We start from the raw sequence: 55,816 nt of genomic DNA on the forward strand, positions 1-55,816 counted from the left end.
TGATGCGGGTCGTCGGGGGGCTGCTTCCACCTGACGCGGGGCGGGTCGTGGTGAACGGAAAAGACGTAACGGCTATTTCCGTGCGTAAACGCTCGGTCGCCTTCGTCTATCAGCAATTCATCAATTATCCCTCGCTCTCGGTCTATGAGAACATCGCCTCACCGCTGCGTATGGCGCGTTCCTTTCCCAAGAAAGACATGGATCGGCGGGTGCGCGAGGTCGCCGAAATCATGGGCATCGGCGACCTGCTCGACCGTCGGCCCGCCGAGCTGTCCGGCGGCCAGCAGCAGCGCACCGCGATCGCCCGCGCGCTGGCCCGGCCGGTCGACGTGCTGCTGCTCGACGAGCCGCTGGCCAACCTCGACTTCAAGCTCCGCGAGCAGTTGCGGGGCGATCTGAAGAACATGTTCCTCGACGCGCCGAGCGTGGTCCTCTATTCGACGGCCGACCCGGCCGAGGCCCTGACCTTCGCCTCGCCGACGGTGGTCCTGGGCGAGGGCCGGGTGCTGGACGTGGGCGACGTCGCGGACATGTACGCCCAGCCGCCGACGCTGTCCGTCGCCGCGACGCTCAGCGATCCACCGCTCAACCTGCTGCCCGGCGTCGTGCGCGAGGGCCGGATCGAGTGCCTGGGCAGCTCGTTCCCCTCCCCCGGCGCGCACGCCTCGGGACGGAACGTCGTGCTCGCGGTACGCCCCCACCAGGTGACGATCCAACGAAGTGGAGCCGGCGTGCTGGAGTTCCCGGCGGAGATCAGGCTCGCGGAGGTGACGGGCAGCTCGACCTTCCTGCACCTGCGGCTGATCGACGGGCGGCACCTGGTCGCCCAGCTGCCGGGCCCCCAGCTCTTCACCCCCGGCGAGCGGGCCATGGCCTACGTGGACCCGGCGCACATCTTCGTCTACGACGAGGCCGGCGGGCGCCTGCTCGCCACCTCCGCCGCGGAGGTCGACCTGCATGGCTGACATCCGGCTCGAAGGCGTGGGACACAGCTACGACGGCGGCCGGACCTGGGCGCTGAAGCCGATGACGTGGACCTGGCGGAGCTCACGGGCGTACGCGCTGCTCGGCCCGAGCGGGTGCGGCAAGACGACGCTGCTGAACATCATCTCGGGGCTGCTCTCCCCCACCGTGGGACGGATCTTCTTCGACGACCGCGAGGTGACCGCCGTGCCGACGGCGGGCCGCAACATCGCGCAGGTCTTTCAGTTCCCGGTGCTGTACGAGGAGATGTCGGTCTACGACAACCTGGCCTTCCCGCTGCGTAACCGCAAGTATCCCAAGGCGGAGATCGACCAGCGGGTACGCCGGGTCTCCCAGCTCCTCGGCCTGGACGACCACCTCAAGCGCCGGTCGCGACGGCTGGATCCGGGCCGGCAGCAGATCGTCAGCCTGGGGCGCGGGCTGGTCCGCTCCGAGGTGGCCGCCGTACTCCTCGACGAGCCACTCACCGTCGTGGACCCCGCGCTCAAGTGGACGCTGCGCAGCAAGCTCAAGGAGATCCACCGCGACACCGGCCACACGCTCATCTACGTCACCCACGACCAGACCGAGGCGCTGACCTTCGCCGACGAGGTGGTCGTGCTCAACGAGGGCGCGATCGTGCAGGCGGGCGAGCCGACGGAGCTGTTCCTGTCGCCCGCGCACGAGTTCGTCGGCCACTTCATCGGCTCGCCCGGCATGAACGTCGTGCCCGCCGAGATCGCCGGCGGGGTGGTCAGGGTGGCGGAGACGGACGTCGGGCAGGCGGTCGGCGACCAGGAGGGCGAGCTGGAGCCGGGGCCGGTGCACATCGGGGTGCGGCCGGAGTTCGCCCGGCTCGGCGGTAAAGGAGCCTCACCCGGGCTGCCCGTACGGGTGACGGGGGTGGACCGGATGGGCGCCTACAACCTCGTGCATGTCGAGGCCGGTGGCCACCCGGTGATCGCCAAGACGGAGGCGGACGCCCGGTTCGCGCCGGACACCGTGGAGTTCCTGCACTTCGCACCGGACCGCGCGTTCCTGTTCAGGGACTCGGTCAGGTGCGGGTCCATCGCACCACTCAACGGGCGTGACCGAGAGGGCGCATCGTGACCGAGCAGAGCGTCACCGTCGCGGGCGGCCAGGTGGGCGGCGAGATCGTCACCGGCGCCGCCCCACAAGACGGCACGCCCGACACCCGGGTGAGCCTCAAGCCGAAGAACAACCGCGCCTGGCTGCTCGTGCTGCCGGTCGTCGTGTCGGTGGCCTTCACCGCCGTGATCCCGCTGATGACGGTCGTCAACTTCTCCGTCCAGGACATCTTCAGCCCCGACGACCGGATCTTCGTGGGGCTGGAGTGGTTCAGGTCCGTCGCCCGCGACCCCGAGATCCGCGCCGCGTTCGTCCGGACCCTGCTGTTCTCCGCCCAGGTGCTGCTGCTGGAGATCCCGCTCGGGGTGGCGCTCGCGGTGGCGATGCCGCGCCGCGGGGTCTGGGTGTCGGTGGCCCTGGTCATCGTCGCGCTGCCGCTGCTCATCCCGTGGAACGTGGTGGGCACCATCTGGCAGATCTTCGCCCGCGCCGACATCGGGCTGGGCGGCTGGACGATCAACAACGTTCTGGGCATCGACTTCAACTACACGCTGGACTCCACCGACGCCTGGATCACGGTGCTGATCATGGACGTCTGGCACTGGACCCCGCTGGTGGCGCTGCTGGCCTACGCGGGCCTGAGGTCGATCCCCGACCCCTACTTCCAGGCCGCGCAGATCGACGGCGCCTCGGCCTGGGCGACCTTCCGCCACATCCAGCTGCCGCGCCTGCGCGGGGTGCTGACGATCGCGATCCTGCTCCGGTTCATGGACAGCTTCATGATCTACACCGAGCCGTTCGTGGTCACGGGAGGCGGGCCGGGCAACGCCACCTCGTTCCTGAGCATCCTGCTGTCGAAGGTCGCCGTCGGGCAGTTCGACCTCGGGCCGGCGGGCGCCTTCTCGCTGCTGTACTTCCTCGTCGTACAGATCGTCTCGTACGTCTTCTTCACCGTGCTGACCAGGTCAGGGAGGTGACCGCGATGGCCGAGGAGCAGGTCGCCGTGGCGCGGCGGGCCAGACGGCAGCTGCCATGGGCGCGGGCGGTGTTCTGGTTGTACGCCGCCACCCTGATGCTGCCGCTGCTGTGGATGTTCGGCATGTCCATCCGCCCGAACGAGGACATTCTCGGCAGTTTCTCGCTCATTCCGCAGCGGACCACGCTCGACAACTACCGGACCTTCTTCACCGACCCGGTCTGGTATTCGAGCTATCTGAACTCCATCATCTACACGTCGCTGAACGCGGTGATGTCGCTCATCGTGGCGCTGCCGGCCGCCTATGCCTTCTCCCGGTTCAGGTTCGCCGGGGACAAGCATCTGTTCTTCTGGTTGCTGACGAATCGCATGGCGCCGCCGGCCGTGTTCCTGCTGCCCTTTTTCCAGATTTATCAGAGCGTGGGGTTGTTCGATACGCACCTGGGCGTGGCCATCGCGCACATGCTGTTCAACGTCCCGCTCGCCGTCTGGATCCTCGAAGGATTCATGTCCGGGATACCGCGCGAGATAGACGAGACGGCGGCGATCGACGGCTATTCCCTGCCGCGCTTCTTCCTGCGTATCTTCCTGCCGATGATCCGCTCTGCGGTGGGCGTCACCGCCTTCTTCTGCTTCATGTTCAGCTGGGTCGAACTGCTCATCGCCAGGACCATCACCTCGGTCAACGCCAAGCCGATCGCCGCCACGATGACGCGGACGGTGAGCGCGGCCGGAGTGGACTGGGGCCTCCTGGCCACGGCGGGCGTGCTGACCATCATCCCCGGAGCCATCGTCATCTGGTTCGTGCGCAACTACGTGGCTAAGGGCTTCGCTCTTGGAAGGGTCTGACGATGCAGTGGATGGTGTGGACCCTCCCCACGGCCCTGGTCTTCATCGGCCTGGCGCTGCTGCTGTGCGGCATGGCGATCTGGGGCCACTTCTCGCCTCCGGTGGCCCGGCGCGGCTTCCTGCGCATCGAGACCGACCGTGGCGACCGCTTGTACATCGGCCTGATCAGCGCGGCCGTCGTACTCGCCGGCTGGATCGCCGTCACCGACCTGTCCATGTGGCTGGCTCTGGCGTGCGCGCTCCTGGTGACCATCGTGATCGGGATTTGGGGCTGACCGAAGGAGGCATGAGGCGATGAGACGTCCAAGAGGCAGAACCACGGCCGCCGGCCTGGTTGTGCTCGTCCTACTGGGGGCCGGGTGCTCGGCGGGCGAGCAGAAACCCAAGAGCGACTTCACCGAGGCCCAGGGGAAGGCGGCGGCGCAGAAGTGGGTGTCGAGCGAGTTCACGCCGAGCACCCTGTCCAAGGATCAGCAGCTCGCGGAGATGGACTGGTTCACCAAGGCCGCCGCGCCGTACCGCGGCATGGAGATCAACGTCGTCTCCGAGACGATCACCACCCACGAGTACGAGTCGCAGAAGCTCGCCAAGGCGTTCACCGAGATCACCGGGATCAAGATCAAGCATGACCTGATCCAGGAAGGTGACGTGATCGAGAAGCTGCAGACGCAGATCCAGGGCAACCAGAACATCTACGACGCCTACGTCAACGACTCCGACCTCATCGGCACCCACTCCCGCGGCAACTACGTCTTCCCGCTGTCCGACTACATGGCGGGTGAGGGCAAGGCGGTCACCTCGCCCACGCTCGACCTGAACGACTTCATCGGCACCAGCTTCACCACCGGACCGGACAAGAAGCTGTACCAGCTCCCCGACCAGCAGTTCGCCAACCTCTACTGGTTCCGCTACGACTGGTTCACCAACCCGGCGATCAAGAAGCAGTTCAAGGAAGCCTACGGCTACGACCTGGGCGTGCCCGTCAACTGGGCGGCCTACGAGGACATCGCCGACTTCTTCACCAACAAGGTCAACGGCAACGGGACCATCGACGGCAAGAAGGTCTACGGCCACATGGACTACGGCCGCAAGGACCCCTCGCTCGGCTGGCGCTTCACCGACGCGTGGCTGTCCATGGCCGGCAACGGCGACCCGGGCATCCCGAACGGCCTGCCGGTGGACGAGTGGGGCATCAGGGTGGAGAACTGCCGCCCGGTCGGCTCCTCGATGACCCGTGGCGGCGACACCAACGGGCCCGCCTCGGTGTACGCGCTGACCAAGTACGTCGACTGGCTGAAGAAGTACGCGCCGAAGGAAGCGGCCGGTATGAACTTCAGCGAGGCCGGACCGGTCCCGGCGCAGGGCAACATCGCCCAGCAGGTCTTCTGGTACACCACGTTCACCGCCGACATGACCAAGCCGGGCCTCCCGGTCGTCAACGCCGACGGGACGCCGAAGTGGCGCATCGCGCCCAGCCCGCACGGCGTCTACTGGAAGGAAGGCAACAAGCTGGGCTACCAGGACGCCGGCTCCTGGACCCTGCTCAAGAACACGCCCAAGGAGCGCAGGGCGGCGGCCTGGCTGTACGCCCAGTTCGTCACCTCGAAGACGGTCTCGCTGAAGAAGTCGATCACCGGCCTGACCTTCATCCGCGACTCCGACATCAAGAGCGACTACTTCAAGGACAACTCCGCGAAGTACGGCGGCCTGATCGAGTTCTACAACTCCCCCGCCCGCAAGCAGTGGACGCCGACCGGGACCAACGTCCCCGACTACCCGAAGCTCGCCCAGCTCTGGTGGCAGAACGTCGCCACCGCCGTCACCGGTGAGACCACCGCCCAGCAGTCGATGGACAACCTGGCCAAGCAGCAGGACGACATCATGTCGCGGCTGGAGCGGCGCGGCGGCAACTGCGCGCCCAAGCTGAACCCGGAGCGCGACGCCCAGTACTGGCTGGACCAGCCCGGCGCCCCCGTGCCGAAGCTGGCCGACGAGCGCGGCAAGCCGGCGACGCTGGACTACGACAAGCTCATCGCCACGTGGAAGTCCGGAGGCTGATCAGTCGCGACGGGACCGGCGGGTAATCTGTCGGTCCCCTCACTTAGTGTGCCTACGCGGCCAGTAAGCGCGAATGATTGGATCAGAGCCGTGGAGGCCTCCGTCGAGCAGCTCGTGTACGTCCGTGAGGACGAATACACCGTTGCCCGCATGACAGATGCCCGCATGACAGATGCCCGAACGACAGATGCCAGACCGGACGATGCGCGTACGAGCGCCGACAGCGGGCTCAGCTTCGTCGCGGCGGGGCGCGCGCTGGCCGGCGTCCAGCCGGGCGAGACGCTCGCGCTCACCGGCGAATGGGGCGAGCACCCCCGCCACGGCAGGCGCTTCACGGTCACGGCGTGCGAGCGGATCGTGCCGTCCACCACCCGGGCCATCCAGCTCTACCTGGGCTCCGGCCTGATCCGCGGCATCGGCCCGCGGCTCGCCCAGGCCATCGTCGGCCACTTCGGCGAGGCGACGCTGACCGTCATCGACACCGAGCCCGAGCGGCTCACGGAGGTCGTCAACATCGGCCCGGCGCGGCAGGGCCAGATCCTGGAGGCGTGGCGGGAACAGAAGGAGATCGCCGCGCTGATGGTGGTCCTCCAGGGCTTCGGGGTCAGCCCGCTGCTCGCGGCCAAGATCTTCCAGGTCTTCGGCCGCGACTCGGCCGAGCTCGTCACCTCCGACCCCTACCAGCTCATCGGCCGGGTGCGGGGCATCGCGTTCGGCACGGCCGACAAGATCGCCCTCCAGTCGGGGGTGCCCGAGCACAGCCCGCAGCGGATCAAGGCGGCGCTGCTCGACCGGCTGGAGACGGCCGCTGCCAGGGGCGGCCACTGCTACCTGTCGCTCACCGCCCTGCTCACCCAGACCGCCGAGCTCGTCGAGCAGGATCAGGACGTGGTACGGCCGATGATCGACGCCCTCACCGCCGAGCGGCGGGTGGTCGTCGAGACGGGGGTCGGTGTCGGGCCTGCCGGTGCCTCGGACCAGATCGTGGTCTACGGCAAGGAGCTGCACAGCCGCGAGCTCAAGCTGGCCGAGCACCTGGGCAGGCTCTGGCAGGCCCGCTCGACGCTGCCCCTGCGCTCCTTCCAGGAGGACCCCTCGCTGCACGATGACCAGCGGGCGGCCGTCAACATGGCGCTGACCAGCACCGTCTCGATCCTCACCGGCGGTCCGGGCTGCGGCAAGAGCCACACGGTGCGGGTCATCGCGGCCACCGCGCGGGCGATGGGCGGCCGGGTGACACTCGCCGCGCCCACCGGGAAGGCGGCCAAGCGCCTGTCGGAGCTCACCGGGCTGCCGGCCATGACCATCCACCGGATGCTGGCCCACGAGCCCGACCCCGACGCGCTGTTCGACCAGACGCCCGCGCAGGCCGACCTGATCGTGGTCGACGAGGCGTCCATGCTGGACCTGCACCTGGCCACCCGGCTCACCTCGGCCATCCCGTCGGGCAGCCACCTGCTGCTCGTCGGCGACAGCGACCAGCTGCCCAGCATCGGGCCCGGCAGCGTGCTGGCCGACCTGCTGCGGGTCGAGGAGATCCCGCGCGTACGACTCACGCATGTCTTCCGCCAGGCCGACGGCAGCGGCATCATCCACAACGCCCACCGCATCCGGGCCGGGCAGCTGCCCGGGATCCCGGGCGGTGGCGGCTTCTGGTTCGAGGAGCTCGACGACCCCGAGGCCGTCGCCGAGCGGGTCGTCCACCTGGCGACGGTGGCGATCCCCCGCAAGCAGGGCGTCGAGCCGGGCCAGGTGCAGGTGCTGTGCCCGATGCGCAAGGGCGCGGCGGGCACAGCCGAGCTCGGCCGCCGGCTCCAGGAGCGGCTCAACCCGGCCGTCGAAGGACGGGCCGAGCACTGGTCGGGCGCCTCGGCCTTCCGGGTCGGCGACCGGGTCATGCCGATCCGCAACAACTACGACAAGGGCGTCTTCAACGGCGAGACGGGCACGATCACCGGCATCGTCCAGGAGCAGCGGCTCGTGGAGATCGCCATCGACGACGGCGAGACGGTGACCTACGGCTTCGACGAGCTCGACGACCTGACCCACGCCTACGCGATCAGCGTGCACCGCTCGCAGGGCAGCGAATACCCGTTCGTGGTCGCGCCGCTCGTCGCCGAGTCCGGCGGCATCATGCTGCGCCGCCGGCTCCTCTACACCCTGGTCACGCGGGCCCGGTCGTGGGTGGTGCTGGTCGGCGAGCGCAAGGCCCTGGAGCTGGCGGTCGCCCGGCTCGGCGACCGCCGCAACACCGGCCTCACCCGCCGTCTGACCCACCTGCTGGCCTGACACCACCCGGCGTCCGGCCCATCCGCTGACCGGACACCACCCGGCGTCCGGCCCCTCTAGTGGCCGGACATCCCCCGAAGGAGCACCATGGCCATCGACTTCACCCTCGCTCCCGAGCACGAGAAGATCCGCGACCGGGTCAGGGCCTTCATCCAGGGCACGGTCATCCCGGCCGTCGAGGAGGTGCCGGAGAGCGACCGCGACGCCTATCTCCGGACGATCTTCCGGCTGCGCGAGAAGGCCAAGGCCGAAGGGCTGTGGCTGCCGCACATGCCGAAGGAGTGGGGCGGCATGGGGCTGGGCCACGTCGAGCTGGCCATGGTGCAGTCGGAGGCGGCCAAGACCCGGCTCGGGCCGTGGGTGCTCAACTGCATGGCGCCCGACGAGGGCAACATGCACACGCTGCTGCACTGGGCGAGTGACGCGCAGAAGGAGAAATACCTGCGCCCCCTGCTTGAGGGGAGCAAGATGTCGTGCTTCGCGATGACCGAGCCGGAGGTCGCCGGCTCCGACCCCACGCTCATCCGCACGAGCGCGGTCAAGGACGGCGACGAGTGGGTGATCAACGGCCACAAGTGGTTCATCTCCAATGCCCGCCGGGCGGGCTTCGCCATCCTCATCGCCAGGACCGAACTCGACCTGCCCGAAGGGGCGCGCGGCGCCAACACGGCCTTCCTCGTCGACCTGCCCTCGCCGGGCTGGAACGACATCCGCGAGGTCGAGACCATGCACGGCTCGACGGGCCACAGCGAGATCGTCATCACCGACCTGCGGGTGCCCGACGACCAGGTGCTCGGCGGGCGGGGCAACGGCCACCGGCTCGGCCAATACCGCCTGGGCCCGGCGCGGCTGGCCCACTGCATGCGCTGGATCTCGCAGGCGGAGACGGCGCTCGACATGATGGTCGACCGCGCGCTCAGCAGATACAGCCACGGCTCGGTGCTCGCCGACAAGCAGGGGGTGCAGTGGCTCATCGCCGACTCGGCCATGGAGCTCTATCAGTGCAAGCTGATGGTGCTGCACGCCGCCTACAAAATCGACAAGGGCGAGGACTTCCGTACAGAGGTGTCGATGACCAAGCACTTCGTGGCCAACAGCCTCAACCGCATCATCGACCGGGCGATCCAGGTACACGGCGCGCTCGGCTACTCCACTGACACCCCGCTGGCCAGCATGTTCCAGCACGCCCGCTGGGCCCGGTTCGCCGACGGGGCCGACGAGATCCACCAGATGCGCATCGCCGAACGGACCATCGCCGCCTACCGCGACTCAGGCTCCACCGCCGCGGCCACCGGCGGCCTCCCCCTGTGACGCGCTGTCAGGGGTTGAGGGCTCTTGGGGCTCTTGGCGAGATGAGAGTCGCCCGCCTTTCGCCAGGCGACACGGTGGGCGGCAACCAGATTGCCAGAAGAAGATCGCCGAGCGGTATGGACCACTCAACGCGGGCGTGTACGCAAATACCTATAACCTGTGCACAGTCTTTTGGATAGATGGCCCCATCTATCAGGACAGGGCGCACACGAAATGGCTGGGACAGTGGAAAGCACGTTTAACGATGGTCGCCCACAGCTACGTAGGGTCGACCAGGTACAATATGGCTGCTCGAGGGATGCCGGGTCTCACTAGCAGGCAGTTTAGGGTCTGGGCGCGTGTTGACACCGTTACCTGTTCGGCCTCGCCCGACTACTGTAATCCAAGGCTTAAAATCGGGTTGCAGAACAACACCGGACGTCTTAGCACCTGTACGGTGACCAACCCGAATGGCATCGAAAAGACCCTGTACCAGTGGCGAGATGGCGGCGACACCGGATTCCAACTCACTAGCCAAGAACCGAGTGGTGTGGGTGGACCTTCGAAGAAGGCATGGTGTGGTGTAGGGCCGTGGGTCCAGTCGCCCGACGTCGACGAGAAGGACCAATTCCACTATCCGCTCGAAGTGCCGTATCGAGTGCGGTGCGGCAGTTCGACCTACTATAAGTACTACACTGGCGGATGCGTCATGTGGGACCCTATAGCGGTGTTCGTGCTCGACGGCGCGAAAGACAAGAAGGTGGTCGAGACGGCGCGGCACGTCCGCAAGGCCCTGGATACCCCACAGGCAACAGACCCGGCCGCACCAGCCGGCGAGACAAAGTCCATCCCTGGGCGCTACAACCGGAACGATCCCACGTGCGACCGAGGCGCGTACGCATCGGGGTGCCTGTGGCGTACCACAGACAATTCCTTAAATGAAACGAACCGCGCCGAGGCTCAAAAGGCATGCCGTAAGGTGAATGGCGGCGACTGGCGTAAGCCGACCAGTTGTGACGAGTATCCGATGGCCAGTACCTACCAGGGCGTCAGCAGGGCTGGCATCAATTACTCCGTCAGTCTGCACGACTACGATGACAACTGCAGGGCAGGCAGGCGCCTGAAGAACTTCTACGTATACAACCGGCTCCTCGACATGGACCCGTACTGGGTATGGGCCACGCTTCCCGGCGAGACCTTCGCTGGTCTAGAGGATATTCCTCCGCCAACCGAGGAGGGACCGGCCTCGTGCGCAGTGGATGAGATAAACCCAACGTTGTAGCTAGGGCAATGGGAGGCCCGCGAGGCTGATCACGTTCCGGGCATGGCCGGGTCACTGAGCCTCGCGGGCCTTCTCAGACATATGCGGGAGATGATGAAGTGGTCAACGATTCGGTCATGGCTGCGGATGACGTATGGGAATTGCTGGACGAGGCCATCTGCGTTACGTGGGTTCGCGGCGCCGAACTCGAGGACGTCGTTCGGGCCTTCAACGGCGAGCCCACCGACGCAGCCCAAGGCCAGGTCACCAGTGTCGCTAGCCAACTGGCGCTCCAATTGGCCGGGGAGCCTGAACCGGTGGTCCTGCTGCGCAGGCAAGGAGAATGGATCATCGTGCTGGAACCGGACAGTGCCATCGGCGCGCGCGATGACGTCCTGCTCGACGCCTGCGGCTCCGGTGAGGGGCTCAACCTGACCTGGTGCGCCGGCACGGACGCGAGCCTCTCCTACGCCACCGGTGCGGCGATCACCGTGACCTTCGACCCCGCCGACATGCGTGACGACCAGGAGGACCTCGACGACGCCCGGCAATGGAGCAGGTCTCTGGGGATCGATGACGGGGACTGGCGCGCTTCGTGGAAGGCCGCGGCCTTCACCCTCGCCCAGGCGGTCACCGGCATCGAGACCGACGACACCTGGACAGACTCGGTGTGGACGCCCATCCAGATACGCCCGTCCCGTCCTGCGCGTCAAGGCGCCGTCGGACTGCCGTACGCGGACATGCGGGAACTCCTCAGCCGGGCACCGCAGATCCGCGACATCGTCGACCACCCCGGACCAGAGCAGATGCCCAGGATGCTGCGGATGTTCATCACCATCGGCCTGTCCACCGCCGACGTGCGGACTCCTCTCACTGAGGCGGCCTTGGCCGCCATCGACGCCCGGCCACCAGAAGCAGAGGTCGAGCTCCTTGTGCACGGGCTGCGGGCCCTGTCCGAGGAGTACGGCCGCCAGATTGGCATAGCTGGTACGCAGACACAGGTAGATGACCTGCACCGCAAGCGCAACGCGCTGTCGGCAGCCACTGTTGCGCTGGGCCCCGACCCCCTGGATGTCTTCCCCCAAGTGGCCAGTCTCACCTGGAGCCTCGGGCTACGCCGGGACAACGACGATTATCTGAGTCTTGAGGTATTGAACATCTGCTACAGGCACATCGTCTCTACCTGAACCTGCGCCTGGGCATGCTCCGGCGGACGGCTGAGCGGACCTCCTCGCCGGCCGAGTTGCCACCCGATCTCGGGAATGCGTTGAGTGTGATCGCGTAATCGTTCAGCGTTTGCCCGAGAAGCCATCGGCGCCGTCGCTCACATGAATCCGACCCATCAGGCGGTTACCGTGCTGACAGGCTCTGTGGATCGGCACGGTCTGGGCCCGGCGCGGCTGGCCCACTGCATGCGCTGGATCTCGCAGGCGGAGACGGCGCTCGACATGATGGTCGACCGCGCGCTCAACAGATACAGCCACGGCTCGGTGCTCGCCGACAAGCAGGGCGTGCAGTGGCTCATCGCCGACTCGGCCATGGAGCTCTATCAGTGCAAGCTGATGGTGCTGCACGCCGCCTACAAAATCGACAAGGGCGAGGACTTCCGTACAGAGGTGTCGATGACCAAGCACTTCGTGGCCAACAGCCTCAACCGCATCATCGACCGGGCGATCCAGGTACACGGCGCGCTCGGCTACTCCACCGACACCCCGCTGGCCAGCATGTTCCAGCACGCCCGCTGGGCCCGGTTCGCCGACGGGGCCGACGAGATCCACCAGATGCGCATCGCCGAACGGACCATCGCCGCCTACCGCGACTCAGGCTCCACCGCCGCGGCCACCGGCGGCCTCCCCCTGTAGCCCGCCATCAGGGGCAGCCGGCGCGAAACCGCCACATCGCCTCGGGCGATGGGGAGAGGGCAGCTGCCCGGCGCCCGTGCGGGCGGCAGCCCTCGTACCCCCGGTTCGGGCGGCGGCTCGCGGGCCTACGAGGTCGGGCAGTTCTCGCCCCGGCGGCCTCCTGGCTCCTGCGGCTCGGACCCCTCATACACGTTCAGGGTCGCCTTGCCCGGCTCTGTCATGGAGCCGTTCTCCACCAGCCACGAGTCCGGCACCGACTGCTTCGTTCCGCCGGTTATGGGGTCCATGTCGTCGAAGCTCTGGATGGTCACGCCGCGCTCCTGCAGCATGCCGCGCACCTCGGCCACGGTCCGTCCGATGTAGGGCAGGCAGTGCAGCGGCTCGCCCAGGCCGTCGATCGTGGTGCCGTTCTCGAACGGCTCGCCGGGCCGTGCCTCGCGCCCGAGCGTGATTTCGGCGGGTCCCTGGAAGTTCTCCGGGATCTTCACCCCGATGGGGCAGCCGCCCATCTTGTCGCAGGTCCCCGGCTGATCGATGGTCTTGATCTCGTCGAGGTACCGGTGATCGGTGGGCGAGGTGGGGAAGATGGAGCCCACCCACGACGGCGTCGAGGGGATGACCCTGAGGGTCACGTTCAGCCCGGCGTCACGGAGCTGCGCCTCGTACGTGCCGGCGTCGGCGTACAGGTCCTTGATCTCGATGACGTAGTAGCCGTCCTCCTTCTTGATGTCCAGCGCCGCGGCCGTCCCGGGTCCGAGGCCGAGCCCGGTAGGCAAGAGCCAGCTCAGAGCAAGGAACGCGGCGGCCAGCAGGGCCACGCCCGGCACCGCGGCGCGCAGGACCAGCGGCCGGCGCGCGCGCCGCCCTGCCGGTGCGACGGCCCTGGCTGTGGCGGGCTCGGCGGCCATGATGTCGCGCATGAGCTCGTGGGCCGCCTCGGTCATGCCGGGCCCGGCGCCAGGAGATAGGTGGGCGACCACGCGGTCCACGCCGTTCTTCATGATTTTCCCTCCGCGAGTGCGACGGCGCGCAGGCCGTAGGTGGTCAGATCGAGGTCGGCGGCCGCCAGTTCCTTGGCCAGCCGCTGGCGGGCGCGGTGCAGGCGCAGCCGCGCCGCTCCGCGCGAGCAGCCGAGCACCCTGGCGATCTCGGCGCTGCTCAGCCCTTCCCAGCCGACCAGGGCGAGCAGTTCCCGGTCGTCGGGCGACAGGCGCATGAACACCTGGCGGGTGGCCCCGCCGTACCGCTCGGCCACCGGCCTGGACCAGGTGGACAGCTCCTCGCGCAACCGTGCGGCCAGCGCCGATCGGCGCTCCTCGGCGCGGAAGTGATTGGCGAGGACCCGCCGGGCGACGGCGTACAGCCACAGCCGGGCCTCGCCACCCGCGGGAATGTCGTCCAGCCGGCGCCAGGCGGTCGTGAACGTCTCGGCGATCACGTCGGCGATGTCGTCCGTGGACTCGGTACGTCGCGCCACATAGGCGGCGATGGCGGGATAGTGCGCCAGGTAGAGCTGCTCGAAGCGTTGCTCCGGCGCCGGGGGCCCGCTGTCGCCTTCTCTCCGTTGTTTGGACACACCTCAACAGATGTCCGGCTCAACGGCTCTGTTTCACAACAAAGCCTATTTTCCCGAAAAGCCCACCTTTCACCGGAGACTCGGTAACACCCTGCCGTATCCGGACATTTGCCCATGCGTTGCCGCTGAACGCACCCGAGCGTCGTCGGCGGCGATCGGTCATGCAGCCGATGGAGAGGAAACGCATGAGGTTAGGCAAGGGCCTGCTGGCCGCCATCCTGGCAGTAACGGCCGGCGTCACGACCGCCCCGGCACCCGCCGCCGCGACGCCGGCCCCGACCCCGGGAGTCGCGAGGCAAGAAGGCTCGACGAACCGGCCGACCGGCACGGTGACGCTGATCACCGGCGACCGCGTCGTCGTCACCGCCGCCGGGCATCGGGTGGAGCCCGGAGCGGGCAGGCAGGTGCACTACAGCAGCCAGTACCGCGACGGCCATCTGTACGTCTACCCGTCCGACGCACAGCCGCTGGTGGCCAAGGGCGTTCTGGACGAGCGGCTGTTCGACGTCACGCAGCTCCTGGCCTGGGGGTACGGTGACGCGAAGCGGAGCGACATCCCGCTGATCACGCAGTCGGCCAAGGGAGATGCGCCCGCGCTCCGGAACGCCCGCCAGGACCGGCGGCTGTCCTCCCTCGGCATGTCCCCCGTGGAGGTGCCCAAGAAGAGCGCCGCCGAGACATGGAAGGGCATAACGGACGGCGTCCAGACCCTGACCGCCGACCGGACGAAGATCTGGCTGGACGGCCACCGCTCCTTCACCCTCGACCGGAGCGTCAAGCAGATCGGCGCCACCGAGGCGTGGAAGCAGGGCTTCACCGGCGAGGGCGTCACGGTCGCCGTGCTCGACAGCGGCTACGACCCCACACATCCCGACCTGAAGAACGTCGTCACGCAGGCACGCGACTTCACCGGTCACGACGACATCCGCGACAGGAACGGACACGGCACGCACGTCGCGTCGATCGTCGCGGGAGCGGGAGAGAAACAGCGCGGCGTGGCGCCCGGCGCGAAACTCGCCATCGGCAAGATCGGCGACCTGGTGATGCAGGAGTCCGACATCGTCGCCGGCATGGAGTGGGCCGCGGCCGAGGTCAAGGCCAAGGTCATCAACATGAGCATCGGCGGCCCGGACACGATCGACGTGGACCCGGTCGAGCAGGCGGTCAACACCCTGTCGGAGCGTACCGGCGCGCTCTTTGTCGTGGCTGCGGGCAACGACGCCAAGCCCGGCACGGTCTTGAGCCCGGGCAGCGCCGACGCGGCCCTCACGGTCGGCGCCGTCGGCCGGGACGACAAGGTGGCCGACTTCTCCAGCAAGGGCCCCCGGCTCAACGACCACGCCATCAAGCCGGACCTCACCGCCCCCGGCGTCGCCATCAAGGCCGCCAACGCCAACGGCGGTGCCGACGCCCCGTACGTCGCCAAGAGCGGCACCTCGATGGCCTCGCCCCACGTGGCGGGAGCCGCCGCGATCCTCGCCCAGCGCCATCCCGACTGGAGCGGACAGCGTCTCAAGGCGGCCCTCATCGGCAGCGCCGCCCCCAACGGGAACGCCAAAATCTATGAGGAAGGCGCCGGACGCGTGGACGTGGCCCGCGCGGTCTCCCAGCAGGTGGCCGCGACGACCGGCAACGTCTGGGCCGCCTTTCCCTGGGACGGCACCGGCGAGCGCGTGGCGACCAAGACGCTCACGTACGCCAACTCCGGCGACACCCCGCTCACCCTGGACCTCGCCGCGGACGGCGAGGCGCTGGAGCTGGGGTCCAAGCGGCTGGAGGTGCCCGCCAAGGGCGAGGCGTCGGTCGAGCTGACGATCCGCGCGGAGGGCAAGGCGCCCGGGGATTATCCCGGCGTCGTCACCGCCAGGTCGGGCGACACCGTCGTACGCACGCTCGCGGGCGCGTTCGTGGAGCCCGAGAGCTACACCCTGACCGTCAAGACCATTGAGAGGGACGGCCAGACACCCCGCGCCGCCATGGGTTATCTCTACCAGCTCGAGACCGATACCCAGAAGACGCTCTCGTTCGACGACCAAGGCGTCGCAAGAGTACGGGTGCCCAAGGGCGAGTGGAACCTCTACGTCAACGTCTACAACTCCGACCAATCCACGACCGCGCATCGGCCCGTGACCATCGACGGCGCGGACCAGGAAGTGACGGTGGACGCGCGCCAGGGGAAGGAGATCACGTTCACGGTGGACGAGCCGACCGCCGTCCAGGACGGCAGTGAGGAGATCACCCTGGCCAACGGCTGGTTCAGCCAAGGCTGGGCCAGCTTCGGTGACGACGTCTATGCTCTGCCGGTGCGCCAGCCCGGCCTGAAGTACCTGGCCGGGAGCACCTGGCACAAGAAGGACGCCGCGCCGAGCCCGTACCGCTACGACCTGGTCGACTACCGCACCGGCGGAATCCCGGACGACCTGTCGTACACGGCGCGCACGCGTGACCTGGTAAAGGTGAGCGCGACGTACCGGGCGCCCGGCGTGCCCGGCACGGCCGAGGTGATAGTGGGGCCGCTACTCCCCGGCGGGTCCTGGGCAGGGGGCGCCTGGCTGTCCGCGAGTCCGGAGGTGAATCTGCCGGCCACCATGACGCACTACCGCACCCCCGGCTTCGCCTGGGAAACCGGCATCACGACGGGCACCCACTGGGTGTCGGGCGTGAGCCAGGTGCTTGGCCGGCGGCCCGTCACCGAGCTGTGGAACGCCGCCGTGACCGGTCCCGCTTTCGGCACGTCCGCGGGCAGCCGCGACGGCGACTGGCTGAGCTTCAACGTCGACGGCGTCCTCGCCGACGGGCGGGCCGGGCTGATGGGCGGCGACTACGACATCACCGGCACCATCGCCCTGGCCCGCGGCGAGGAGAAACTGGCCGAGACCGACCTGGCGACCTGCGAACCCGGATACACGGAAAGCTGCCAACTGGACGTCCGCCTGCCCGCCGAGCCGGCCACCTACACTCTGACCGCGTCGGCGCGGCGGCCGTCGGCGCTGTCCACGAAGGTCGAGTCGGCCTGGACGTTCCGGTCGCAGCGGACTGCCGAGCCCCGGCCGCTGCCCCTGACCGCCGTCCGCTACGCCCCCGGGGGCCTGGACGACCACAACCGCGCCAAGCCCGGGTCCACGACCGTCGTCCCGGTGAGCCTCCACCGCAACCCCGGCGCCTCCGCGCCGCGCGCGACGTCGATCACGCTTGAGGCGTCCTTCGACGACGGGGCGAACTGGCGGCCGGTCCGGCTGGCCCACGCCGGCTCAGGATGGACGGCCCGGATCGCGAACCCGGCCGCCCCCGGGTTCGTCTCACTGCGTGCCAAGGTCACGGACGCGGCGGGTGACCGCGTGACGCAGACCATCACCCGGGCGTACGCCATCGGGTGACGGATCCACACTCCGGCCGCGCGGGCGCAAGCCTCCCGCGCGGTCGGCCACGGCTCGGCGGTGAATGACCGGGGCCTGCCCGAGGCCGGCGGCGGACGGGCGGCCGGCGGCAGTCCGGCGCGAGCGGTCTGGGCGTGGAGAAGGTCACCTTCTCCTACACCGACCTCGGCTTCGTCTTAGTTCGTCTTAGAAGGTGCGGGTGGTGACCCAGTTTGCCTGATGCGACGGATTATTCAGGTCGAACGTGGTCCCGGACAGGCGCCTGTCCGGGCCCAGCGAGCCGGTGTATCGGCCTCTGGCTCCGTCCGACCACCCAACGGTGAAGAAGATATTCCGGCCTTCCACCGCGCCTTCTTCGATCGTCCCCACGGCGCCGGACCAGGAGGCGGTCCCGAAGAGCCGCCCGCTGCTGTCCTGTGTCACGTTCATCGTCACGGTGATCCCGCCGCTCTGAGCGAACTGCCACCTGCCATTGACGGAGAACTCGGGCGCCGCGACGGCCGCCGTCCGCGAAGCGGAGGACACGCCGGCGGCGCTGGCGGCAGGGGCCAGAGCGAGACCAACGCCACCCAGAACAAGAGCGAGGCCGGCCGTGGCAAGCTTGGTGCGCATGGGAGATCCCTTCGTTGATGTTCGATCGATCCGCTGAGCGGACCTGAGCGCTCCTCGGCGTCTTTTCTCGGTCGGGTGGCCTGACGCCTCGCGAGGGCACATCCTGATGGTGCGCTGATGGCCGGCACACCCGACATCCCAAGCTTTCGGTGGTTGACCTGCGTTATCGTCGCCGACTGCACTGGTATGGGCTGGTTGAGGTGCCCCGAACCTTCTGGACATTGGACCAACCAACCTGGCACCTCTGCATGATGTGCCGCTTCTTGACCTCCTCCCCGGCCTGAGGGCCGGGGGTTCTCCCGTCGCGTCGCGGTAAAGCGGCGCGCGGGGGTTGACGCTTCGCAGACCAAGTGAGCCTGAGGTCTCCACGTCCTGACACCGCAAGCCCTGCGGCGTTGTTGATGTTGATCGCGGCGTTGGTGTCGGCATGGCCGACCCACCCGCACACGGGATTAACGCAGGCCAACACGGTGCCGTTGCGGCTGGCCGGGTCGCGGTGCCCGCACCGGTGGCAGGTCTGTGAGGTACCCGGCGCGAAAACCTTCACGACCTGCCCGCCCCGGTCAGCGGTCTTGTATGCGAGCAGGGTGACGGTCCGGCCCCACGCCTGGCCGCTGATCGACCGGTTGCGGCCCGCTTTTTGGGCGACGTTCTTGCCAGGGGCCTCGACCGTGCCCTTGGCGGATTTGACCATGTTGAGGATGGCGAGTTTCTCCACCTTGATCACAGCGAACGTGCCGGCGAGTTCGGTGGTGGTCTGGTGCTGCCAGTCGACGGCTCCGCGCTTGGCTTTCGCGCGGAGCCGGGCGATCTGGTCGTAGGTGCGCTGTTCGCGTCCCGAGGGGCGGGTCTTCTTGGGCCGGGCCGCGCGTTGACGGGCCGACTTTTCTCCAGGCGGCGTAGGTGTCCGGCCTCGCGGTCGGCGAGCCAGGGGCCGTGCTCGCGCATGGTCCCATCAGACAGGGCCAACGCGACCGTGATGCTGCGGTCGATCCCGACCTGCTCGCCCTGGTGCGGGGCAGCGGGTTGGACCAGAGTTTCGGTGCGGAACACGATGCTCCACCCGAACGCGTCCTTGACCAGGCGGGCTCCGGTCACCTTCCCTGCGGGGGAGGTCTTTCCGACGCCGGGTAGGTCTTTGGTCCACTGGAACCGGACCCGGCCCACCATCGGGAGGGTGAGCTGTCCCCACGTGGCCGACAGGTGGACGATCCGCATGTTGCGGACCTGCGGCACGTCGACCGCCAACCGAGGCCGGTTCTTCTTGGACTTGAAGGTGGGCCGCTCGGCAGGGTGGCCGGGGTTGAAGAAGTTCTCCCACGCCTGCCGATACGTTATTCCGGCACCGGGTGTTCACCGACACCCACCTGACCCGCATGGAAGAAATCATGCGGGACGTGTCCGCGGACTTCGAAACCGGGCTGACCGAGTTCAACGGCGAAGACAACCACGTCCACCTGCTGGTCACCTTCCCGCCCAAGGTCGCCCTGTCCAAGCTGGTCAACTCACTGAAGGGGGTGGCGTCCCGGCGGATGCGCCAAGAGTTCCCCGACCTGGCCGCCCACTACTACCGAGCCAACAAGCTGTGGTCCGGCTCGTACTTCGAGGGCAGCGCGGGGGGCGCTCCGCTGTCGAACGTGCACCAGTACATCGAACAGCAAAACCGCCCATCCTGACCACGACGACACCGGTCCGCCTGGCGGCGAAACGGCTGCCCCGCGTGCTGGAAGTCGCTGTGGCCCACCTCGCCCAGGAGGTGGAACGGCTCATAGCGAATACGACAGCGCGCCGTCCGCCTCGCTGCTCGCTGGCGCTGCTCAGGCCCACGGTCAGGTGATACCGCTGCTCTCACATGCGCCGAACGGTCACGTCCACGGACGTGGTGTATGAGTGGATCTTCGCGTGATCCTGTTTCTGCAGATTAAGCGGTAAGTACCTGTGGCAGCGGGTTCTGGGCTGGTGTGTCGCCTGCGATCACGCGCAGACGGGCCTTGGCCAGGGCGTCCAGGCCCATGTAGCGGCGGGCTTCGACCCATTCGTCGGTCTGTTCGGCCAGCACGGCGCCGATCAGGCGGATGATCGCTCCTCGGTCGGGGAAGATGCCGACCACGTCGGTGCGGCGGCGGATCTCCTTGTTCAGTCGCTCTTTTAACCGGCCCTGGCCCTCAGAGCAAGGCAGTTGCGGAAGTTGCAGTTCAGCCCTCGAGGCGGGAAATGTGGTCGGTGAGTGCGTCGGCGACGCGGGCGTGGCGGGCCGTCTCGCTGTCCCAACCGCGATTGTCGGCGTCGGCCTGGAGTGTTTGAACATCGGTGAGTTGGCTGCGCAGGGCGTCAGTGAACTCGGGGCCGGTCACGAAGTTGTCGCAGGTTTCGCAGATGTTGGCGTAGGGGCAGGCGCCTGCGGCTTCGTGTCGGGAGCAGTAGCCGTGAGCGACGCGGGTCTTGAGCATTTCGCTGTTCAGCCAGGTCACCTTGTCCGGAACGATCGGCTTGCCGGCCGGGGTCAGGGTGAACTGGCGGCGCATCTTGCCCATCGCCTCGTCGTAGGCGGTGCGCAGTGTCGGGGAGGCCAAGGTCACGTAGCGGATGGTCATCTGCGGGGTGACATGCCCGAGCAGAGCCATCAGTGCCTGCAGGCTCATCCCGGCGTTGGCGAGGCCGGTGGCCCAGGTGTGGCGGAGCTGATGTGGGGTGACGACGAGCACTCCGCCGTCGGGCGCGCGGAGTCCGGCCAGTTCGGCGGCGGCGAGCAGGCCATTGCGCAGCCGGGTCGCGCCGAGCCTGCGGCCGTGCTGGGTGAACAGGAAGTCGGTCGGTGTTCCGGTGCGTGGATGCGGCAGCGGTCGGTGAACGCCGCGCAGCGTGGCCCATTCATCCAGCGCGGCGAGGGTGTCGGCGTCCAGGGGGACCATGCGTTCGGTGGCGAGTTTGCCGAGCGGGACTTTCAGCCACGTTCCAGTGGGGCCGTAGTCGATGATGCTGCCGATCTCCAGGTCGAGTAGCTCGCCGACGCGCAGCCCAGCACCGCGAAGGACGGGCAGGGTCAGGCGGGCGAAATCGTCGCTCAGGCGGGCGACGGCATTCATCAGGGCGGCATCGATGTCGGGCAGCAGCGCCCGGGGCAGCGGCTGGTCGAGTTTGGGGATGTCGGCGGCGAAGACCAGGCGGCGCGTGGGTGCTTCGGCCCAGCCCCAGGCGGCGATGTCGTCGAGCATGTTGCGCAGGCTGAGTGCCGCTGCCTGAGCGACTGCTGCCGAGATGCTTCGGCCTGCCCCGGCCGCGGCGCGCCGGCCGCGCCATGACCGGGTGCGGTTGAAGATGAGGTAGCCCTCGATGTGGGGCCGCTCCAGCTGGTGCAGCGAGGTCACGTCGGGATGATGGTCGGTGAGGTATTCGGCGAACGGCAGCAGGTCGTTGACCAGGCTCTCCACCGATCGGGGTCGCAGGACCGCGGCGCGGGTGTCGACATAGCGCAGCAGCACCTGGCGGACCTGGTCGGCCATCGGCACCTGGGCGAAACGCTGCTCCAGGGTGCGCGCCCAGGGCCGTCGTCGGGGCGGTGTGTCGATCATGCGGGACTCGAACAAGATCTGGCGGACGCCGGCGATCCGGTTGCGGTAAGCGCGGCGTGAGCTTGCTGGGATGGTCATGGCCGAGGCGATCGCGGCGTCGAAGGCGTCCACCAACTCGCTGGTCACGTCGGCGACCGTCCCGCCGTGCCAGGCCAGCAGCACGGCCAGGCACTCGCCGAGCACCGTCTCCACCCAATCAGCCGTCCAACCGAGCCGCAGCCCGGCCTGCCTGACTGTGGCGAACCCGTCGGGATCGCGAGCCTGGATGGCATCGGCCAACCCTGTCACTTGCTTGATCCCGGCCAGATCCAGGTCCAGCCGCAGGCAGCCGGTCCCGATCGCGTAGCAGATCAGCGGCCAGGCACCGGTTCGTTTGAGCTCGAGGTGGCGCTCTGCGGCTGGACCGGCCATCCAGATATCCAGATCAGGGTGACGTGCCAGGAACGCGCGGGCGATTCGGATGCGATCGCGCACCGCCCGTTGACCCAGGCCGAGGACGGCGACGTGGGCCAGGTAGTCCTTCAGCAGACTGTGCTCGGCTGAGGCTTGGCGAGCGAGGGCGGTCATCGCGAACCACCTGTGATCTGGCGGAAGCGGGCGGCGGCGTACTCGGCTGCCAACTGCTCGACCGACAGGTGGACGTAAACGGCGGTGGTCTCCGGATTGGCGTGGCCCATCAGCTCGCGCAACGCCAGCAGGTCGATGCCGGCCGCGGCCAACTCGGTGCCGTAAGTGTGCCGCAGCCGATGCGGGCGCACCCGCAGCGCGCCCGAGAGTTGCCGATGACGGCGAAACAGGCTGCGCAGCCCGGCCTCACTCACCGGTGCGCCCGCTGTCGGGCCCCGCAGCACCACGAAACACTCGGCCGTCCCCAACCGCGGCGGGCGTTCCAGGCGCAGATAGGCAGCCAGTTCGGCGAAGAACGCCGCGTCGACCGGGACCACGCGTTCCTTGTTCCCCTTCCCGAACACACGCAGCCGCCGTGCGCCCATGTCGACATCGGCCAGCCTCAGCCCGCGGACCTCGGCCGAGCGCAGCCCGCCCAGCAGCATCGCCAACGCCATCGCCCGATCGCGGTGAGTGCCCAAGCTCGACAAGAACGCCTCAACGTCGCCGCTCGGCAGCGACTCCGGCAGGCGGCGGGGCTGCCGCACCAGACGGCCACCCCCGCGAACTCGCCCCGGCCCCAGATGTCCCAGCAGCCCGCGGGCCTGCGGCCGCAGCCCCTGCCCCCGCCGGGGCGCGGGAACCGGGTTTCCTGCCCGGACTCCGGTCATGACCTGATACTCGAAGAACGCCCGGACCGCCGCGACGCGACGGTTGATCGTGGACGGGGCCGCGCTGCGTCGCGCCAACCGCACCACCCTGCCGCCACTGTCACGACGGACGCCCTGCCAATCCACCCAGGCGAAGACGTCCGTCGCGGTCACCGCGTCAACGGCAAGCGTCTGCTCGATGAGGAAACGGGCGAAGTTCACCAGGTCGTAGGTATAGGCCCGGATCGTGGCCGGACTGAACGCCCGCGCGGCCAGGTGCGCCAAGAAGGCGTTCGCTGCCTCGATACCGTCCCAAGCGCCGGTCAGCCGGTGCCCTCCGTCGAGTAGTCGCGCATGAACCGTCATCACCTGGCCCCATCTGTCGGTCCTCACCCGGCAGGATCCACCCCCAGCGAGATCGCCGGGGCCGAATTCCAGTAACAGCCCAGATCAGGCCGCTGGAAGGCCGGTTAACAGATAGCGGGTTGTTGGACCAGATCTGCGTCCAGATCTCGCGCGGGAAGGCGGCGAAGGCGATCAGGTCCTCGCGGGCGGCGTCCAGGTGCTCGGCCGCGGCCGGATGCTTGGCCTCCAAGGTCTGCACCACCCAGGCGTGCTGGCTGCGCACCAAGGCGGCGTCGGGCTGGTCGAAGATGGTGCGCACCAGCGTGGCCACGAACGGCTGCGCGGACTTGACCACAACGGTGAGCAAGTTGCGCAGGTAGTGCGTGCGACACCGCTGCCAGGACGCGCCGGCCAAGGTGGCACCGATCGCGGCGACGAGACCGCGGTGGCAGTCGGAGACGACCAGCTGAACCCCCGACAGGCCACGAGCGACCAGGCTGCGCAGGAACGCCAGCCAGCCCGCGCCGTCCTCGGCGCTGGTGACCTCCAGGCCGAGGACCTCGCGCCTGCCGTCGGCGTTCACGCCGGTGGCCACCAAGCAGTGCACGTTGACGATGCGGCCGCCCTCACGCACCTTCTGCGTCAACGCGTCCAGCCAGATGAAGGTGTACGGGCCGGCGTCCAGCGCCCGGGTCCGGAACGCCTCGACCTGCTCATCCAGCACCTTGGCCATCTGCGAGACCTGGCTCTTGGAGATGTTCTTGATGCCCAGCTGCTCGACCAGCTTGTCGACGCGCCGGGTCGAGACCCCCAGCAGGTAGCTGGTCGCCACCACGCTGATGAGCGCCTGCTCGGCCCGGCGGCGGCGCTCCAGCAGCCAGTCGGGGAAGTACGAGCCGGACCTGAGCTTCGGAATCGCCAGCTCCACGGTGCCTGCGCGGGTGTCCCACTCGCGCGCCCGGTAACCGTTACGCGAGTTGCTCCGCTCGCTGCTGCGCTGCCCGTAGCCGGCCCCGCACAGGGTGTCGGCCTCGGCCGACATCAACGCTTCGGCCATGGTCTTGACCATGGATCGCAACATGTCCGGGTCATCGGTCTCGATCTGCCTCGCCAGCCACTCACCGGGCGTCACACTGTTGTCTGCGGCCATCGCCTTGTTCTCCTTCGATCTTGAACTGCGCACTCGAAGGATCACGCGATGGCCGTCTCCATTTCACGACGCCACGCCTGTCACCAGGCCAAACTCATACACCACTCCCGTGGACGCAACCGCGCCGAACGCGCGGATACGCCGAGAGTGTCCGGTCGCAGCGTAGGTTGAGTATTCTCACTGAAGGTTGAGTGACTGACGGGCAGCGGGGCCGAAATGCCGGCGCCCCAGGCTGGGGCACGCTGGCAGGATCTCAGCATGTCTACCGACGTCAGCGGGATGATCGAGTGCCGACCGGGTGCCCGCCTTTGGGGCCCCGACGATGAGGACTCCGTATGGCAAGCCGCCATCGACCTCTTCCTGCTCAACCGCGGCAACGCTTACGACGGACTCGCCTGCCTCTTCGGGATCCGCAACACTTTCGGCTTCCGCCCTGTGGCCGAAGGCCGTGGCTTTCCCTGCGACGCCTCGGAGGGGCTGACCAGTGAGTTCGCCGCCTATGCTGCCGACGCATTCGGGGCTACGTGGCTCACTTGGGCTGAGGTCGCCTCTGTCGACTGGGCGGAGACGGACAGCTCTGGCACGCGAAGCCGCGGCATGGTCGCAGGCGACGAGAGCGACTGGGGCCGGGTGTGGAGCGTGATGCGCACGCTCAGCGAAGTGCACGGCGCGCAGAATGTACGGCTCGTCGTCTGGTTCTACTGATCACACGGGCTGGTTAGCCACGGCGCCGAGTCACAACTGGGCCTTGCGGGGGCGGTAGAGCCTCTATCCCGGCGTAGACGAACGTCGCCGGGATGAGCTCGGAGAAGTAATTCAATGTGTCGGCGACCTCTGCTCCCGACCTGGTCATCAGCGCGTGGCGTCACGAACCCTGGGTTCACGAGATCAGCAATCGCCTGTTCGGGCTGATGACGACGTGATGCACCTGGGGCATGCGATGCCGGCACCCCAGCGGATGACCCTGATCGTCTCGGGCTCGCTCCGGTTATAGGCGCAGCCCGAAGCCCATTGCGCGACAGCGCCCCCAAAAGCGAAGGCCCATGCTTGTTCAGCCGGTCAGTGGTCCGGGTTCCTTGTGTCAGCCGGCCTTGGGCGGGTCCTGTGACTGCGCGTGCTGCAGTTGGACGCAGCATTCACCGGGGCGTGGGGCCAGGACCGCCTGAACGGCCGTGGCTTGCAGTCCTTGCAGGTACCCGTCGAGGAAGGCGTGGTTCATGCCGCAGACGAGGTCGGGGGCCTGGGCGGAGAGAGGGTGAAAGGGGCAGTTGCGCAGCCGTAGCCGGTCGGGGGCTTGCCGGGTGGGTTCGAAACCGTGCTGGTCGAGCATGTGCTCGCACAGGGTCAAGCCACGTTCGGCGCCGAGCCGGCCGGGGCGCAGGCGTGCGCGGTCCTGCCCGCCGAGTTCGTGGCCGTGCTGCCTGGCGGTGCGTACGGCGGCGGTCGCGGCGTTCTCGTTGTCGCCTTCGGTCAGGACGGCTTGGAGGAGGAGGCCGGCCAGCAGTTCGTGGCGGCGTTCGGGGATGCTGACCTGGATGGGGCTGTCGGTCGGCTCGTAGACCTTGGGCTGCCGGCCGACTTTGCGCCCTCCGGCGGGGGACACGTACCGAGTGCGGAGCAAGCCGACGTCGACCAGCTTGTCCAGGTGGAACGCGGCGAGTTTGCGGGAGATGCCGACGCCGGCGGCTGCCTCCTCGCGGGTGACGGGCTGGCCGGCCCGGCGGATGAAGGCGAAGATCTGCCGCCGGGTGCCCTCGCCGAGCACGCTGAGGGAATCGAGCGCGGCGTCCGCCGGAGAGGCCGGCTGGCTCGTGTCGGAGGTCACGTCCTCATGATAACGCCAGCATGCATTACCAGACGATGGGTAGCAGCCTATTGATCGGCCCTACTTGACCGCCATCCCTAATAAGACCAAAATTCATTGGTGAAAAGGAGGTGGCCGTGATGACCCAGCCGCATCAGGCGAAGCAGCCGGTCAGCGCCGCGCTCGCCGGCCCGTACGGGCACCCGTTCCATCCCATGCTGGTCACGATCCCGATCGGCGCCTGGGCGGCCGGCCTGGTCTTCGACCTCGCCTCACAGTTCGTGGCAGATCCACGCTTCCTGTCCCAGGGGGCGATGTGGCTGATCGCGGTCGGCGTGATCGGCGCTCTGGGCGCGGCCATGGCCGGATTCCTGGACCTGTTCGCCATCCCCGCGCGCACCCGGGCGTTCCGGCTGGCGCTGATCCACATGACGCTGAACCTGGTGGTGACCGCCGCCTACCTCGGCAATTTCCTGTGGCGCCACTCCGAGACCGTCACCGGCGGCGTCCCCGCCGGGCCGCTCACGCTCAACGCCGCCGCCTTCCTGACCTTGGCCGTGTCGGGATGGCTGGGCGGCAAGCTCTCCTACCGCTACGGCGTCCGCGTGGCCGACGAGACGACGCAGGCCGAAGGGTTCGTATCCGCCGGCCGCACCCACTGACGCCCCGTACCCACTGACGCCCCGCACCGTCCGGGTGCGGTCATGATCAATCTGGAGTTCCCATGAACATCGCCGCACTGATCACCTGGGTGATCACCGCTCTTGGCGGTTTCTACATGCTCGGCACCTGGCTCTCGCGCGGCGGCGCCCGCGGCGGCAGCCACCTCCCGGTCCCGGTGATCTTCGGCCATTTCGCGCTGGCCGCCGTCGGCCTCATCGTCTGGATCGTCTACCTCATCGCCGACCTGGATGTGCTGGCCTGGGTCGCCTTCGTCCTACTGGTGCCCGTCGCCCTGCTCGGGTTCGTCATGCTGAGCCGGTGGATCCCGGTATACCGCGCCCGCGCCACCACCGCCCCGGCGGCAGGCGAGCAGACCGCCCCCGCCGAGCGGCACTTCCCGGTCGCCGTGGTCGGCGCACACGGGCTGTTCGCCGTCGTGACCGTACTCCTGGTCCTGCTCTCCGCCCTGGGCGTCGGCGGCAGCTGACATTCCCCAGCGTTCCACGCCCTTCCCCAGTCGACGCCATCGGCCTCGCGGGTGGCCTCCCCGTCGTCATGCGGATGCGTCACACCCGCACGCCTCCGGCGCGCACCGCGCACGCCGGAGGCCGGGGCCGTGCCGCCGGTCAGCTCGGGTTGAGATCGTTCTTCCAGATTTCCCGCTCGTCGCGGCGCGGGTCGTGGACGATGACGTTGTCCGGCTGGTTGTCGCGATAGAAGGTCATCACCGGGCGTTCGGTGGTGTTGTAGGGGGTCCACCGGACGAGGTCGCCGGTCTTGACGAACTCGACCCAGCGTCCGTGCAGGGCGTCCGCCAGCCCCTGGGGCGGATTCGGACCGGTGAACTCCGCGCTGTCGGGATTGTCGAGCGTGTCCCACACGAAGGGGAGCGGAAGGCTGTGGCAGGCGCCGAGCTTGACGCGGAGGGTGTTGGGCGTGGCAGGTGACCGCCAGCCGAACTCGAAGACGTGGGTGGTGGCAGGCGCGTCGCCGCGAGCCTCGGCGACGCGGTAGGTGGGGATGCGGAACATGCGGTCGGTCAGCGTCGCGCAGGCGATGCCGGAGGGGGCGTTGCGCACGTACGGCTCCACGCTGGTGTCGGCGTAGCGGTCGTAGAAGCCGGCCGGGGCACCGTAGACCTCGGTCCTGGTCCTGAACGGCGCCGCTCCGGGCCAGCCCACCATGGCGGTGGGAACGACGAAGGTCCTGAACTCCTCGACCGTGGTGCCGATCAGCAGCGGCACGTCAGCGCCACGACCGTCGGCGATGGCCTCGATCGGCAGTCGCGGAACCACCTCGCCGTCGATCACCGGCATGAACGACATGCCGCATGAGGCGATGGTGCTCGCCCCGTACCGCGCGGGGTCGGCGCCGGAAGTGACATCATCGCTCACCTCGCCCTGTGCTGTTATCAGGGCGGCGGTGTCCACCGCGGCGAGCGCCTGGGCGGTCGGCTCCACACCCAGCCGGGCGGCGACGGCGGCGGTGACAAGGGCGGCGTCCTGGAGGGTCTGGCCGATGTGCGCGGTGCCGCTTTCGACGATGGCCTGGTGGAACAGCTCCCGGTCGAGGGAGAGCAGGGTCAGCACGCTCATCGCGCCGGCGGACTCGCCTGCCACGGTGACGTTGCCGGGGTCGCCGCCGAAGCCGGCGATGTTGTCCCGCACCCACTCCAACGCGAAGATCTGGTCGAGCAGGCCGCGGTTGGCCGGTATGGCGGCGTCTTCGATGTAGGCGAAGCCGTCCACCCCGAGGCGATAGTTGATGGTGACGCAGACGACGCCGTCGCGGGCGAAGGTGGCGCCGTCGTAGGTCGTCACCGCGGAGGAGCCGGTGGTGAACGCGCCGCCGTGGATCCACACCAGCACCGGCATCGCGGCGTCGGAGCCGGCGGCGCTGGTCCACACGTTCAGGTTGAGGTAACCGTCCCCGGGGACGACCGGGTTGTGGAACAGCTCGCCGAGCTTGCCCTTGAGCGGCGGCTGCGGCGGGGTCGGTCCGAACTCGTGAGCGGGCAACGGCGCACTCCACGGAACGGGCGGCACGGGCGCGCCGAACCTGTTCGGCCCGACGGGAGCGGCGGCATAGGGGATCCCGCGGAAGGACGCGATCCCGTTTTCGATCAGCCCCGATACCGGGCCATAGGCGGTCGGGACCTCAACAGTGGTGGGTGACATGACGCTCCTCGGCCGAGACAAGGCGATGCACACTCGCACAGGGCCGGCCGTCCCCCGGAGCACCGTCCAGGCCGCCAGCTGCAGCCCGTCACCATATCGTTACCCAAAGTGATGCCTCTTCATCTCATTGCCGGGTGACGGAGACCTCGTCGCTGCGGGCGGCGCCCTGTGGCCACCCCCCATCGGCCTGGGCTATTTGTCCAAACCGGACGTTTGGACAATGTTTGGACGGCTATCCGGCGGATGTCCGTTGCCGCCGTTCGAGGCGCCCGGCATAGTCGGAGCTGCTCTCGCCTCCCCCGCCTATCGGGAAGCCTCCCTCCTTCCAGAGATCATTTCTCGCGGAGAGATAAGGGCGAGAAATTGAGTTCATACCCCGGGCCTCTCACAAAGGAGTCGACCGACATGAAGATCCACGTAGCAGCGGCTGCGGTGTCCGTAGCGACGATTGGCACGCTCTTGCTGACCACGGGCCCAGCGAGTGCCCACACGTACGACGGAAAGGACCCCTACAGAAGCGGATGCGCCAACAGCAAGGTCTACACCGGGAAGAAGGCCTCGCTGAGCAACGAGATCGATGACAGCCTGGGCACGATCCGGCTGTATTACTCCCGTCGTTGCGGCACCAACTGGGGCGAGGTGACGGTACCCAAGAACGCGACCGGCCATATCACCGTCTTCACCAGCCGCAAGAACATCTCCTTCACCTACCGCGCCGGGAACGGCGGGCACCACTGGGGCGACATGGTCTACGCGCCAAGCGGCGTCTGCGCCCAGGCCACGGGCAGCGTGACGGCCGGGATCGGCCGCGTCAACAAGGGCAGCGGCACCACTGCGAAGGCCTGCGGCTGATTTGTGATCGCCCCATCAGCCGCGTGAATCGCGGGGTGCCGGCGAAGCTGGTGCAACATCCACCCCTGACGGTGCGGATCCAGCTGGCTACTCTGGTGCTTGGCAAACTTTCTTGTTCGCGGTGCGGGTCACCTAGGTGTACGGGGTCAAGCCGTGCTCGCGCAACGCGTCGGCCACCCGTGGACCTGGTAGCGAGCGGCGCGGCGTAGGGCACCATGGTCCAGTGACGAACGAGACGACAATGTTGTCTGACGACGACGTGGCGGAGTTCGCTTTGCGGCTTCGAACGGAACCACCCGGGAACTGGTCTAGCGAGCTGGTCCGTTCGTGGGGTTTGCGACCGGCCGGTGACCATCAGTATCTGGCCGTACCGGTGGGGCTGGCCGATGCGTCGGTGGGCGGGCAGATCGACCGCTTCCGGCAGGTGGCGGGTGAGGTGTGCGCGGTGCTCGGTCCGGCGACGATCCGGGGCGCCGGCAGCGACCACCATGCGTTCGGCCCCGCCGCCCCGGCGTGGGGTGGCCCGTATCTGCGGTGGCGGCGCCCGTACCCGGGCGATACGGTCGAGCTTCGGGCCGGCGTTCATGGTCCGGTGTTGATGTTGCAACCTACCGGTCACGCCGAGCGCCACCTCATCAGCCTGTCCTGGGAAGAGGCCCCGATCGGCGGTTCCCTGTGCGAGCTGAGTGACGACGTGAGGGCGGCACACGGTCACTCCCTCGCCGGCTATGAGGTCCCGGATGAGACGCTCGTCGACGACTGGCTGTCGTTCGAACGTGCGCTTGGCCGCTGGCTCACCACCATGTCGGCCGAGGGGGCGGCACTGGAGTTATCCTTCGGCCCGGTTGTCGCGGATACCGCTGGGTTAGGATTCCATTTCGACGTGCTTCCCGGCCGCAACCGACTGGTCATCGGCGCGTTTGTCCCCGGTGCGGTCGACGCGCCGGCGCTGGGCTGGTTGTCACCTGACGCCGTGGCTGACGATCCCTACGGCCTTGGTGGGCCTGAGTGGCGGTTGTTGGGCGGTCCGGCGGGTGCGGTCGACGGCGACCATCTGGCGCGGGTGGTGGTGGCCACGGCGCGCGCATGTGGGTTGACCGGACCCTGGCTGCTGAAGATCATCGATGGGATGAGTGGCCGGCTTCGCGACGGAACCAACTACCGACACACCTACTTCGGGCTGGGTCTGGATCACGACCGCTGAACCGCGGCCGGCAGCGACTTGGCCGCGACCTGGCCCGGCGTGGCGGACCAGGACGGCGATCCCGCCGACTTCGAGAAGCTGCGCGTTCACAAACGTGGCTGCGAATTGGCGGTGGAGCAGACCCACGGGCGCGACGCCTCCCTGGTCGCGTGCGCCGGTGCGGATCATGTCCACCTGCACGTGCTGACGGCGACACCAGATGAGCCGCCATTGTGTCAATGGCAGGAGCTTGCCACGCGGTTGCTGTGAGGGCCCTGTTCAGGCCATCCAGGCGCGGGCTGGGACGTCGGGGTCGGTCATCATGTCGGCTCCGTACCAGGATCATGCCAGGGCTGCGGCGAACAGCACTCGTGGTTCCAGGTCCAGCCGGGTGTTGGGGGTGTCGTCGGGTGGGTGAGGTTGAGGGTCCAGTTGCCGAACCAGAGGACGGTGTGGGTGATGTAGGGGGAAACGGTTACTAGGTCGACAGGTTGTACCTCGGCGGCGATGTCGTTGGCGGCGTCGGTGATGTCCAGGGCTGTTGAGTACATGACGCAGTTGGCGAGCAGCTCGTTGAACTTGATGACCTTCTCCTGATACGGGTCCCCGTAGCAAACAGCGGAAATCCACCGGTTTCAAGCCTGACCTGCAGGTTCTCACGTTCCGCCGTGCTTATTGATCATCTTCTTTATGGTGTCGGTATGGCTACACATTTTTGTTCGAGAGGTTGATGGCGTGGTCGAGCGCTTCGCGAAGAACTTCAGCCAGTTTCCGTAGCCATTGGGCCGCCACAGCGTTGGAGGTGTCGTCGTCCATGATCACGTTGGCGTCCCAGGCGACCAGCCAGGCGAGGGTCTTCATTTGATGCTGAGCGATTACCTGTTGGAGCTGGGTGGTCTCGCTCCGGTTAAGGGACCGCTTGCGTTTGGAAGGCGCCCGAGCGATTAGCGAGGACCATGCTTTTGTGGGGGTGTGGGGGGCGCTGAGCCCCCCACCAGGCGCAGCCCGAAGCCCAGTGCGCGACAGCGCCCCCGAAAGCGAAGGCCCATGCTTGTCAGCCCGTCAACGGCCCGAACTCCTTGCGGGTGTCGATCACGTTCCCGAACAGCTCCCACCTCTCGCCCTTGAACTTCATGAGCTGCATCGACTCGATCGGGAAGCCGTCATCGGCGGCGGTGTTCATTGTCACCCCGGGGAGCAGCATGTTGATCTGCACGTTGTTCAGGCTGCGCATCGCGTCGCGCAGTCCCTCGCGGGTCGGGCACTTCGCGGCCGACATCGTCTTGTTGAAGGAGTCGGCCACGGCCCAGCCGAAGGTGAAGAACGGTACGTTCGGGTCGGTGCCCGGGGCGTACTGCGCCATCTTCGCCTTGTAGAGCTTCATCTCCGCGTCGTCGTTCCACGTCGCGTCCCTGGGGTCCTTGTAGTAGGTGGAGGACACGACGCCCTGGACGTTCTCGAAGCCGACGGGCTTGAGCACGGTGATCGAGGCGGAGACGTTGTTGAGGATGTGCAGCGGGTTCCAGGTGGTGTTCTTGGCGTCGGCGGCCAGCGCCTGCGAGCCGAACTTGGGCGTGGTGATGTTAAGAAAAACATCCGCCTTGGACCCGGCGAGGTTGCGCATCTGCGGGTCGACGCTCGGGTCGGTCACCTCGTAGCTCTGCTCCCCGACGACCGTGATCCCGCTGCCCTCGATGGCCTTTTTGAAGCCGCCGAACAGGTCCTTGCCGAAGTCGTCGTTCTGGTAGAGCACCGCGACCTTGGCGGCCGGTTTCTCCTTCTTGAGGTATTGGGCGTAGACGCGCGCCTCGGAGATGTAGTTGGGCTGCCAGCCGATGGTCCACGGGTGCTTGGTGTCGGTGCCCCACTTCGAGGCGCCGGTCGCGACGAAGATCTGCGGCACCTTCTGCTGGTTGGTGTAGTCCCAGGTCGCCGTCGTCGAGGGGGTGCCCAGTGTCTGGAACAGCGCGAACACCTGCTCCTGCTCGACGAGCCGGCGGGCCTCCTCGACCGCCTTGGGCGGCTGGTAGCCGTCGTCGCGGACCACGAACTCGACCTTGCGCCCACCGATGCCGTTCTTCTCGGCGTTGATGTAGTCGAAGTACGCCTTGATGCCCTTGGGGATGTCACCGTAGGCCGAGGCGGGTCCCGACAGCGGGTAGATGCCGCCCAGCTTGATGCTCTTGTCGGTGATGCCGGTCGTCTGCTGGCCCTGGCACGGCCCCGACGCCGTGGTGCCCGGCTCGGTCCCGCCCCGCCCCCCGCAGGCCGCCACCGCGGCCAGGAGCATCGCCGTACAGCCGATAACGGATACGCGCATGCCTGTTACTCCTTCCGGAGGGTCTTCTTGATCGAGTACGCCGCGCGGCCCGCCAGCCCGGCCAGGCCGGTCGGGGCGACGTACATCACCGCGATGATCAGCAGGCCGAAGACGACGCCGGGCGCGGCGTCGTTCACGCTCTGGGCGATGCTCGGCACGAACATGACGAACAGCCCGCCCAGCAGCGGCCCCCAGTACGAGCCGAGGCCGCCCACGACGAGGCCCGCCAGCAGCGTGATCGAGAGCGTGACGACGAACGAGTCCGGCGAGACGAACCCGATCACCCACGTGTAGAGGCAGCCCGCGATCCCGGCGAGCATCGCGCTCCAGGCGAAGGAGAGCGTCTTGTAGAACGACAGCCGCACGCCCATGACCTCGGCCGCCGCCTCGTTGTCCCGGATGGCGTGCAGCGCCCGGCCGACCCGCGAGCGCAGCACGCTGCGGGTCACCAGGAACGCCACGACGGCCACCGCCAGCGTGAGGAAGTACAGCCACTGGTCCTCGGCCAGTCCCGTCCACGCGGGGGGCGCCGGCTTGGCCAGTGTCAATCCCATGGAGCCGCCGGTGACCGACTCGAACCGTTTGAGGAGCGGTACCAGGAAGATCGCGATGGCCAGGGTCACCAGGGCCAGGTAGAGGCCGCGCAACCGGACGGCGGGCACGCCGAACGCCAGTCCCAGGGCGAACGCCACCACGGCGGCGGCCGGCAGCGTGGCCGGGTACGGCACGTCCCAGCTGTGCAGCAGGATCGCCGTGGTGTAGGCGCCGACGGCGAAGAAGGCGCCGTGCCCGAGCGAGATCTGGCCCGCGTGCCCGACGAGCAGGTTCAGCCCGAGCAGCGCCACCGCGTAGATCAGCACCATGGTGAACTGGAAGACCCGGAAGGGCACCAGCTGGAAGGGCGCGTAGACGGCCAGCGCGAGCAGCAGCGCCACGACGATCCAGCGCCAGTTCGCGGGCACCCGCCACCGCCGAGCGACCCGCGAACCGGTCGCCTCCACAGACTCGCTCATACCCGCTCCACCACCGCTCGCCCGAACAGCCCTTGAGGCCGCAGCAGCAGGACGCCGAGGATGATGACCAGCGGCACCCCGATCTTGAGATCCGATCCGATGAAGCCGACGTACGCCCCGGCCAGCGTCTCGGCCACGCCGACGATCAGGCCGCCCACGACCGCGCCCAGCGGGCTGTCGAACCCGCCGAGCGTCGCCGCCGCGAAGGCGTAGATGAGCACCCCGCCCATCAGGTTGGGGTCCAGGAAGAGCAGCGGCGCCACCAGCACGCCCGACACCGCGCCAACCGTGGCGGCCAGGCCCCAGCCGAGCGCGAGTGTCCAGCCCACCCGGATGCCGACGAGCCGGGCGGACTGCGGGCCGGCGGCCACCGCGCGCATGCCCAGGCCGATCTTGGTGTGCTGGAAGAGCAGGTACAGCAGGCCCATCACCACGGCGACGACGCCGAGGATGCCCAGCGTCGAGTACCCCACGCTGACGCTCCCTGCCGTGAACGCGCCCTCGGGGAACGGGTTGGGGAAGTCCTTGATGGTGAACGACCAGATCCACCCGGCGGCGGCGTTCACGAAGATGAACAGCCCCACGGTGACGATCACCACGGTCAGCTCGGGAGCGCCTTCGACCGGGCGGATGACCACCCGCTCGATGAGCATGCCGCCCGCGAACGACACCACGAGCGTGATGACCAGCGCCAGCCAGAACGGCAGCCCGGCGGCGGTGAACTGCCAGGCCAGGTAGGTGGAGAACATCGCCAGCTCGCCCTGGGCGAAGTTGACGATGCCGGTGAACTGGTAGATCAGCACCAGCGCCAGGGCCAGGCTGGCATAGATGGCGCCCGCGCCGAGCCCCTCGACGACCTGCTGCAGGAAGCCGGCCATGGCTAGACCCGGTATCCGAGGTAGGACTGGGCGACCTGCTCGTCCGCCCTGATCCGCTCCGCCGTGCCCGACAGCACGATCCGGCCGGTCTCCAGGACATGCGCCTGCTGGGCGATGCCGAGGGCGAGATGGGCGTTCTGCTCGACGACGACCACGGTGGTCCGCTCCTGTTCGTTGATCGCCCGCACGATGCGGAACAGCTCCCGGGTGACCAGCGGCGCCAGGCCCAGTGACGGCTCGTCCAGCAGGAGCAGCCGGGGCCGCAGCATGAGCGCGCGGCCGATGGCCAGCATCTGCTGTTCGCCGCCGCTGAGGCTGCCCGCCGTCTGCCGCAGCCTGGGCTTCAGCGCCGGGAAGTAGGTGTAGATGCGGTCGAGGTCGGCGTCCACGCCGGTTCTGCCCCGGCGTACGTAGGCGCCCAGGCGCAGGTTCTCCTCGACGGTGAGCGGCATGAACGTGCCGCGGCCCTCGGGCACGTGGGCGACGCCGCGCCGGGCTATCGCGTCCGGCGAGCGGCCGGTCAGCTCGGTCCCGCCGAGCCGGACGCTGCCGCGCCCGCGGACCATGCCGGACAGCGCCCGCAGCAAGGTTGTCTTGCCGGCGCCGTTCGGCCCGAGTATCGCGCAGATCTCCCCTGGACCGACCGACAGGCTCAGCCCGTGCAGCACCTTCGCGTCGCCGTATCCGGCGACCAGGTCCGTCACCACCAGATCGCTCATACGGCGGTCCCCAGGTACGCCTCGATGACCCCGGGATCGCGCTGGACCTCGGCCGGGGCTCCTTCGGCGATCTTGCGGCCGAAGTCCAGGCAGACGATCCGGTCGCAGATCCCCATGACGAAGCCCATGTGGTGCTCGACCACGACCATGGTCAGGTCGTACTCGTCGCGGATCGCGCGCAGGACGCCGGCGAACTCCTCGACCTCCGCCGAGCTGAGCCCGTTCACCGGCTCGTCGAGCAGCAGCAGCTCGGGGCGGCCGACCAGCGCCCTGGCCAGCTCCACCCGCTTGAGCGTGCCGAACGGGAGCCCGGCGGCCGGATGGTCGGCGACCTCGCTCAGCGCCAGCCGGTCGAGCACCGCGTCGGCCTCGGCGCGCAGCCCGGCCTCCTCGCGGCGCACGCCGGGCAGGCGCAGGCCCGCCGTGAGGAAGCCGGCCCGGCCGCGATGGTGCGCGCCGACCAGCGTGTTGTCGCGGACCGACATGCGCGGGAACAGGCCGAGGTTCTGGAAGGTACGGGCGATGCCCAAGGCCGCGATCGCGTGCGGAGGTACGGCGAGCAGGTCCCGGCCCTCGTACTCGACCCGGCCCTCGTCGGCGTCGTGGCGGCGGGTCAGGCAGTTGAACAGCGTGGTCTTGCCCGCGCCGTTCGGCCCGATGAGCCCCACCATCTCGCCGCGCCGCACCGAGAAGCCCACGCCGTCGAGCGCCGTGATGCCACCGAATCGGACCGTGAGTTCGCTTACCTCCAGCACTCCGGCCTCCCGCTGACGGTGAGCGGCGAACAACGTGCTGAAAGCGTAGAAGTCACCCGTCCGGCACCACATTGGGCACGGTCACCCAAGATGCGCCTCGGCTGTTGTCCGCCGGGCACAGGGTCTGTCTCGGACCGGTTACGACCTGTTGACCGCCTGGCAAAGTGCATGGATCATCCCGGCATGTCCGGTGGTTTCAGCACGGAAACGCTCACCGGTTCGGCGACGGTCCGCGTCCAGCGCACGCGCATCCTCTCCGAGCTCCTCGATCATCTAGCCGACCTCGCCGACACGGCCGTTCAGACGATGCGGGCCGAGATCCCCGCCTACGCGGCTCAGGATGAGAACTTCCTCGCCGACGTACGCGACCAGGTGGTCCGCCACTACCGCAGCACGCTGGCCGTGCTGCTCGAAGACCGCACGGTCACGCTCGACGACATCGCCTTCGCGCGCCGGGCCGCCATGCGGCGGGCCAGGGCCGGGCTCGCCCTGAACGACTACATCAACGCCTTCCGCGTCGGCCAGCGGGTCTTCTGGGGGTCGGTGCTGGAGCGGGCCGGCCACTCGGCCGCCGGCCACGAGGCCGCGCTCTCCCTGGCGGCTCCGATCATGCGTTACTGCGACTTCGCCAGTACGCACGCGGCCAACGCGTACATGGAGTTCCAGCACTACGCCGCGGCGGAGGCCGTACACGAGAGCAGGGACCTGCTGGAGACCCTGCTGGCCGGCGGCGCGCCCACGCGCGGCGGGCAACTGGCCGCGGCCCAGGCGTACGGCCTGGGGTCCGAGACCCGCACGCCCCTGGTCGTGGTGATCGCGGTCCTGCTCGGGCCGCGCGCGCTCGCGACCGGCGTCACCACGGGCCCCGACCGCGGCGTGGACGCGCGGCACGCGGCCTGCGCGGCCATCTCCAGGGCCGGGGCGAACGGCACGCGGACGCTGTCGGTCGTCCGGCAGTCGGAGATCGTCGCCATCCCGGCGCTCGGCCCCGGCGGCGACCCGGAGGAGCTGTGCGAGCGGCTGCAGGCCGTGCGCGAGAGTCTCATGGGCGAGGGGATAGTGCTGGCGATGGGCGTCAGCACGGTCGCCGCCGGGACGGCCGGGATCCCGCAGGCGTATGACGAGGCCCGTACCGTGCTGGAGTTCCTGCCGGAGGACGGCGGCGTGGCCGCGCTCCCCCGGCTCTCGCCGTTCCAGTATCTGGCGCTGAGGGCCGACGACACCGCCCGCCACCTGGTTGATCCGCGGATCACCGCGCTCCTGTCCGAGGACCGGGCGCGCGGCGGCGTGCTCACCGCCACGATCCGCGCCTTCGCCGCCGCCGACCTCAACCTGCGCGCCTCGGCCGAGCGGCTGCAGATCCACCCCAACACCGCTCAATACCGGCTGCGCCGCATCCAGGAGCGCACCGGTCGCAGCCTGCGCCGGATCAGCGACCTGCTCGACCTGCTCGTGGCGATCGCCCTCCACGACTCTCTACCGCCCAACACCAACCTCGGGCGGCAAAGACTGGCCACCGTGACCGATGAGCGACGTGGGAGCGGGGACGTACGGTCGTTCCATGAATCTCGCTGACCGGCTCCACACCGTCGCCGATCGGCTCGGCGGGAGGACGGTTGTCACGCTCGACGACGAGGCGCTCACCTATGGCGCGCTCGACCTGATGAGCGCCCGCGTCGCCGCACTGCTGCGACTGCGCGGGATCGGCGCGGGCGATCGGGTGGCGGTCATGCTGCCGAACGTCCCGGAGTTCGCCGTCGTCTATTACGGGGTGCTGCGGATCGGGGCGGTCATCGTCCCGCTGGATCCGCTGCTGCGCAAACGGGAGATCGCCGCGTACGTCGGAGACTGCGGGGCCTGCCTGCTGATCGCCTGGCACGCCTTCGCGGAGACCGCCGAAGCGGGCACCGCCGGCACCCTGACCGACTGCTTCTTCGTCGTACCGGGCGAGTTCCAGCGGCTGCTGCGCGGCCTGGCGGCCGAGCACGACGTCACCCCGCGCGCGGACGGCGAGACGGCGGTCATCCACTACACCTCCGGCACGACCGGCCGGGCCAAGGGCGTCGAACTGACCCACGGCAACCTCGGCGGCAACGCCGCGGCCGTCGCCCGCATGCACGCGCTCGGGGTGGACGACGTCGTGCTCGGGGCGCTGCCGCTCTACCACTCCTTCGGGCAGACCTGCTCGCTCAACGCCACCGTCCAGGCCGGGGCGCGCCTCACGCTGCTGCGGCGCTTCGAGGCGGGCCGGGCGCTGGAGGTCATCCGGCGGGACGGCGTCACGGTCTTCCAGGGCGTGCCGACCATGTACATCGCGCTGCTCGACCATCCGGGCGCCTCCGATTTGTCGCTGCTGCGCATCCTGGTCTCCGGCGGGGCGGCGCTCCCGCTCGACGTGCTGCGGGCCTTTCAGACGCGGTTCGGCTGCTCGATCATGGAGGGGTACGGGCTCAGCGAGACCTCGCCCGTCGCCTCGTCCAACCGGGGCCGCAACGGCACCCGGCCGGGGTCGATCGGCCGCCCGATCAAGGACGTTCAGATGAAGGTGGTCGACGAGGACGGCGGCGAGGTGCCCACGGGCCACATCGGCGAGATCGTCGTCCGGGGACCCAACGTGATGAAGGGCTACTGGAACAATCCCGCCGCCACGGCGGAGGCGATCCGCGACGGCTGGTTCCACACCGGCGACCTCGGCCGGGTCGACGAGGACGGGTTCTTCTTCCTGGTCGACCGCCGCCGCGACGTGATCATCCGGGGCGGCTACACCGTCTACCCGCGCGAGGTGGAGGAGGTCCTGTACGAGCATCCCGCCGTACGGCAGGCGGCGGTCATCGGGGTCCCCCACCCGGAGCTCGGGGAGGAGATCGCGGCCGTGGTGACGCTGCGCGCGCCGGTCGAGGCCGACGAGCTGCGGGCCTTCGTCAGGGAGCGGGTGGCGGCCTACAAGTACCCCCGGCACGTCACGTTCGCCGACGAGCTGCCCATGAGCCCCACCGGCAAGGTCCTCAAGCGCGCCATCGAGACGTTGACTCGCCACCGGTAGTAGAACTACGTTCTGGATACCGGGCGGTCGGTTAGGAAGGTGGCTTCATGCGGGTGCGGGACAAGGTCGTCGTCGTCACGGGGGCGGCGAGCGGGATCGGCCGGGCCATGGCGCTCAGGTTCGCCGCCGAGGGGGCGGCCGGGGTGGTGGTCGCCGACCTCGACGAGGCGGGCGCGGGCGCGGTGGCCAAGGAGATCGGCGACCGGGCCCTGGCCGCAGGGACCGACGTGTCGGTGGAGGCCGAGGTGGCCGCGCTGGCGGAGACGCCCTTCGGCCCGCCCGATCTGTTCTGCTCCAACGCGGGCGTCATCGCCGGGCACGGACTGGACGCCACCGACCAGGAGTGGGACAGCCTGTGGTCGGTCAACCTGCGGGCCCACGTGTACGCCGCGCGGGCGGTCGTACCCGGCATGGTCGAGCGCGGCGGCGGCTACCTGCTCAACACCTGCTCGGCGGCCGGACTGATCAGCTGCCCCGGCGACGCCCCCTACGCGGTGACCAAGGCGGCGGCCATCTCCTTCGCCGAGTGGGTCTCGATCCACTACGCGACCAAGGGTGTCAAGGTCAGCGTGCTGTGCCCGCAGGGCGTACGGACCGCCATGCTGGAGCGCGGCGTCGCGGAGGATCACCTGACGGCCCGCGCGGTCGGCGCGTCCGGGGCGATCCTCGACCCGGCCGACGTGGCCGGGACGGTGGTCGAGGGGCTGGCGGCGGAGCGCTTCCACATCTTCCCGCACCCCGAGGTGGCCGACTTCGCCCGCCGCAAAGCCGACGATCCCGACCGGTGGCTGGCCGGGATGGCGCGATTCGTGGACTCACTGTCATGAAGGGGGACGCTGACATGAAGGCGGCACGACAGGCTTGGCGGCGGCTGGAGCCGGTGCACGGCATGATCTACTTCGTCTCCGAGGGCCGGAAGCGGTACGCCGCGCTGGGGCTGAACGGCCGCTCCGGCTACTTCGCCTCGCGCGGGGCGGCGCTCGGCCGCGCCTCCGCCGAGCTGGTCATCGCGACCTTCTACAACTTCCACCCCGACCTCGTACGGGAGGCGCTGCCTGCCGCCTGGGACCTGGCGACGCCCGAGCAGGTGCTGGCCGCGCGGTACGAGGCGGCCGACGAGGCACTGCGCCGGGCGGGCATCCACGAGCAGCCCGAGCTGGACACGGTCCTCGCGCTGGCCCGCCGCGCCGCCGAGGCCGCCTGCGAGCATCCGCAGGGCCGCCCGCTCTTCGCCGCGCACGCCGCGCTGGCCTGGCCGGACGACCCGCTGCTCCAGCTGTGGCACGCGCAGACGCTGCTGCGCGAGTTCCGTGGCGACGGGCACATCAGCACGCTGGTCACCGAGGGTGTCGGGCCGCTGGACGCGCTCGTGCTGCACGCCGCCAGCGGGGAGGTCCCGGTGGACTTCCTCAAGCTGAGCCGGGCCTGGCCGGAGCCGGAGTGGGCGGCCGCCGGGGAGCGCCTGCGCGAACGCGGGCTCCTCGACGGCCACACGCTCAGCGCCGAGGGCAAGACGCTGCGCCAGCACATCGAGGCCCGCACCGACGCGCTGGCCCTGCCCGCCTACTCGGCGCTGGGCGAGGAGGGCTGCGAACGGCTCGCCGAGCTGGCCCGCCCCTTCGGCCGGGCCATTGTCGACGCGGGCCTCCTCACCCCGGGCTGACCTCGTCGGCGCGGGCCCTTCAAGCCGCGCCGATCGCGTCACCCCTTGGTGGCGGGCAGGCCGGTGGACGGGTCGATCGTGGTGGTGAAGACGTCGCCGTTGCCCAGTGCCTGGCCGCCGGTCGGTGTGCCGTAGGTCAGGCCGGAGACGGCCACCTGGCCCGACGGGGTGGCGGCGGCGTACAGGTTGACCTCGGAGAACGGGTCGACGCCGTCGTCACGGGCGGTGCCGAGCTGGGCGGCGGCCTGCTGCTTTCCCTTGCCGTCGAGCCGGACCGTCAGGACGTCGGCCGCGCCCGCCACCACACCCACCCGGCCCCGCGTGTATCCGGCCAGCGCGACCGCGCCTCCGGGCAGTGGCACCACGGCGGCGCCCTCGTCGGCGGCCGGGGTGGCGACGGTGGCCTGCCAGCGCTGCTTGCCCGCGCCCGTGTACGCCGCCGCGACCAGGTCACCGCCGACACCCCCGGTGGCGACCGCGAGGCCCGCCATGGTGACGGCCACCGCGTTCAGCCGGTCGTCGCCGGTGCCGCCCACTGTGGTGGCCCACTTCCGGGCCCCGTTCGGGTCGTAGGCGGCGAGCCAGCCGTCGAGGCCGCCGAGCGCGGTCGTGCCCGGTAGAGCCGAGGTCGCGCTGCCCGTCACGTACAGGTTCGTCCCGTCCGAGGCCACGCCGTACGCCTTGTCCTCGCCCACCCCGCCGTACTGCCGGACCCAGGAGAGCGCGCCGTCGGCGGACAGGCGGGCGACCAGCGCGTCCTTGTCACCGCTGTTGGCCCCGTCGAGCGCACCCTTGGTGTAGCCGGCCACGTAGGCGCCGCCGTCAGGGGCGGCGGCCAGGCCGTAGAGGCGGTCGGCCACGCCGGGCGCGCCGAACTGGGTGAGCCAGCGGACCGCGCCCTTCGCGTCGAGCCGGACCACGAACGCGTCGTCCGTGGCGTTGCCCGCGTGGTGACCGTCCAGGTCGCCCTTGGTGTAACCGGCCGCTAGCACGCCGCCGTCGGGCAGCGGCGCGACGCCGTACAACCGCTCGTCGGCGGCGGTGCCGAGCTGCCTGGTCCAGCCGTCCGCTCCGCCACGGACCAGGACCGCGTCAAGACGTCCGGCGTACGGCTGGCCGCCGACGGGCCCGCTCGCCGCGAACCCGGTGGTCAGCGAGCCGTCGGCATGGGCCGCGACGCCACCGGCCCAGTCCTGGGCGGCCGTGCCGTACAGCGGGGCGGGCAGCCCGGCCGGCGGCGTGACGCTCAGCCCCGGGACGAGCTCGGCCATCGCCTGCTCGAACGCGGGCGCCCAGACGGTCCAGTCGTGGCCGCCGTCGAGCACGCGCAGCTGCGCCGAGACCGCGGGCGAGCGCCGGGCCGCGTTGTAGAGCGCGGCGGACTCGAAGTCGAGGTCGTGCTGGGCGTCGGCGGGGTCGGGGTTGGCGTACTCGTCGTCGCCGACGGCCACGAACAGCCGTACGGGCAGGTCCTGGTCGAGCTTGGGGAGCAGGGCGGGGTAGTTCAGCTCCCGGTACACCGCGTCGGCGAACTTCTCGCCGCCCTGTCCGTAGGCGCCGTAGTCACGCGTGGAGGAGTCGCCCGGCGGCAGCGGCGTGTAGACGGCCGGGCTGAGCACGATGGCGCTGCCGAACAGGTCCTGGTGGGCCAGCGCGAAGCGCAGCGCGCCCGAGCCGCCCATGGAGTAGCCGCCGACCATGCGGGCCTGGCGGATCGGCGCCGTGCGGTACGTCGCGTCCACGTGGGCGACCAGGTCGCGGGTCAGCGCCGTCTCGACCGGCCGTCCTGGCAGGTCGGAGCCGGTGTAGCGGGAGTCCACGTACCAGCTCCCGCGCTCGCTCCACGGCGCGTCGGGCATGACGGCGATGAGCGGCGGTATCCGCCGGGTCCGGATCATCGCGTCGAGCGTGTCCTTGACCCGCGTCCACGCCTGCATCGTGTCGCCGCGGCCGTGCAGCAGGTACAGCACCGGGTAGCGATCGGCGCTCTTGGCGTAGCCGTACGGCAGGTAGAGGTTGTAGGCGATGTTCTCCCCCAGCGCCGCCGAGGGCGCGGCGGCCGCGGTGATCGTCCCGGTCCGGCCGGCCCGCACGCGTGCCTCTCCCGGTACGGCCAGCAGGACGACGAGGGCGAGGGCTATGAGCGCACCGACACCGCTCCATCGAGATAAGGGCATCGGTTGCTCCCTGTAAACGTTTACCGAACAATCTGTCCGGTAGTGCAGGAGAGTTTCCTGGCGCCCTTTGATCCGTGTCAAGTATTCAAATGATCACATGTCGTGATTCCTGCGATTTGCCGGTGAAATGACCTCTAGGCTGAGCCGAGATAAGCCCTCCTTTTACCGCGACGACCTGGGGACCCCTGATGACCGAGGACGCGAACGACGACGTCATGGAACAGCTCAGCCGCATAGACACCTCGGTGGCCCATCCGGCTCGCGTCTTCGACTACTGGCTGGGTGGCAAGGACCATTACGCCGCCGACCGCGAGACGGGCGAGCAGATCCTCGAGGTCATGCCGGAGCTGGCCGTCATCGCCCGCGCCGAGCGGGAGTTCCTGGCCCGCGTGGTGCGGCACCTGGTCGTGGAGGAGGGGGTGCGCCAGTTCCTCGACATCGGCACCGGCATCCCGTCGGCCGACAACACCCACGAGGTGGCCCAGGCCGCCGCGCCCGAGGCGCGCATCGTGTACGTCGACAACGACCCGATCGTCCTGGCCCACGCCCGCGCACTGCTGCGCGGCACCGACGAGGGCCTGACCACGTACGTCGACGCCGACCTGCGCGACCCGGAGACGATCCTGGAGCACGCCGCCAAGGCGCTGGACTTCACCCAGCCGGTCGGGCTGATGCTGCTGGGCGTGGTGGAGTTCGTACCGGACGACGAGCAGGCGTACGCGGTCGTCGCCGAGCTGATGCGAGCGCTCCCCTCGGGCAGCTATCTGACCGTCGCCTCCAGCGTGAGCAGCCCGGCCATGGACCGCGCCGCGGCCATCTGGAACGACAGCGGCGCCACGCCCATCACGATCCGTACCATCGATCAGCTCATGGAGTTCTACAAGGGGATGGAACTGGTCGAGCCGGGCATGGTGTCGCTGCCGAAGTGGCGTCCCGAGCCCACCACCCAATATCGCGGCCAGGAAGTGTCGCAATACGGTGCGGTCGGCCGCAAATCCTGACGCCACCGCCCCGGCCGGCGTGGCGCCGGCCGAAGCGGTGTGAACTCGGGCCTCAGTCCGACAGGCCCTTCCGCAGGTCGTCGAGGACCTTGCGCAGGATGCGCGAGACGTGCATCTGCGAGATCCCGAACTCCGCGGCGATCTCGGCCTGCGTCATGTTGCCGTAGAAGCGCAGCAACAGGATCTTCTTCTCCCGTACGGGCAGCGCGTCGATGAGCGGCTTGACGGCGTGCTTGTCTACCAGGGAGTCGAGCGATTCGTCGTGTTCGGGGATGACGTCGCCGAGGGAGGCGGAGTCGTCGTCGACACCCGTCGGGGCGTCGAGCGAGAGCGTGCTGTAGGCCGCCGAGGCGTCCATCGTGAGCAGCACGTCCTCCTGGGAGATCTTCATCTTCTCGGCCAGTTCGGCGACCGTGGGGGCGCGCCCGAGGGTCTGGCTGAGGTCGGAGACGAGCTTGTTGAGCTCGGAGCGGCGCTCCTGGTAGACGCGCGGCACCCGGATGGCCCAGGTACGGTCCCGGAAGTGGCGCTTGACCTCGCCGGTCATGGTGACCACGGCGTAGCCCCTGAAGTCGTGGCCGAGCTCGGCGTCGAAGCCGTTGATGGCCTTCATGAGGCCGACGTAGGCGGCCTGGCGCAGGTCTTCGATGGGTTCGCCGCGGTAGCGGTAGCGGCGGGTGATGTCGTTGGCCAGCCACTCGTGCATCGCCACGAGACGCTCGCGGATCCGTACCTTGTCGAGCTCGGAGGTCTCCGGCTTGACCATTTCGACCAGGAGTTGTTCGGCGGTCATCTCGCTGAGCACGAGTGCCTGAGGCTGAGCGTGAGCCTGCTGGACGGTCATTCCTGCTCCTCATATCTACTGCAGGCGGTCCCGTCCAAAGACAAAAGCCCAGACAGAGACACGCCTCGATAACACGAGACGAAGCCCTCTGCTGGACTTCGCTTTCATTATCCCCCATTTTCCGGAGATGTCACGCCCGCGAGCTCACAAAAGGGTCACGCACCCCGGCGAGCGGCCCCTCAGCCGCGCTCCCAGAAGGCCTCCGGCAGCGCCTCGATCTCGACCACGGCCTGTTCGAGGTTCGCGGCGAACGGCAGCAGCGCCTGGTAGACCGGCTCACCGCCCTCGGCGAGCCGGCGGATGACCTCGGCGTTCATCCGCGCCCGGTCGACCACCTCGGAGCGGAACGCCGTACGGTCGCCCTCGTAGCCGTAGGCGTCGAGCAGCAGATGCAGCCGCCGGGAGCGATCCTCGAACGCCGTGAACCCCTGCTCCGTGACGACCCGCCGAGCGTGCAGCGGAACCCACGTCAACGCGCTGTAGGCCAGATCGCGCTCCCGCGAGGACGGCCCGGCGGTGTCCCAGTCGACGAACCCGACCAGGTCGTCCTCCTGCCACACCGCGTTGTAGGGAGAGGCGTCGTGGTGCCCGATGACCAGTCCCGGCCGCCAGGGACGCCCGGTGAACCAGACGGCGTCCGGCTCGGGCACGAACGTCGCCGTGGCGTCGTGCAGCCGCCGCATCCAGGCCCCGACCTGCTTGAGCGCGCTGTCCGACCAGGGCCACGCGGGCCAGGGAACCTGCTCCCCGATCGTGTCGCCCTGGAGATAGGTCAGCACCTCGCGCCCTCGCTCGTCGAACCCGAGGACCCGCGGCGCCCCCTCGAACCCGGCCGCCTCCAGATGAGCCAGCACGGTGTGGACGGTGCGCGTCCAGGGGTTGGCGGGCCGATGGACGGTATCGCCGATGCGTACGCCGCCGACATGCCTGCCACCCGGCAGGGGCTGCTCATCCATGAGGCCGTTTCTACGCCTGGGCCACCGCTCACCGCACCTGGTTTTCGCCGGCCGGGACTGTGTCCACGCCGTCCTCGGCAGGCAGCGCGATACCGTTTCGCACGTCAGCCACAGAAGGAGAGATCATCATGCGGATCGCGATCGCCGGTGCGACCGGAAACATCGGCGCCCTCACCGTCGCCGCCCTCGAACGCGGCGGGCACGAGGTCGTGCGGATCAGCCGCTCGCTGGGCGTCGACCTGTTGACCGGTGACGGTCTCGACGACGCGCTGGCCGGGGTCGAGGCGGTCATCGACGCCACCAACGGACCGGCGACCGACCAGGCCGAGACGGTGGCCTACTTCGGCACCGCCACGCGAAACCTGCTCGCCGCCGAGGAACGAGCCGGCGTCCGTCACCATGTGCTGCTCTCGATCGTCGGGATCCATGACATCGAGGGCAACGCCCACTACGCCGGCAAGCGGGAGCAGGAGCGCCTCGTGTCCGAGGGTGCGGTGCCGTGGACGATCGTCCCGGCCACGCAGTTCCACGACTTCGCCGCGCTGGTGACGAGCTGGACCGAGCAGGACGGCGTCGCGACGATCCCGCCGCTGCTCGTACAGCCGATCGCGCCCGCGGACGTGGCCGACATCCTCGCCGAGATCGCGGTGGGCGAGCCGCGGGGACGTTACGTCGACGTCGCCGGGCCCGACCCGCAGGACCTGGTGGACATGGCCCGGCGCACCAACGAGGCGCGCGGCCGTACGGTGAAGCTCGTGCCGACGTGGTCGGCGGTGTTCGACCCGGCGGCGGCCGGCAACGCGCTCCTGCCCGGCAAGGACGCCCGCATCGCGCCGACCACCTTCGACGAGTGGCTCGCGCAACAGCGCTAGCCCGGCGGGGCAAGACGGATGATCTGGTCGCGGAGGGCATCGTCCAGGGCCGCGTTGAGAAACCCGTTGTCGACGCCATGATCACAGCCCAGCACGACCGAGACCCGGGCAGGTGGCCCTTCCGTGTATCCGAACAGGAGATCGAACCAGTCGTCCGGATTACAGCTGATCCCATTCAGGATCTCCTTATCCCCAACATCCAGGGCGTTCAGCGTTTCCGCCAGCGATCCTGCCGTCCGACTGCCGTGCTCACGCCGCGGATCCCTCTCACCAGCCCTGGTCGCACGTCTGCACACCAGGACGGAGATGGGCTCGTCGGTCACCATCCGCTCGTCCTGGCCCCGGCGCCCGCCGGGTAGCCGGCAGGGGTCGTCGGGGCGCACGAGCCGCCAAGTTCCGGTGGTCATCGGGCCGCCCATCAGCGTGCATATGACCTCGCGCTCCTTCGTGCTGACCGGAAGGTAGCCGAGGTCGCGGGCCATGGCCTCGGCGTCGCCGGTCAGGGTCCGTGATCCGGCCAGCCGCTCGCCGCCCATGCGGGTGTTGTCGCCCGGGTACGCGCAGATCATCGCGGCGACCGGCCTGCCAGGTACGAGGTAGTCCCTGGCCCCGTCGATCTGCCCGGCGGCAGGCATCCAGCCACCGGCGTGCTGGCCTCCCCACTGTTGCGGGCACCACGTCACCGACACCGATGAGGTCGCGGCGGCCGCGTTACCAGGGTGCCACTCCGGCGGGGTCGAAGAACGCCCCGGTGGGCCCGTCGGCGCCCAGCAGCGCGGCCCGTACGATCGGGGCCGCGCCTTCCTCGACGGTCTGAGTCCCGCTGAAGTGGTTGAGATCGGTGGCGGTGTAGCCGGGGTCGACCACGTTGACCCGCAGTTCGGGGCAGACCCTCGCGTATTGGACGGTCAGCATGGCGAGCGCGGCCTTCGAGGCGGTGTAGGCCAGGGCGGGCACCTTGGACTCGATGCGGTCGGGGTCGTGGACCCGGGCGAACGACCCGAGGCCGCTGCCGACGTTGACCACGACTCCATGCGTGCTGCGCCGCAGCAGCGGCAGGAACGCGTGGGTCACCCGGACGACGCCCACGAGATTGGTGTTCAGAACGGCCTCCATGTCCGCCCCGGTGAACTCGCTCGCCGGAGGCGCGCCACCGGCGATCCCCGCGTTGTTGACCAGGACGTCCAGGGCGCCCTGCTCCTTGTCCACGAGGTCCGCGGCCGCCTGGACCGACGCCTCGTCGGTGACGTCGATGAGCAGCGGCAACGCGCCCAGCTCCTTCGCCGCCCGCCGGGCGTTGTCCTCGTTGCGTGCGCCGATGTAGACGGTGTGGCCCGCTGCGACGAGTTGGCGGGCGGTCTCGAAGCCCAGGCCCTTGTTCGCTCCGGTGATCACTGTCGTTGTCATGACTCCAGCCTCACGCCGCCGTCGCACCTCGTACCAGCGAAGGGTCTTCCTGGGAACGCCTGTACCAGGCACGAGCGGGCGGGTGGGCTTCATGGGAAAACCCGTACCAGGCACGAGCGGGCGGGTGGTGCGACGATGGCGGGGTGAGCGGCAACGGCGAACTGGCGACGATCCTGCGGGTCTGGCGCGAGCGGCTGCCCCCCGCGCAGGCGGGCCTGCCCGCCAATGGGCTGCGGCGCACGCGGGGCCTGCGGCGCGAGGAGCTGGCGATGCTGGCGGGCGTGTCGGCCGACTACATCGTGCGTCTGGAGCAGGGCCGCGCCTCGACACCCTCGGCGCAGGTGTGCTGCGCGCTGGCGCGGGCGCTGCAACTGGACGACGCCGAGCAGACCCATCTCTTCGTGCTGGCCGGCCACGCGGTCGGCCGTGAGCGGATCGGCCAGTTGGTCCCGGCGAGTGTACGCAGGCTGCTGAACCGGCTCGATGATCACCCGATCGCCGTGTACGACGCGATGTGGACACTCATCCTCTGGAACCGGCCCTGGGCGGCGCTGATGGGCGACCCGTCGGCCCTCGACGAGGAGGAGCGCCATGTGCTCTGGCGCGCCTTCACCGGCCAACCGCACCGGATCGTCATGACACCCGCCGAGTGGACGGCCTTCGAGCGCTCAATGGTCGCCGACCTCCGGCGGACCGCCGCCCGCTACCCCGACGACCCGCGGCTGCAGGCGTTCGTCAAGCAGCTCCGCGAACTCAGCGACTCCTTCCGCACGCTGTGGGACGCCCACCTGGTCTCTGACCACCATCAGGCGACCAAGAGCGTCGACCACCCCGAGGTGGGCAGAATCGACCTGGACTGCGACATCCTCACCAGTCAGCACGGCGACCTCCGGATCGTGATCTACACCGCGCAGCCGGGCAGCGAATCGGAGACCAAACTCGCCCTGCTCGCCACCATCGGCACCCAGACCATGACACCCGGCTAAGCCGGGAGGTCCGGCGACGGCGGCCGTGCGCGGGACCCCATGGGCGGGCGAACGTGGTGGGCGGGGAGGCCGATTGCGGGCTCCCCGCCCGAGGCCCGGCGCAGTTTCAGGTCATATTGGGTGAAGTGTCGGCCATCTCCGCTACTGTCGCTCGACATGATCATCCGTGGCAGACAGATCGTGCTGGCCGGGCGGTTCAGCAAAGTGTCGAAGGACGAGGCCAAACGCGGTCTGGAGGCGCTGGGCGCGGAGGTGAGCGGATCGGTCTCGGCGAAGACGGACCTGGTCTTCACCGGGGCGAAGTCGGGGGCCAAGGCCGGTCCGGCGGCGGTGCGCGGCATCCCGATCCACGATGAGGACGCGCTGGTGGCCGTGCTCAGTGGGCCCGGCGCCGCGCGGCCGTTCACCGGGGTTCCGGACGAGCGGATGAGCCCCGTCGAGGCCCTCGCCATCCTCGAGAACGCCGACTGGTCCGCGTTCTCGCCGGAGCGCGACACCGTACCGCTGCGGGCGGCCCTTCAGGCGTTGGAGAGCGCTCACGGCGTCACCGACGCGCATCTTCTCGCCACCGCCCGGCTTCGTGAAGCGGGCGCGCTGCTGCGCCACTCCGATGTGCACCGCGGCCCGGTGAACGGTCACGCGCTCAGCCCGGACGGCCGTCACCTCGCGGTCGGGAGCTGTGCCGTCGACGACCACGAGCGGGGCGGCGTCCTGCAGATCTTCGAGGTGGCCACCGGCCACTGCGTGCACGCGATCGACGGCATCACCGGCGGTGTCGGCTTCGACGGCCACGCACGCGGCCTGCAGTGGTCGGCGGACGGCAGCAGGATCGCGCTGGAGTACAACACCAACATGACCGGCGTGTGGGAGGCGTTCGGCACCGCCCGCGAGCCGATCGCCGACGCGTTCTTCCGCTCTTCGGGCAGGCCGGCGGGCATGGCCTTCGCCCCCGAAGGCAGGCGTGCCTTCGTCTACGGCGGGCGGCCGGGCTTCCTGAGGAATGTCATCGTGGCGATGCACGAAGGCTCGGTCGCCGGGCCGCCGGACGCCCATCCGGAGGGAACCGCGCCGATCGAGTTCAGCGCGGAGAAGTTCCGGGAAACCTGGGGCGAGGAGCCCGGATTCGCCCTCGTGCGGGCCTTCTGGTCGCGCGACGGCTCCCGGATCTACGGACAAGCTCAGCGAAATGTGGCGATCTCCCTCGACGTGGACAAGCGGCAGGTCTCCTGGGTGCTGCGGCTGGACGACGAGCCGGACGCGGCCTCGCCGGAGTGGAGCCTGGACGAGCGGCTCCTGGCCTACCCACGTGGCGGGAAGCTGGTCATCGCCGACGCGCTGACGGGCCGGGCAAGGGTGGAGCTCGCCGGTCACCCCGGCGCCGGGGTGCTGTGCTGGGGGCCGGGCGGCCGGCTGGCGGTAGTGGACCCGGCGGGCGGGACCGTCACCGTCATCGACGGAACGACCGGAGAGCACCGCCACGACCTGAACGTGCGCGCCGCCGCCCGCGACCCGCACGACACGGACGCCCGGTCGTGGGCCTGGTCGCCGGACGGAGAGCGGGCCGCGTGCGTCACCGCCGAGGGGCGGATCGAGATCTGGTCGCTCGGCGAACGCCCCGAGCGGCTGCGCATCATCGGCAACCTGGCCGACGGTTTCGGCGTGGAATGGCCCGCCGATGACGTACTGATCGCGATCGGTACGCACGCGGTGCGCTTCCTGCGTCCCGGCACCGGCACCGGCACTCGCACTGGCACTGGCACTGGCACTGGCACTGGCGCGATCATGGTCGAGCACCCCTTCCACCACGCCCCGTCCCCCCGCCGCCCGCTGGTGTTGGCCGGCCGCGACCTCGGTGACCGGCTCCGGCCCAACCCGGCGTTCGCGCTGGACGAGGAGACCTGGGCGGCGGCGTTCGAGGACGGCACGGTCATCGCGCCGCCCGGCCGACAGGATGATCTCGACGACCGGCTCTGCTGGTCGATCGGCCGCCGCTTCGCCTGGCCGTATCGCTGGGGCGAGCAGCGGACCTTCCCCGATCCCGCCCACGCCGGTGCGGCGGCGGCCACACCGGAGACCGAGCGGCTGCTCGCGCCGTTCCGGGGACGCGGCAGCACGGCGGAGACGATGGGTACGTGGCCACCACCCGACACCGCCACCGTCACCGACCTGATCACGGTGGCCCGAGGCACACTCGTCGACCTGGCCCGTGCGAACGTGTACGTCCGAGACGGCTGGATCGCCGACACACTCCAGCAACTCGCGATGATCCACGTCCGGCGCGGCGAAGCGGCCGAGGCTCGCGAACTGGCGCTCGCGATCCCGGAACACGAGCGGCGTCCCGGACACCGCGCGCGGATCGCGCTCGCGCTCGGCGCGGCCGGATACGACGCGGAAGCCGCCGCCGTCTTCCCTCACGCGGCTCACGACCTCGCGGACGTGAGCAACGGGGCGAACGTGAGCGCCGGGGTGGACATGGCGGCGATCGCCGGAGCCTACGCGATCCTGGGACAGCGGGAACGCGCCGAACGGTGGTTCGCCTCCGCGCGCAAATTCGCCGACGCCACCCATGATTCGATCTGGACGCACTGGCACATCCGCCTGCCGCTGATCTGGGCGCTCACCGAATGCGGCCGGGAACAGGAAGCCCGCGTCGTGCTGGACGAGGGCGTCTCCTCGCCGTTGAACGACGGTGTGCCCTGGCTGGTGTGCCTGCTCCGACGGGGCGAGACCGAGCTGGTGCGCGAGCTGATCGGGGAGCGGAGCGGGCGGAGAGACCCGGAGAGACCGTTCGCCCACAGGGAGAGCTGGTTCGAAGACGGGTTGACCGCTCGCGCACTCACCGTCTATGGGCAGCCGGATTTGCTCCGGTTGTGGGGCGAGATCAACCTGTGTCAGGTGGAAGACGACCTGCCGGTGGCCGAACGGATCGCGGCCGAGGGCAGACCCACCGGCCCGACCGCCGCCCAGTTGACCGATCTCGCCACCCGGTACGCGGAACTCGCGCAACTCTCCCACGCGGCCCAGCGGCGAAAGGCCGCGGATGTGGCTTGGGAAGCGGCGGAGTGCGGCCACATCAGCGCCGTACTCGACCTGCTGCCCAGGCTGAGCGGGCCCCTCAAATACGTGCTGGGCGGCAACTCGCGCACCCAGATCGCACTCAGAGCCCTGCAGACCATCGTGATCGGGGTGGGCGTGGACGTGTGGTGATCCCGCATAAAGTGCACCGCCCTGAGTTCCAAGATCTCCGACGTGACGGTGACGCGCAGCGCGCACCACAACCGGCCCGAAAGTGCCACTCCTCCCCCCGCACGACCTCAGCGTGCCGCCCCCGGACGAACGCCTGTATGGCCATACCGTCAATGTTGCTCTGAGTAGTTATTCAGATACTTTCAGTGACTGTCGCAGGTCCCCGCCCCAGACACTGGAGGTCTCATGACAGGAACCGTCCGCAGGATCGGCCTCTCGCTCGTCGCAGCGGCACTCGCCGTCCTGACCGCGGCCGCTCCGGCCACGGCGACAACGTCGAGCCGCTCGGCACGGCAGGCCGAGCCCGCGGCCTACTTCGTCGTGACCGACATCACCCGTGAACACTTCGTCATCCAGCTCACCGACCCCGGCAAGATCCAGCACGCCCGGGACCTCATCAGCGGCGCTACGCATGACCGGCCCCACGTCATCGGGAGAATCCTGAAGAGGCCCGCCCCGTACAACCCCCGCTGGAGCTACCACTACAACCCTGACACGATCGACTTCTTCGACGCGGCCATCGAAGTGTGCGACGCCACCTTCCCCTATGTTGAGGATCATCTGGACGAGGCGGGCGGCGCGTTCCTGCCCGGGCTCGTGTTCTGCCCGTGGACGTCGCGGCTGGTCCAAGAACTGCCCGCAGCCTGACCACGCCCACCATCACCCGTCAACCAGGCCGATTCCTGCTGCGGCCATGACCAGGAGGCCACCGAGCAGCCCATAGCCGTCGGCCAGATGTCGTCGGCAAGTCCGATGAGCCTCCTGTTCGGGTCTTCGAAGCCGGCTCCGCCCACCACGATGAGTACGTCGTGGTGGGCGCGATGCCCACGGAAGGAGCCTAAACAGACCGAATCGGATCACAATCGATTTGATTAATAAAACGCCTATATACCGGCAATTCGATACTCTCGCTCTCCGCCGGAACCGTCGAAGGTGTGGAGTGACGTGGAAGAGCAGATTTCCGAGGTGCCGACCTGCTACAGGCACTCCAAGAGCGAGACCTATGTCCGCTGCACGCGCTGCGACCGCTACATTTGCCCCGACTGTATGCGGGACGCGGCCGTGGGTCATCAGTGCGTCGAATGCGTACGTGAGGGCAACAAGTCGGTACGGCAGGCCAGGACCGTCTTCGGTGGCAAAGTGTCCGCCGTTCCGGTGGTCACCTACGCCCTGATCGCCATCATCGTCCTGGCCTACGCCGGCGAGATCGCCATGCCCTCGATCGTGGACCGGCTGGACGGCCTGGGCATCGGACTGCTGGGCGCGGACGGACAGTACTACGTTTACGAGAGCGACACCGGTCTAACGCCCATTGGTGTGGCCGCCGGCGAGTGGTACCGGCTCATCACGGCCAATTTCCTGCACCTGCAACCCACTGAGGGCGGTTTCGGCATCCTGCACATCGTCTTCAACCTGTACTGGTTGTGGACCCTGGGCCGGGCGGTCGAGGAGATGCTGGGCAGGCTGCGCTTCGTCGGGCTCTACCTGCTGGCGGCCGTGGGCAGTTCGGTCTTCGAGTACCTCATCTCCCCCGACACGGAAGCGGTCGGTGCGTCGGGAGCGATCTTCGGGTTGGCGGCCGCGTACTTCGTTTTCAGCCGGCGGCTTGGCCACGACCCGCTTGGGGGCGGTCGGCTCATCATGTTCTTCCTGATCTGGCTGGTGATCTCGGCCGGGTTCACCTCCTGGGAGGGACATCTCGGTGGGCTCATCGTGGGTGGCGCGACCGCGCTCGCTCTGGCTTATCTGCCGCGCAAATACCACCTTGCCGCGATGGGTGCGATGCTCGTTTTGCTCGCCGTCTTGGTGGCGGTGAAGACCCACGACCTCGGCCTGTTGTGGTCCAGCGGTAGTTCGTTGAATCAAGGCGATGCGGAAGCGTATGTGCGGGGGCTTCCAGGTGAAGTAGCCAGGCAATGACGAAGCCCAAGCCGTGTCCACAGGGGGCCCACCCGACCGGGCAGGCCCCCTGCCGGTCTTGCTAGAAGTCGAACTCTCCCTTGGACATCCCGTCCCGGAAGGCATCCCATTCAGCCTGTGTGTACACCAGGACAGGCCCTTCCGGATGCCGACTGTGCCGCACTCCCACACGCCCACCGCTCAGGGGGGCGACCTCGACACAGTTGCCTCCGTTACCGCCGCTGGCCGTTGCCTTTCGCCAGACAGCGGCGACCAACTCCCTATCGGTCATGACTTTCCACCACCCTCTGAATGATCTTCTCGGTCTCGTAGATGGGTTGCGCAAGAGCGGACAGCACCTCCCATCGCTCGCCTAGCTTCCGGAGCATTTCTGTCTGGTGCGTGACCTCGCCGCTCTCGACGCTGTCGATGTAGCCAGTCTGCGTACCGTCGTCAGTGTCGGCTATCGCGAATGCGCTGACCAATCCAGCCGTAGCCCCCGACGCCAGGGGAATCACCCGAACCGTAATGCATGGACGGGCCATCAGAGCAAGCAGATTTGCCAGCTGCGCTCTCATCACCTCGCGTCCGCCGACCTCCCGCCACAAGACGCTCTCATCCAGGATGACGGAGAGGGTAGGTGGAGTGACCCGAGACAAGATTGCCTGACGTTGGAGCCGAACCTTGACCTCCTCTTCTACCTCGGCGGGTAGTGCCCCCGGTTCGCCCTGAAAGATCGCCCTGGCGTAGTCGGCCGTCTGGAGGAGACCGGGGATCAACGCCAGTTCGTAGACCCGGATGAATCGCGCCGCTTGCTCGGCTGCCGGCCATTT

At 69.0% G+C, this 55,816-nt stretch carries 51 protein-coding genes and 2 pseudogenes (2 of these 53 only partly in view); 29 read left to right on the plus strand and 24 right to left on the minus strand.

Going from position 1 to position 55,816, the window contains the following annotated elements; all coding sequences use genetic code 11:
- The 11 genes from ACQP2T_RS50895 to ACQP2T_RS50945 form a co-directional block, all read left to right on the plus strand.
- Positions 1–965, plus strand: the 3' portion of a protein-coding gene (locus ACQP2T_RS50895) for an ABC transporter ATP-binding protein (protein ID WP_433512007.1). The gene continues 127 nt to the left of window position 1, outside the view; only the last 965 of its 1,092 coding nucleotides appear in the window; its start codon lies off the left edge, out of view; its stop codon occupies positions 963–965.
- Positions 958–2,073 (plus strand): ABC transporter ATP-binding protein, encoded by a 1,116-nt coding sequence (locus ACQP2T_RS50900; protein ID WP_433512008.1) that lies wholly within the window; start codon positions 958–960, stop codon positions 2,071–2,073. Before ACQP2T_RS50895 ends, ACQP2T_RS50900 begins: the two co-directional genes overlap by 8 nt.
- Positions 2,070–3,029: a carbohydrate ABC transporter permease gene (locus tag ACQP2T_RS50905; protein ID WP_433512009.1), complete on the plus strand. Its 960-nt coding sequence runs from the start codon at positions 2,070–2,072 to the stop codon at positions 3,027–3,029. Before ACQP2T_RS50900 ends, ACQP2T_RS50905 begins: the two co-directional genes overlap by 4 nt.
- A gap of 5 nt (positions 3,030–3,034) precedes the next feature.
- The gene (locus ACQP2T_RS50910; protein ID WP_433512010.1) at positions 3,035–3,877 is read left to right on the plus strand and encodes a carbohydrate ABC transporter permease; all 843 of its coding nucleotides are present in this window, start codon (positions 3,035–3,037) and stop codon (positions 3,875–3,877) included.
- Between the two features lie 11 nt (positions 3,878–3,888).
- On the plus strand, positions 3,889–4,152 hold the full coding sequence (locus ACQP2T_RS50915; RefSeq protein WP_358316370.1) for a DUF2160 family membrane protein: 264 nt from the start codon (positions 3,889–3,891) through the stop codon (positions 4,150–4,152).
- Between the two features lie 19 nt (positions 4,153–4,171).
- A complete protein-coding gene (locus ACQP2T_RS50920) occupies positions 4,172–5,935 on the plus strand; it encodes an ABC transporter substrate-binding protein (RefSeq protein WP_433512011.1) in 1,764 nt (587 codons plus the stop codon).
- Positions 5,936–6,025: 90 nt separating this feature from the next.
- Entirely contained in the window at positions 6,026–8,224 is a 2,199-nt protein-coding gene (gene recD2 / locus ACQP2T_RS50925; RefSeq protein WP_433512012.1) for an SF1B family DNA helicase RecD2, read from the plus strand.
- Between the two features lie 87 nt (positions 8,225–8,311).
- On the plus strand, positions 8,312–9,535 hold the full coding sequence (locus ACQP2T_RS50930) for an acyl-CoA dehydrogenase family protein (protein ID WP_433512013.1): 1,224 nt from the start codon (positions 8,312–8,314) through the stop codon (positions 9,533–9,535).
- Positions 9,536–9,971: 436 nt separating this feature from the next.
- The gene (locus tag ACQP2T_RS50935; protein ID WP_433512014.1) at positions 9,972–10,796 is read left to right on the plus strand and encodes a NucA/NucB deoxyribonuclease domain-containing protein; all 825 of its coding nucleotides are present in this window, start codon (positions 9,972–9,974) and stop codon (positions 10,794–10,796) included.
- Positions 10,797–10,912: 116 nt separating this feature from the next.
- Positions 10,913–11,962 carry a DUF6461 domain-containing protein gene (locus ACQP2T_RS50940; protein WP_433512015.1) on the plus strand — a complete coding sequence of 350 codons (1,050 nt, stop codon included), beginning with the start codon at positions 10,913–10,915 and terminating at the stop codon, positions 11,960–11,962.
- Positions 11,963–12,130: 168 nt separating this feature from the next.
- Complete coding sequence (locus tag ACQP2T_RS50945) at positions 12,131–12,637, plus strand: acyl-CoA dehydrogenase family protein (protein ID WP_433512016.1); 507 nt, start codon at positions 12,131–12,133, stop codon at positions 12,635–12,637.
- Positions 12,638–12,762: 125 nt separating this feature from the next.
- Here the strand turns inward: ACQP2T_RS50945 and ACQP2T_RS50950 are convergent, their stop codons facing one another.
- Together ACQP2T_RS50950 and ACQP2T_RS50955 are read right to left on the minus strand one after the other, a co-directional pair.
- Positions 12,763–13,638 carry a hypothetical protein gene (locus ACQP2T_RS50950; RefSeq protein WP_433512017.1) on the minus strand — a complete coding sequence of 292 codons (876 nt, stop codon included), beginning with the start codon at positions 13,636–13,638 and terminating at the stop codon, positions 12,763–12,765.
- Positions 13,635–14,213: an RNA polymerase sigma factor gene (locus ACQP2T_RS50955; RefSeq protein WP_433512018.1), complete on the minus strand. Its 579-nt coding sequence runs from the start codon at positions 14,211–14,213 to the stop codon at positions 13,635–13,637. The genes ACQP2T_RS50950 and ACQP2T_RS50955 overlap by 4 nt, the downstream gene beginning before the upstream one ends.
- A gap of 185 nt (positions 14,214–14,398) precedes the next feature.
- Between ACQP2T_RS50955 and ACQP2T_RS50960 the strand changes: the two genes are divergently transcribed.
- Positions 14,399–17,590 carry a S8 family serine peptidase gene (locus tag ACQP2T_RS50960; RefSeq protein ID WP_433512019.1) on the plus strand — a complete coding sequence of 1,064 codons (3,192 nt, stop codon included), beginning with the start codon at positions 14,399–14,401 and terminating at the stop codon, positions 17,588–17,590.
- A 186-nt stretch (positions 17,591–17,776) separates the two neighbouring features.
- Here ACQP2T_RS50960 and ACQP2T_RS50965 read toward each other — a convergent pair whose 3' ends face one another.
- Entirely contained in the window at positions 17,777–18,202 is a 426-nt protein-coding gene (locus tag ACQP2T_RS50965; RefSeq protein WP_433512020.1) for a hypothetical protein, read from the minus strand.
- Between the two features lie 163 nt (positions 18,203–18,365).
- Positions 18,366–19,133, minus strand: a complete 768-nt coding sequence (locus ACQP2T_RS50970; RefSeq protein WP_433519937.1) for an RNA-guided endonuclease TnpB family protein — start codon at positions 19,131–19,133, stop codon at positions 18,366–18,368.
- Positions 19,134–19,590: 457 nt separating this feature from the next.
- On the opposite strand from ACQP2T_RS50970, the gene tnpA reads away from it, so the two are divergent.
- Entirely contained in the window at positions 19,591–19,878 is a 288-nt protein-coding gene (tnpA, locus tag ACQP2T_RS50975) for an IS200/IS605 family transposase (RefSeq protein WP_433512021.1), read from the plus strand.
- 245 nt (positions 19,879–20,123) lie between these two features.
- On the opposite strand, the pseudogene ACQP2T_RS50980 reads toward tnpA, so the two are convergent.
- From ACQP2T_RS50980 to ACQP2T_RS50995, 4 genes and pseudogenes are all read right to left on the minus strand, one after another.
- Positions 20,124–20,348: pseudogene (locus tag ACQP2T_RS50980) on the minus strand (transposase); the annotation flags it as partial.
- A gap of 49 nt (positions 20,349–20,397) precedes the next feature.
- On the minus strand, positions 20,398–22,341 hold the full coding sequence (locus ACQP2T_RS50985) for a tyrosine-type recombinase/integrase (protein WP_433510939.1): 1,944 nt from the start codon (positions 22,339–22,341) through the stop codon (positions 20,398–20,400).
- A complete protein-coding gene (locus ACQP2T_RS50990) occupies positions 22,338–23,396 on the minus strand; it encodes a tyrosine-type recombinase/integrase (protein ID WP_433510938.1) in 1,059 nt (352 codons plus the stop codon). The genes ACQP2T_RS50985 and ACQP2T_RS50990 overlap by 4 nt, the downstream gene beginning before the upstream one ends.
- 115 nt (positions 23,397–23,511) lie before the next feature.
- Positions 23,512–24,525, minus strand: a pseudogene (locus ACQP2T_RS50995) (IS256 family transposase); the annotation flags it as partial.
- 258 nt (positions 24,526–24,783) lie between these two features.
- On the opposite strand from ACQP2T_RS50995, the gene ACQP2T_RS51000 reads away from it, so the two are divergent.
- Complete coding sequence (locus tag ACQP2T_RS51000; protein ID WP_433512022.1) at positions 24,784–25,230, plus strand: hypothetical protein; 447 nt, start codon at positions 24,784–24,786, stop codon at positions 25,228–25,230.
- 376 nt (positions 25,231–25,606) lie between these two features.
- Here the strand turns inward: ACQP2T_RS51000 and ACQP2T_RS51005 are convergent, their stop codons facing one another.
- Positions 25,607–26,350 (minus strand): helix-turn-helix transcriptional regulator, encoded by a 744-nt coding sequence (locus tag ACQP2T_RS51005; RefSeq protein WP_433512023.1) that lies wholly within the window; start codon positions 26,348–26,350, stop codon positions 25,607–25,609.
- A 119-nt stretch (positions 26,351–26,469) separates the two neighbouring features.
- Here ACQP2T_RS51005 and ACQP2T_RS51010 point away from each other — a divergent pair, with 119 nt between their 5' ends.
- Positions 26,470–26,991: a DUF2231 domain-containing protein gene (locus tag ACQP2T_RS51010; protein ID WP_433512024.1), complete on the plus strand. Its 522-nt coding sequence runs from the start codon at positions 26,470–26,472 to the stop codon at positions 26,989–26,991.
- 62 nt (positions 26,992–27,053) lie between these two features.
- Positions 27,054–27,479: a hypothetical protein gene (locus ACQP2T_RS51015; protein WP_433512025.1), complete on the plus strand. Its 426-nt coding sequence runs from the start codon at positions 27,054–27,056 to the stop codon at positions 27,477–27,479.
- A 139-nt stretch (positions 27,480–27,618) separates the two neighbouring features.
- Here the strand turns inward: ACQP2T_RS51015 and ACQP2T_RS51020 are convergent, their stop codons facing one another.
- On the minus strand, positions 27,619–29,169 hold the full coding sequence (locus ACQP2T_RS51020; protein ID WP_433512026.1) for a carboxylesterase/lipase family protein: 1,551 nt from the start codon (positions 29,167–29,169) through the stop codon (positions 27,619–27,621).
- A 405-nt stretch (positions 29,170–29,574) separates the two neighbouring features.
- Here ACQP2T_RS51020 and ACQP2T_RS51025 point away from each other — a divergent pair, with 405 nt between their 5' ends.
- From ACQP2T_RS51025 to ACQP2T_RS51035, 3 genes are all read left to right on the plus strand, one after another.
- Positions 29,575–30,021 carry a DUF2690 domain-containing protein gene (locus tag ACQP2T_RS51025; RefSeq protein WP_433512027.1) on the plus strand — a complete coding sequence of 149 codons (447 nt, stop codon included), beginning with the start codon at positions 29,575–29,577 and terminating at the stop codon, positions 30,019–30,021.
- A 223-nt stretch (positions 30,022–30,244) separates the two neighbouring features.
- Positions 30,245–31,225 (plus strand): hypothetical protein, encoded by a 981-nt coding sequence (locus ACQP2T_RS51030; RefSeq protein WP_433512028.1) that lies wholly within the window; start codon positions 30,245–30,247, stop codon positions 31,223–31,225.
- An 18-nt stretch (positions 31,226–31,243) separates the two neighbouring features.
- Entirely contained in the window at positions 31,244–31,474 is a 231-nt protein-coding gene (locus ACQP2T_RS51035) for a hypothetical protein (protein WP_433512029.1), read from the plus strand.
- A 50-nt stretch (positions 31,475–31,524) separates the two neighbouring features.
- On the opposite strand, the gene ACQP2T_RS51040 is transcribed toward ACQP2T_RS51035, so the two are convergent.
- From ACQP2T_RS51040 to ACQP2T_RS51070, 7 genes are all read right to left on the minus strand, one after another.
- Positions 31,525–31,755: a hypothetical protein gene (locus tag ACQP2T_RS51040; protein ID WP_433512030.1), complete on the minus strand. Its 231-nt coding sequence runs from the start codon at positions 31,753–31,755 to the stop codon at positions 31,525–31,527.
- Between the two features lie 154 nt (positions 31,756–31,909).
- Positions 31,910–32,065, minus strand: coding sequence for a hypothetical protein (locus tag ACQP2T_RS51045; protein ID WP_433512031.1), 156 nt, complete (start codon positions 32,063–32,065; stop codon positions 31,910–31,912).
- A 193-nt stretch (positions 32,066–32,258) separates the two neighbouring features.
- Positions 32,259–33,524: an ABC transporter substrate-binding protein gene (locus ACQP2T_RS51050; protein ID WP_433512032.1), complete on the minus strand. Its 1,266-nt coding sequence runs from the start codon at positions 33,522–33,524 to the stop codon at positions 32,259–32,261.
- A gap of 5 nt (positions 33,525–33,529) precedes the next feature.
- Positions 33,530–34,537 carry a branched-chain amino acid ABC transporter permease gene (locus ACQP2T_RS51055; RefSeq protein ID WP_433512033.1) on the minus strand — a complete coding sequence of 336 codons (1,008 nt, stop codon included), beginning with the start codon at positions 34,535–34,537 and terminating at the stop codon, positions 33,530–33,532.
- The gene (locus ACQP2T_RS51060) at positions 34,534–35,415 is read right to left on the minus strand and encodes a branched-chain amino acid ABC transporter permease (RefSeq protein WP_433512034.1); all 882 of its coding nucleotides are present in this window, start codon (positions 35,413–35,415) and stop codon (positions 34,534–34,536) included. The genes ACQP2T_RS51055 and ACQP2T_RS51060 overlap by 4 nt, the downstream gene beginning before the upstream one ends.
- A gap of 2 nt (positions 35,416–35,417) precedes the next feature.
- On the minus strand, positions 35,418–36,134 hold the full coding sequence (locus ACQP2T_RS51065) for an ABC transporter ATP-binding protein (RefSeq protein WP_433512035.1): 717 nt from the start codon (positions 36,132–36,134) through the stop codon (positions 35,418–35,420).
- Positions 36,131–36,889 (minus strand): ABC transporter ATP-binding protein, encoded by a 759-nt coding sequence (locus tag ACQP2T_RS51070; protein WP_433512036.1) that lies wholly within the window; start codon positions 36,887–36,889, stop codon positions 36,131–36,133. The genes ACQP2T_RS51065 and ACQP2T_RS51070 overlap by 4 nt, the downstream gene beginning before the upstream one ends.
- A gap of 183 nt (positions 36,890–37,072) precedes the next feature.
- Here ACQP2T_RS51070 and ACQP2T_RS51075 point away from each other — a divergent pair, with 183 nt between their 5' ends.
- Genes ACQP2T_RS51075 through ACQP2T_RS51090 form a run of 4 tightly spaced genes read left to right on the plus strand, consistent with a single transcriptional unit; the run spans position 37,073 to position 41,595 of the window.
- On the plus strand, positions 37,073–38,464 hold the full coding sequence (locus ACQP2T_RS51075; RefSeq protein WP_433512037.1) for a PucR family transcriptional regulator: 1,392 nt from the start codon (positions 37,073–37,075) through the stop codon (positions 38,462–38,464).
- Positions 38,451–39,932, plus strand: a complete 1,482-nt coding sequence (locus tag ACQP2T_RS51080) for a long-chain-fatty-acid--CoA ligase (RefSeq protein ID WP_433512038.1) — start codon at positions 38,451–38,453, stop codon at positions 39,930–39,932. Before ACQP2T_RS51075 ends, ACQP2T_RS51080 begins: the two co-directional genes overlap by 14 nt.
- A gap of 47 nt (positions 39,933–39,979) precedes the next feature.
- Positions 39,980–40,759 carry an SDR family oxidoreductase gene (locus tag ACQP2T_RS51085; RefSeq protein ID WP_433512039.1) on the plus strand — a complete coding sequence of 260 codons (780 nt, stop codon included), beginning with the start codon at positions 39,980–39,982 and terminating at the stop codon, positions 40,757–40,759.
- Complete coding sequence (locus ACQP2T_RS51090; protein WP_433512040.1) at positions 40,756–41,595, plus strand: SCO6745 family protein; 840 nt, start codon at positions 40,756–40,758, stop codon at positions 41,593–41,595. The genes ACQP2T_RS51085 and ACQP2T_RS51090 overlap by 4 nt, the downstream gene beginning before the upstream one ends.
- A 38-nt stretch (positions 41,596–41,633) precedes the next feature.
- On the opposite strand, the gene ACQP2T_RS51095 is transcribed toward ACQP2T_RS51090, so the two are convergent.
- Positions 41,634–43,772 carry an alpha/beta hydrolase-fold protein gene (locus tag ACQP2T_RS51095; protein WP_433512041.1) on the minus strand — a complete coding sequence of 713 codons (2,139 nt, stop codon included), beginning with the start codon at positions 43,770–43,772 and terminating at the stop codon, positions 41,634–41,636.
- 188 nt (positions 43,773–43,960) lie between these two features.
- Between ACQP2T_RS51095 and ACQP2T_RS51100 the strand changes: the two genes are divergently transcribed.
- Positions 43,961–44,773 carry an SAM-dependent methyltransferase gene (locus ACQP2T_RS51100; RefSeq protein ID WP_433512042.1) on the plus strand — a complete coding sequence of 271 codons (813 nt, stop codon included), beginning with the start codon at positions 43,961–43,963 and terminating at the stop codon, positions 44,771–44,773.
- Positions 44,774–44,825: 52 nt separating this feature from the next.
- Here the strand turns inward: ACQP2T_RS51100 and ACQP2T_RS51105 are convergent, their stop codons facing one another.
- Together ACQP2T_RS51105 and ACQP2T_RS51110 are read right to left on the minus strand one after the other, a co-directional pair.
- A complete protein-coding gene (locus tag ACQP2T_RS51105) occupies positions 44,826–45,617 on the minus strand; it encodes a SigB/SigF/SigG family RNA polymerase sigma factor (RefSeq protein ID WP_358536262.1) in 792 nt (263 codons plus the stop codon).
- Positions 45,618–45,796: 179 nt separating this feature from the next.
- Positions 45,797–46,573, minus strand: coding sequence for a phosphotransferase (locus ACQP2T_RS51110; RefSeq protein WP_433512043.1), 777 nt, complete (start codon positions 46,571–46,573; stop codon positions 45,797–45,799).
- 128 nt (positions 46,574–46,701) lie between these two features.
- Here ACQP2T_RS51110 and ACQP2T_RS51115 point away from each other — a divergent pair, with 128 nt between their 5' ends.
- A complete protein-coding gene (locus ACQP2T_RS51115; protein ID WP_433512044.1) occupies positions 46,702–47,445 on the plus strand; it encodes an SDR family oxidoreductase in 744 nt (247 codons plus the stop codon).
- On the opposite strand, the gene ACQP2T_RS51120 is transcribed toward ACQP2T_RS51115, so the two are convergent.
- Together ACQP2T_RS51120 and ACQP2T_RS51125 are read right to left on the minus strand one after the other, a co-directional pair.
- A complete protein-coding gene (locus tag ACQP2T_RS51120; RefSeq protein WP_433512045.1) occupies positions 47,442–48,080 on the minus strand; it encodes a hypothetical protein in 639 nt (212 codons plus the stop codon). The genes ACQP2T_RS51115 and ACQP2T_RS51120 overlap by 4 nt on opposite strands.
- A 76-nt stretch (positions 48,081–48,156) precedes the next feature.
- Positions 48,157–48,852: an SDR family NAD(P)-dependent oxidoreductase gene (locus ACQP2T_RS51125; protein ID WP_433512046.1), complete on the minus strand. Its 696-nt coding sequence runs from the start codon at positions 48,850–48,852 to the stop codon at positions 48,157–48,159.
- A 143-nt stretch (positions 48,853–48,995) separates the two neighbouring features.
- Between ACQP2T_RS51125 and ACQP2T_RS51130 the strand changes: the two genes are divergently transcribed.
- The 4 genes from ACQP2T_RS51130 (at position 48,996) to ACQP2T_RS51145 (ending at position 55,004) form a co-directional block, all read left to right on the plus strand.
- Positions 48,996–49,838, plus strand: a complete 843-nt coding sequence (locus ACQP2T_RS51130; protein WP_433512047.1) for a helix-turn-helix transcriptional regulator — start codon at positions 48,996–48,998, stop codon at positions 49,836–49,838.
- Between the two features lie 156 nt (positions 49,839–49,994).
- Positions 49,995–53,045 carry a BRCT domain-containing protein gene (locus ACQP2T_RS51135; protein ID WP_433512048.1) on the plus strand — a complete coding sequence of 1,017 codons (3,051 nt, stop codon included), beginning with the start codon at positions 49,995–49,997 and terminating at the stop codon, positions 53,043–53,045.
- Positions 53,046–53,270: 225 nt separating this feature from the next.
- Positions 53,271–53,732: a calmodulin-binding protein gene (locus tag ACQP2T_RS51140; protein WP_433512049.1), complete on the plus strand. Its 462-nt coding sequence runs from the start codon at positions 53,271–53,273 to the stop codon at positions 53,730–53,732.
- Between the two features lie 297 nt (positions 53,733–54,029).
- Positions 54,030–55,004: a rhomboid family intramembrane serine protease gene (locus ACQP2T_RS51145; protein WP_433512050.1), complete on the plus strand. Its 975-nt coding sequence runs from the start codon at positions 54,030–54,032 to the stop codon at positions 55,002–55,004.
- A 61-nt stretch (positions 55,005–55,065) separates the two neighbouring features.
- Here ACQP2T_RS51145 and ACQP2T_RS51150 read toward each other — a convergent pair whose 3' ends face one another.
- Both ACQP2T_RS51150 and ACQP2T_RS51155 read right to left on the minus strand, forming a co-directional pair.
- On the minus strand, positions 55,066–55,275 hold the full coding sequence (locus ACQP2T_RS51150; RefSeq protein WP_433512051.1) for a DUF397 domain-containing protein: 210 nt from the start codon (positions 55,273–55,275) through the stop codon (positions 55,066–55,068).
- Positions 55,265–55,816, minus strand: partial view of a helix-turn-helix domain-containing protein gene (locus ACQP2T_RS51155; protein ID WP_433512052.1) — the 3' portion only. 210 nt of this gene lie beyond the right edge of the window; 552 of the gene's 762 nt are visible here — the last part of the coding sequence; the start codon falls outside the window, past its right edge — the gene reads right to left on this strand; it ends in the stop codon at positions 55,265–55,267. Before ACQP2T_RS51155 ends, ACQP2T_RS51150 begins: the two co-directional genes overlap by 11 nt.

This window comes from Nonomuraea sp. CA-143628 (assembly GCF_050942315.1).
Taxonomy (GTDB): Bacteria; Actinomycetota; Actinomycetes; order Streptosporangiales; family Streptosporangiaceae; genus Nonomuraea.

Excerpts from the sequence above, each read along its gene's own strand:
- ACQP2T_RS51090 (WP_433512040.1), top strand. The coding sequence starts at position 40,756 with ATGAAGGGGGACGCTGACATGAAGGCGGCACGACAGGCTTGGCGGCGG.
- ACQP2T_RS51015 (WP_433512025.1), top strand. The coding sequence starts at position 27,054 with ATGAACATCGCCGCACTGATCACCTGGGTGATCACCGCTCTTGGCGGT.
- ACQP2T_RS51075 (WP_433512037.1), top strand. The coding sequence starts at position 37,073 with ATGTCCGGTGGTTTCAGCACGGAAACGCTCACCGGTTCGGCGACGGTC.
- ACQP2T_RS51150 (WP_433512051.1), bottom strand. The coding sequence starts at position 55,275 with ATGACCGATAGGGAGTTGGTCGCCGCTGTCTGGCGAAAGGCAACGGCC.
- ACQP2T_RS50915 (WP_358316370.1), top strand. The coding sequence starts at position 3,889 with ATGGTGTGGACCCTCCCCACGGCCCTGGTCTTCATCGGCCTGGCGCTG.
- ACQP2T_RS51065 (WP_433512035.1), bottom strand. The coding sequence starts at position 36,134 with ATGAGCGATCTGGTGGTGACGGACCTGGTCGCCGGATACGGCGACGCG.
- ACQP2T_RS51140 (WP_433512049.1), top strand. The coding sequence starts at position 53,271 with ATGACAGGAACCGTCCGCAGGATCGGCCTCTCGCTCGTCGCAGCGGCA.
- ACQP2T_RS51095 (WP_433512041.1), bottom strand. The coding sequence starts at position 43,772 with ATGCCCTTATCTCGATGGAGCGGTGTCGGTGCGCTCATAGCCCTCGCC.
- ACQP2T_RS50950 (WP_433512017.1), bottom strand. The coding sequence starts at position 13,638 with ATGAAGAACGGCGTGGACCGCGTGGTCGCCCACCTATCTCCTGGCGCC.
- ACQP2T_RS50920 (WP_433512011.1), top strand. The coding sequence starts at position 4,172 with ATGAGACGTCCAAGAGGCAGAACCACGGCCGCCGGCCTGGTTGTGCTC.
- ACQP2T_RS51010 (WP_433512024.1), top strand. The coding sequence starts at position 26,470 with ATGACCCAGCCGCATCAGGCGAAGCAGCCGGTCAGCGCCGCGCTCGCC.
- ACQP2T_RS50985 (WP_433510939.1), bottom strand. The coding sequence starts at position 22,341 with ATGACCGCCCTCGCTCGCCAAGCCTCAGCCGAGCACAGTCTGCTGAAG.
- ACQP2T_RS50960 (WP_433512019.1), top strand. The coding sequence starts at position 14,399 with ATGAGGTTAGGCAAGGGCCTGCTGGCCGCCATCCTGGCAGTAACGGCC.
- ACQP2T_RS51100 (WP_433512042.1), top strand. The coding sequence starts at position 43,961 with ATGACCGAGGACGCGAACGACGACGTCATGGAACAGCTCAGCCGCATA.
- ACQP2T_RS51040 (WP_433512030.1), bottom strand. The coding sequence starts at position 31,755 with ATGTACTCAACAGCCCTGGACATCACCGACGCCGCCAACGACATCGCC.
- ACQP2T_RS51135 (WP_433512048.1), top strand. The coding sequence starts at position 49,995 with ATGATCATCCGTGGCAGACAGATCGTGCTGGCCGGGCGGTTCAGCAAA.
- ACQP2T_RS51055 (WP_433512033.1), bottom strand. The coding sequence starts at position 34,537 with ATGAGCGAGTCTGTGGAGGCGACCGGTTCGCGGGTCGCTCGGCGGTGG.
- ACQP2T_RS51105 (WP_358536262.1), bottom strand. The coding sequence starts at position 45,617 with ATGACCGTCCAGCAGGCTCACGCTCAGCCTCAGGCACTCGTGCTCAGC.
- ACQP2T_RS51025 (WP_433512027.1), top strand. The coding sequence starts at position 29,575 with ATGAAGATCCACGTAGCAGCGGCTGCGGTGTCCGTAGCGACGATTGGC.
- ACQP2T_RS51060 (WP_433512034.1), bottom strand. The coding sequence starts at position 35,415 with ATGGCCGGCTTCCTGCAGCAGGTCGTCGAGGGGCTCGGCGCGGGCGCC.
- ACQP2T_RS51050 (WP_433512032.1), bottom strand. The coding sequence starts at position 33,524 with ATGCGCGTATCCGTTATCGGCTGTACGGCGATGCTCCTGGCCGCGGTG.
- ACQP2T_RS51085 (WP_433512039.1), top strand. The coding sequence starts at position 39,980 with ATGCGGGTGCGGGACAAGGTCGTCGTCGTCACGGGGGCGGCGAGCGGG.
- ACQP2T_RS50930 (WP_433512013.1), top strand. The coding sequence starts at position 8,312 with ATGGCCATCGACTTCACCCTCGCTCCCGAGCACGAGAAGATCCGCGAC.
- ACQP2T_RS51120 (WP_433512045.1), bottom strand. The coding sequence starts at position 48,080 with ATGCCTGCCGCCGGGCAGATCGACGGGGCCAGGGACTACCTCGTACCT.
- tnpA (WP_433512021.1), top strand. The coding sequence starts at position 19,591 with ATGCGGGACGTGTCCGCGGACTTCGAAACCGGGCTGACCGAGTTCAAC.
- ACQP2T_RS50990 (WP_433510938.1), bottom strand. The coding sequence starts at position 23,396 with ATGACGGTTCATGCGCGACTACTCGACGGAGGGCACCGGCTGACCGGC.
- ACQP2T_RS50940 (WP_433512015.1), top strand. The coding sequence starts at position 10,913 with ATGGCTGCGGATGACGTATGGGAATTGCTGGACGAGGCCATCTGCGTT.
- ACQP2T_RS51125 (WP_433512046.1), bottom strand. The coding sequence starts at position 48,852 with ATGACAACGACAGTGATCACCGGAGCGAACAAGGGCCTGGGCTTCGAG.
- ACQP2T_RS51045 (WP_433512031.1), bottom strand. The coding sequence starts at position 32,065 with ATGAAGACCCTCGCCTGGCTGGTCGCCTGGGACGCCAACGTGATCATG.
- ACQP2T_RS50900 (WP_433512008.1), top strand. The coding sequence starts at position 958 with ATGGCTGACATCCGGCTCGAAGGCGTGGGACACAGCTACGACGGCGGC.
- ACQP2T_RS51110 (WP_433512043.1), bottom strand. The coding sequence starts at position 46,573 with ATGGATGAGCAGCCCCTGCCGGGTGGCAGGCATGTCGGCGGCGTACGC.
- ACQP2T_RS51080 (WP_433512038.1), top strand. The coding sequence starts at position 38,451 with ATGAATCTCGCTGACCGGCTCCACACCGTCGCCGATCGGCTCGGCGGG.
- ACQP2T_RS51020 (WP_433512026.1), bottom strand. The coding sequence starts at position 29,169 with ATGTCACCCACCACTGTTGAGGTCCCGACCGCCTATGGCCCGGTATCG.
- ACQP2T_RS50910 (WP_433512010.1), top strand. The coding sequence starts at position 3,035 with ATGGCCGAGGAGCAGGTCGCCGTGGCGCGGCGGGCCAGACGGCAGCTG.
- ACQP2T_RS51000 (WP_433512022.1), top strand. The coding sequence starts at position 24,784 with ATGTCTACCGACGTCAGCGGGATGATCGAGTGCCGACCGGGTGCCCGC.
- ACQP2T_RS50965 (WP_433512020.1), bottom strand. The coding sequence starts at position 18,202 with ATGCGCACCAAGCTTGCCACGGCCGGCCTCGCTCTTGTTCTGGGTGGC.
- ACQP2T_RS51115 (WP_433512044.1), top strand. The coding sequence starts at position 46,702 with ATGCGGATCGCGATCGCCGGTGCGACCGGAAACATCGGCGCCCTCACC.